The sequence below is a fragment of the Pseudomonas sichuanensis genome (assembly GCF_003231305.1).
GTDB lineage: Bacteria > Pseudomonadota > Gammaproteobacteria > Pseudomonadales > Pseudomonadaceae > Aquipseudomonas > Aquipseudomonas sichuanensis.
In genome coordinates, this window is record NZ_QKVM01000021.1 from 1 (window position 1) to 56,356 (window position 56,356).

Sequence of the window (56,356 nt, forward strand, 5' to 3'; positions counted from 1 at the left end):
CGTCAGGTCTGCGCCGAGTGGCGGCTCCAGTCCAGCAGCAGGCTGTAGCCCACCGCCAACAGCGTCGGCCCGATGAACAAGCCGATAAAGCCAAAGGCGAGCAAACCGCCGAACACCCCGAGCAGCACGATCACCAATGGCAGGTTGCCGCCGCGGCTGATCAGGTAGGGTTTGAGCACGTTGTCCACGCCACTGATGACGAAGGTACCCCACACGCCGAGGAACACCGCCATGCCGTAATCGCCCTTCGACACCAGCCAGGCGGTGGCGGGGATCCACGCCAGCGGCGGGCCCATGGGGATCAGGCTGAGCATGAAGGTCACCAGGCTCAGCACCACCGCCCCCGGCACGCCGGCAATCAGGAAGCCGATCAGTGCCAGCAGGGCTTGCGCCGCAGCGGTGCCGATCACCCCGTTGACCACCCGTTGCACGGTACCGGCCACCAGTTCGACGTAGTACTCGGCGCGCTCGCCCACCAGCCGTTGCAGCAGGCGGTGCACGAACGCCGCCAGGCGCGGCCCGTCGCGGTAGAAGAAGAACACGAACACCAGGCTCAGGGTCAGCTCCAGCACCCCGCTGCCGATCTGCGCGCTGCGCGCCAGCAACCAGTTGCCGACCTGGCCGAGGTAAGGTTTGGCCGAGGCCAGCAGCGCCGCACCTTGCTGGTCGAACGACTCCCACCAGCCGACCAGGCGCGGCCCCACGAGCGGAATCCCCGCCACCCAGGCGGGCGCATCGGGCAGGCCTTCGACCTGCACGTCGCGCACAAAGGCGGTGGCATCGCGGATATGGTCGGCCAGATTGAAGCCCAGCCACACCAGCGGCAAGGCCACGATCAGGATCCAGGCCGAGGTCAGCAGGCTGGCGGCCAGGGTTTCCCGCCCGCCCAGCACACGCGTGAGCAAACGCATCAACGGCCAGCTGGCGAAGGCCAGGATGGCGCCCCACAGCAATGCCGAGATGAACGGTGCCATGACCCACAGCGCGGCACCGAGCAGCGCCAACAGCAGGATCTGCACCAGCAGGCGGTCGGTGTTGGGCATGGGGCGCTCGCTCAACGGATCAACTCCAGGTGCAGGCCATCGGTGGGCGCGTCGCCCACTTCGAGCCGGGCGCTGCGCACGCCGGCCTTGACCAGTTGCTCGCGCCAGGCTTCGGCGCCCTTGCCGCTGAGGCTGGCGCGCAGGGTGCTGTCGAGGTTGAGACTGCGGGCCAGCAGCGTGGCCCAGTTGGCCTGGGGCTCGGCGAGGTCGGGGTAGTCGAGCTTGCCCGTGTCGCGCAGTTCGCGCAGCACCGTGGCGGCGGTGGGCAGGATGTCGCCCAAGGCGCTCTCGGCTACAAACTCCTCCACATGCAGATAAGCGCGGCGGTTGCCACGGGTGACGCTGTACAGCGCCACCAAGGTGTCAGCCTCTTCGGCGGAACGGCGCAGCAAGATGAACGCCTGCTGCTCGTCCCCACCATTGAGCCGGGCGTTGGCGAACACGTCGTTGGCCCACAGGCTGGCTTCGCCGCAGTCACGGCCCTGGCACCAGAACAAGGGGTAGCCACCGTCTTTCTGCAAGGTTTCGCGGGCACTGGTGAACGCCTCACGGGCGCTGCGCTCGACTGGCAGTTCGTAGGTGACCGAGCTGACCTGGCCACGGCTTTCGACCTTGTCATCGACCCGCAGGCGACCGCTGATCTTGCGCAGCGGCCCCATCGGGTAGACCCGCTCCTGCTCCACGGCGGGGCGTTGATCGACCACTTTGGCGTCAACCGGAACGGGCAGCTCACCGGCCCACAGCCAGGGGCTGGCGAAGGCGAGGCAGGCAGCGATGGCACTGCGGGCGTAAACGGGTACGCTCATCGGCAGCCCTCGTGGCCGCGGGTTTGGAATACGTGAGTGTCTGGCATGTACATGGTTGTCTCCCTTTCAACCCGCCAAGCCTCGACACTTGCCCGGTGCAAGTCAAGGAATGCCAAAGAAGCGATTGAAACAGTCTGCAACAAGGGCCGCACCCTGCTCATCGTTCAAGTGCAGGTGATGGCCACCCGGCAGCGTGATCTGCTCGAAGGGTAGCTGCTCCAGCAGCTCCGTGTGGCGCGCCAGCATGCCGTCGGCCGCCACCACCAGGCAGGCCGGGCAGGCCACGCGTTTGACGAAGGCCATGGCCTGGGCCTGGTTCAGCCGCGTGGGTGAAGGCAACGTGAGGCGGCTGTCGCTGCGCCAGCTGTAACCGCCGGGCACCGGCATCAGGCCGCGCTGGGCCAGCAGCTCGGCTGCTTCACGGGTGACGGCGACCATGCCTTTCATGCGCGCCTCGACCCCCTCCTCCAGCGTCGAATAGACCGTCTTGCGCTTGCCGTCCAGGCGCAGCTGGGCCTGCAGGGCCATCCCCAGGCGCTCGGCGGCATCCTGTTCGGTCACGGTGGGCGGGATCACCCCGTCGATCAGCGCGAGGTGGCTGACCCGCTCGGGCAAGGCCCCGGCCAGCTGCACCGCGATGATCGCCCCGAGCGAATGGCCGAGCAGGCCGAAGCGCTGCCAGCCCAGTTGCTCGGCGACCCGCAGCACGTCGTGGGCGTAATCGGCCAGGGCGTAACCCGCCCCGACCGGGCGGTGCTGCGAATAGCCGTGCCCGGCCAGGTCGAGGGCGACGATGCGCAGCCCTTTTAGCTGGGGCGCCAGGCGGGCGAAGCTGTTGGCGTTGTCCAGCCAGCCGTGCAAGGCGATCACCGGCACCCCATCGTCGGGGCCGAACAGGTGGGCGGCCAGTTCGATATGGCCCAGGGCCAGGCGAACTTCTTCGACCTGGGCGCTCATGCCTGGCCCCAACGGTCGAACAGGTCTTTGATCAGGCTGGCGGTGTCGAGGGGGCGCTCCAGCGGGAACATGTGCCCGCCCGGCAGGCTGTGATATTCGCCCCTGGCCATGCCCCGCACGCCCAGCGCATGGTGCCGGCGGATCACCCGGCTCTGGGCGCCCCGCACCACGGCCAGCGGCACCTGCAACTGGCGCGGCGGCACCGGGCTGGCATGCGGGATGCTGCGGTAGATGCTGATCTCGGTGGCCGGGTCGAAACGCAGGCGCAGCCCGTCTTGCGCGCGCTCCAGGCCATGTTCCAGATAGGCCTCCAGGCATTCCGGGTCGAAGTGGCGGAACAGGGTCTTGCCGGCGAAGTAACGGCGCGCGCTGTCGCGGTCGGTGAATGCCTCACGCCGGCCCAGGGTGCGCCCGGCCGGGGTGATGCGGTCGATGAAGCCCAGGCGCTTGGCCGCCTGGATCAGCCATTCATCGACCCGGGTCAGCACCGGCGAGTCGAGCATCACCACGCCACGGTAGAGTTCCGGGCAGCGCAGCGCCGCATGCAGGTGCAGCACACCGCCCAGCGAATGGCCGACACCCCACACCGGGGCGTCCTGCTGTTCGAGGTGATGCAGCAGCTCGTCCACCAGGCTTTGCCAGTTGTCGTTCACCGGGAAGCGCGGGTCGTGGGCATGCTGGGCCAGGTGGCGCACCTGGTAATCCGGCGCCAGGGCGGCGAACAGCTTGCCGTAGGTGGCCGAGGGGAAGCCATTGGCGTGGGCGAAGAAGATCTGCTGCGACATGGCCGCCTGCTCTGCACGGGGAAGGATGGCCCATTGTCGGCAAGCCGGTGGGTGGCGGCAACGTCCGGAAAGGTCATCGCCAAGGGCGATCAGGTCATTCAGAAGGTGTCGAAACTGTCCATGGAGCGGCGCAGGCAGGCCTGCAGGTAGGCCAGCTGGCATTCCAGTGCCTGGCGAGCCAGGCGCCGGTCGGCTTTTTCCAACCCGCTTCTGCGCAGGTACAGGCAGCTGGACTGTATCAGCGCGGCCAGCTGGAGGCTCAGCGCCTCCACTTCCTGGAGTTTCTGCACGCTGTCGGTGCGTTCTTTGTGCAACAGGCCCGGGTTTGTCCGCAGCGAGCTCAGCAAGTGGTTGAACTTGACCTGCGCCGACTCGCGCAAAAGGCTGTATTCGGCAAAGTCCAGGACAGCGTCACCTTGCAGTTTTTTCAGTGTCGGCTCCATGTCGGCCGACCCCATCAACGCCAACCAGTGGCTATTCATGAATCACTCCCTCGACCCGCCAATGTTCACTTCCTGGCGCTGACGCTAACAATTGGCCGAGCGAGAGGACAACTGGCAAAAATGCCAGTTGCCTGAGTTACCCCGAATGATGAAGGCCACGCAGTGTCATCAACCCGGCCAGCGGCCAGTCGCCGTCCAGCATGGCCAGGCTGGCGGTGCTCAAGGGTGCCGGTTGCTGCGCATGGCCATGCTCCAGCATGCCCACCAGCGAACCCACCAGCGGCTGGTGGCTGACCAGCAGCACATGCTCCAGCCCCAGGCGCTCGAGCTCGCCGATCACCTGCTGCACATTGCTCTCGGGGGTCAGCCAGGGCACGCTGCGCACCGGCTCAGCGAAGCCCAGGGCATCGTGCACCAGCGCTGCGGTTTGCTGCGCGCGCACGTAAGGGCTGGCGATGATCGCCTGCAGCGGCTGGCCCAGCAGGTGCGCGGCACTGCGCAGCACCTGCTCGCGGCCGTGGGCGGTCAGGCGCCGTTCGGCGTCGGTGTTGGCGCGCGGCTCCGCCTCGCCGTGGCGCAGCACCCACAGCTTCACAGCTTGGGCTCCTCGTCACGCACCGGGTGCGGCGCCGGGGCCACGGCGTGGGCTGCCTCGCCTTCAGGGGCGCGGGGCGTGGGCCAGTCGGCGAACGGCCAGGGTTTCTGGTCGCTGTGGAAGCTGCCGAAACGGCCGATCTGTGCCAGGTACTGGCTGAGGCTGTCGCCAAAATTCATCAGGCTGGCGCTGGGCGCGCCGTAGATCAGCCGGTAGATCAGTTGCACCAGGACCAGGCCGCCCAGCAACAGCTCGGCGAGCTGCCAGACCACCAGGAACACCAGCATCCACAGCACCCGCAGGATGATCGACTCGCGCGCGGCGCTTTGCGGGGTATCGTTCATGTGTCGCTCCTTCGTTCAGTTGAAACCGCTGGTGGAAATGAAATCGATGTCGGTCTTGGGCTCGGCGCGCATCAGGTGCTCGATCACCTGGTTGAGCGTGCGGCCTTCGAACAGGATCGCATGCAGGCCGGCCACCAGGGGCATGTACACCTGCACCTCCTGGGCCTTGGCCTTGAGCACCTTGATGGTGTTGACCCCTTCGGCCACCTCGCCCAGGCGGCTGACGGCCTGCTCCAGGGTCAGGCCCTGGCCCAGGGCATGGCCGACCTGGTAGTTGCGGCTCTTGGGCGAGGAGCAGGTGACGATCAGGTCGCCTACCCCGGCCAGGCCAAGGAAGGTCATGGGGTTGGCACCCTGGCTCACGGCGAAGCGCGTCATCTCGGCCAGGGCGCGTGTGATCAGCATGCTCTTGGTGTTCTCGCCCATGCCCAGTGCCACCGCCATGCCGGCGATGATTGCGTAGACGTTCTTCAGGGCGCCGCCCAGCTCGACGCCGAAACGATCGCTGCTGGCATAGACGCGGAAGGTGCGGCCGTGCAGCACGGCCTGCACCTGCTGGCACAGGGCTTCATCTTCGCTGGCGACCACGGTGGCGGTCAGCGCATGCTCGGCGATCTCGCGGGCAAGGTTCGGCCCCGACAGCACGCCGATGCGCGCCTGGGGCGCGATCTCTTCGAGGATCTGGCTCATCAGCTTGAAGCTCTGTGCCTCGATGCCCTTGGTCAGGCTGACCAGGCCTTTGCCACGCAGCAGCTCTGCGTGGGGCGCCAACACGCTGCGCAGGGCGCTCGACGGCAGCGCGACGAAGATCAGGTCGCTGGCCTGCAAGGTGGCGAGCAGGTCGTTGACCGGCTCGACGCCGTCATGCAGGCGAATGCCCTTGAGGTAACGCGGATTCTCGCGGTTGAGGCGCATCGCCTCGGCCTGCGCCGGGTCGCGCATCCATTGGCGCACCGGGTGGCCGTTTTCCGCCAGCAGGTTTGCCACGGCGGTGCCGAAGCTGCCGCCGCCAAGAACTGCAACAGGTTGCTGTTCAGTCATATCCAATCCGTTAACCCATAAAATAAGTGGCGACTGGCGCATTATACGGCCCGCATGCGACAGAACCAGTGGCGCATCGCCGAGCAAGCCCGCTCTCGCGGTTCAGTAGCCTGGCATGCGGCAACTTGCCAACAGCAGATCACTGGCAAAAGCCACACGGTCAGTTAACATGCCTGATTCATTTCTGAAACAAGGCCGTACCGTGTTCCCTGGCACGCCCCCTTACCCGCGCCTGCTGATACTGACCGCCCTGCTCGGCGGCCCGGCCATGGCCGATGATCTGTTCACCGACGCCCAGGACCTGCCCCAGGTTCTGACCGCCACACGCCTGAAACAATCCCCGGCCGCGGTGCCGGGCAGCATGACCGTGCTCGACAGCGAGCTGATCCACGCCAGCGGCGCCCGGGACATCCCCGAGCTGCTGCGCCTGGTGCCGGGCATGATGATCGGCTATGGCGCCGGCAACCAGCCAACGGTCAACTACCACGGCAGCAACGTCAACGATGCCCGGCGCATGCAGGTGCTGATCGACGGCCGTTCGGTGTACCGCGCGGGCCTGGCCACGGTGGACTGGAGTGACATCCCGGTGGCCATCGAGGATATCGAGCGAATCGAAGTGTTCCGTGGCCCCAACACCGTCAGCTATGGTGCCAACGCGCTGATGGCGGTGGTCAACATCCTCACCCGCAACCCCGCCGACAGCCACGGCACGCGGGTGAAGCTGACCCGTGGCCAGGACGGCATCAACGACTATTACGCCAGCCAAGGTATCGGCTGGGACGGCGGCGACCTGCGCCTGTCGCTGTCGGGCCAGCAGGACGACGGCTTCGACAAGGACCAGTTCGGCCAGGACTACCGCGACAGCCGCCGGCTCAACCGCATCAATATCAATGCCAGCCACAGCCTGGCGCCGGACCAGACCCTGGAATGGCAACTGGCGGCCAAGGAGGGCAGCAACCAGCGGCCCTATACCTACCAGCCAGTATTCGGCAGATACGCCGCGGGCAACGATGCCGACGTCAACGCCAAGGACTATGCCGGTTCGTTGCGCTGGAACATCGACTTCAACCCCGACCACAGCCTGTACGTGCAGGGTTCGGCGCAGCACTTCGACCGTCAGCAGGTCTGGCGCGCCTGCGACGCCTCCATTGCCTTCAGCCCGGAGCTGACCCGGCTGTGGCAACTGAATCCGAACTTTGCCGAGGGTGTTGCACGCAATCTCTTCACCGGCAACCTGCCGACCACCAGCGACCCTCTGCTCGCCTCGCTCAGGCAGCAAGTGCAGGATCAATGGAATGCCGGCGGGCGCAACACGGTGTGCGGCGATGTCGACCAGAGCACCCGCGAAACGCGCTACGACCTGGAGATCCAGGACACCTTGAGCCTGAACGAGAGCCTGCGCCTGGTCACGGGCATGAACTACCGCTACGACCGCGCAGACTCGCAGACCTACTTCAACGGCAGCCTCGACGACCAGACCTGGCGCCTGTTCGGCCAGCTGGAGTGGCGCGCCGACGAACACTGGGTCGTCCAGGGCGGGGCGATGTACGAGAATACCCAGCTGTCCGGCAACTCGTTGACCCCGCGCGTGGCGGTGAACTACCTGATCACCCCACGCCACGGCTTGCGAGCGGTGTACTCCGAAGCGGTGCGCTCACCCGACATGTTCGAGAACAACGTCAACTGGAGCTACACGGTCAAGGGCCTGTCCCCCAACCTGTACGGCCTGCAGGACGGCGAGTACTTCGTCAAGATCCGCGGCCCGGGCAACCTCGACCAGGAGCGCATGCGCTCGCGCGAGCTGGGCTACAACGGCTACTTCAGCGACATCGACCTGAGCATGGACGTGAAGCTGTTCTACGACGAGATCACCGGGATGATCAGCGAGCCCCTGAAGAACAACCAGTACATCGCCAGCAACGCCAACAAGGCGCGCTTCACCGGCAGCGAGGCGCAGTTCGACTGGCGCGCCACCCAGCGCGACCGCCTGCGCATCACTTACGCCTATGTCGACGCCTGGGCCAGCAACCCCGCCGACCGGCGCCTGAGCGCCCGCAACAGCGGCTCGGCCGGCTGGCTGCGCGAGTGGGGCCTGGGCTGGTCCAGCGCCCTCTTCTATTACGGTGACGATGCGCTCAACCAGTACCGCTACGAGCGCGTCGACCTGCGCGTGGCCAAACGCTTCAAGGTGCAGGGCAGCGACCTGGAGCTGGCGGCCCTGTGGCAGCAGCGCCTGGATGACGAGCCGACCACTGCCATCCAGAACCGCTACGACAGCCGTCACCGCCTGAGCGTGAGCGCGGAGCTGGCGTTCTGATGGTCGTGCTGCTGCGCTTGCTGCTGCTGTGCATCCTGCCACTGGGTTCGCTGTCGGCCAGCGAAATCCTGCTGGTGGGTGCCGACGACCAGCCGGGCATCCGCAGCTTCGTCGCCGCCCTGGCGCAGCGCCGTCCGCACGATCATGTGCATTTCCAGACCGTGAGCGAACTGCCGCGCCCGGAACAGCTGAAAAGCGATACGCGCCTGGTGCTGCTGGACGGCCCGGCGCTGGAGTGGCGCCTGGGCGAAACCGCAGGCCCGCCGGCGCTGGCCCTGAGGGTCAGCCGGGTGCAGGCCGAGCAACGCCTGGGAAAGTCGCGGCCGGCGTTCCTCAGCCTGCTGTGGAGTGACCCGCCGCTGGCCCGGCAATTGCGCCTGGCCCGCTACCTGTTGCCGCAGGCGCGGCGCATCGGCGTGCTGTACGGTGAGCACAGCCGCTTCCTGCTCGATGAGCTGCGCCAGGCCGCCCAGCCCATGGGGCTGGAGATCGTCGCAGAGGGCTGGCCCGATTTGCGCGACAGCCGCCCGCTGCAGAACCTGCTGGCCAACAGCGATGTGCTGCTGGGGCTCGACGACCCCGAGCTGTACAACTCCAAATCGGCCAAGAACGTGCTGCTCAGCAGTTACGGCCGGCAGATGGCGCTGATCGGGCCGAACGTCGGTTTCGTCCGTGCCGGTGCCCTGGCCAGCACCTACAGCGACCAGGACGACTGGCTGGCAGTGCTCGACCACCTGCTCGAGCAACCCCCGTCACGCTGGCCACGCAGCCTTTACCCCACGCATTTCGCCGTCAGTGGCAACCAGCAGGTGGCGCGCGCCCTGGGCCTGGAAGCCATCGATCAGGACGCCGCCGCACTGGCGTTGGCGGCAGGAGAACCCACCCCATGAGCAAACGCCTGAGCTGGGACATCCACACCCGCACGCAGATCATCAGCCTCGGCCCTGCCCTGCTGCTGACCTTGCTGCTGATCAGTTTCTTCACCTTCGTGCGTATCCAGGACTTGCGCCAGGAGCTCAACCACACCGGCCAATTGATCGCCAACCAGCTAGCGCCAGCCTCCGAGTACGGCGTGATCTCCGGCAACAATGAAGTGCTCGACAGCCTGATGCGCGCGACCCTGAGCATCCCTCACGTGCGCTTCCTCGAGGTGCAGGACAGCCGCAACCACATCCTGGTGTACGTCGAACAACCGGACGAAAGCCTCAGCCGGGCGCAACGGGTGGAAGTGTTCCAGGCGCCGATCCGCCTGCAGCAGATCCGCCTGGACAACGACTTCCTGCAGGGCAAGCCGCAGTTGCCGAGCATCGGCGACGACTACCTGGGACGGGTGATCGTGGGCATGTCCGACGACGCCTTCAGCCAGCGCCAGCAGGAGATCGTGATCAAGGCCGGCATCCTCGCCCTGTTCGCGCTGCTGTTCACCTTCCTGCTGGCCCGGCGCCTGGCCATGAGCCTGTCCAAGCCGATCAGCGACATGGGCCATGCGGTCAAGGCCATCCAGCAAGGTGATTTCAATGCCCCGTTGCCGGTGGTCGATGACAGCGAACTGGGCCACCTGGCGCGGCACATCAACAACCTGGCCAGCGCCCTGGACCAGGCCGCCCATGAACAGCAGCAGGCCATGAGCCAGTTGATCCAGGCCCGCGAAGAGGCCGAGCAGGCCAACCGTGCCAAGTCGGACTTCCTGGCCATGATGAGCCATGAACTGCGCACCCCCATGAACGGTGTCCTGGGCATGCTGCAGCTGCTGGAGACCACCCGCTTGACCAACGAGCAGGCCGAATACGCCGCAGTGGCCAGCGAGTCCACCGGGCACCTGCTCAAGGTGATCAACGACATCCTCGATTTCTCGCGGATCGAACGCACCACGCTGCAACTGGAGCACATCGACTTCAACCTTGGCGAGCTGGTCGCCAGCAGTGTCCAGTCGTTCCAGCACAGCGCCCAGCAGCGCGGCCTGGCGCTGCACCTGCAGTTGCCGCCTGGCATGGAGCTGTTGCAGGTGGTCGGCGACCCGACCCGCATCCGGCAGGTCCTGCTCAACCTGATCGGCAATGCGCTGAAGTTCACCGAACGCGGCGAAGTGGCGGTAGAAGCGAGCTGGCGGGTGCTCGATCAGCAGATGATCTGGCTGACCTGCACCGTGCGCGACACGGGCATCGGTATCGACAGCAACCGCCTGGAAATGATGTTCGTCGCCTTCCAGCAGGCCGACAGCTCGATTTCCCGGCGCTACGGCGGTACCGGGCTGGGCCTGTCGATCGCCCGCACCCTGGCCGAACGCATGGGCGGCCAGTTGCGTGGCGAAAGCCGCGAAGGGTTGGGCTCGACCTTCACCCTGGAGATGCCGCTGGCCCTGGCCAACGCCCCCGCGGCCCTGCCTGTGGGCGCGGCGGCTGCCGGTGCGCTGGGTGGCAACGGCGAGCGGGTCCTGCTGGTGGAGGACAATCCGGTCAACCAGAGCGTCATCGAAGCCATGCTGCGCAGCCTCGGCTTCGAGGTCAGCTTGGCGATGGATGGCGCCCAGGCGGTCGACCTGGTGCAGCAGCAACGCTTCGCCGCCGTGCTGATGGACTGCCGCCTGCCGCAGGTGGACGGCTTCGAGGCCACCCGGCGCATCCGCCAGCTGGCACAGGGCGACGGGCTGCCGATCATCGCCCTCACCGCCAGTGTGCTGGAGGGCGACCGCGAGCGCTGCCTGGCCGCCGGCATGAACGATTACCTGAGCAAGCCGTTCAAACGCACCGAGCTGCAGCGCATCCTGCACCGCTGGTTGCCCGCTCGGACAGCCGCGACTGGCGATAAATGCTAAAGTGCGGCAGTCTTAAAGACTGGACAGGACCTTCGCAGGCCCGGAAAATAACATTTCAGTGCACACCTGTACTTCTTTTGCCAGGTGCGCTGTGACTTTCACCACAACGCAATAGTCTACCTGTAGGCTGCCGCCTCGAATGCACAACGCTTCGGGCCGGCCGGGAAGATTCATCCCCTGCCGCAGGGGGTTATTGAGGAGCTCGCATGACCAAACAAAACGCCTTTACCCGGGAAGACCTGCTGCGCTGCAGTCGCGGTGAGCTGTTCGGCCCCGGTAATGCGCAACTGCCCGCCCCGAACATGCTGATGGTCGATCGCATCGCCCATATCAGCGAGGAAGGCGGCAAGTTCGGCAAAGGTGAATTGGTCGCCGAGCTGGATATCAATCCGGACCTGTGGTTCTTCGCCTGCCACTTCGAAGGCGACCCGGTGATGCCAGGCTGCCTGGGCCTCGATGCCATGTGGCAGCTGGTCGGCTTCTTCCTTGGCTGGCAGGGCCTGCCGGGCCGCGGCCGCGCGCTGGGTTCGGGCGAAGTGAAGTTCTTCGGCCAGGTACTACCCACCGCCAAGAAAGTCACCTACAACATTCACATCAAGCGCGTCCTGAAGGGCAAGCTGAACATGGCCATCGCCGATGGCTCGGTCAGCGTCGACGGTCGCGAGATCTACACCGCCGAAGGCCTGCGAGTCGGCGTGTTCACCTCCACTGACAATTTCTAAGGGTTATTCGCATGCGCCGCGTCGTTATCACTGGTCTGGGCATCGTTTCGTGCCTGGGCAATGACAAAGCTACCGTCACCGAAAACCTGCGCAACAGCCGTCCGGGCATTCGTTACAACCCGGAATACAAGGAGATGGGGCTGCGTAGCCAGGTTTCCGGCTCCATCGACCTGAACCTCGAAGAGCTGATCGACCGCAAGGTGTATCGCTTCGTTGGCCACGCCGCTGCCTACGCGTACCTGGCGATGCAGGATGCGATCAAGGACGCCGGCCTGACCGAAGAGCAAGTGTCGAACCCGCGCACCGGCCTGGTTGCCGGTTCCGGCGGCGCTTCCACGCTGAACCAGATGGAAGCCCTGGACACCCTGCGCGAGAAAGGCGTCAAGCGCGTTGGCCCATACCGTGTCACCCGCACCATGGGCAGCACCGTGTCGGCGTGCCTGGCCACCCCGTTCAAGATCAAGGGCATCAACTACTCGATCTCGTCGGCCTGCGCCACCTCGGCACACTGCATCGGCACCGCGCTGGAGCAGATCCAGTGGGGCAAGCAGGACATCGTCTTCGCCGGTGGCGGTGAAGAAGAGCACTGGAGCCAGTCGTTCCTGTTCGATGCCATGGGCGCCCTGTCGACCAAGCGCAACGAAACCCCAGAGCTGGCCTCGCGCGCCTACGACGCCGACCGTGATGGCTTCGTCATCGCTGGCGGTGGCGGCATGGTGGTGGTCGAGGAGCTGGAACACGCCCTGGCCCGTGGCGCCAAGATCTACGCCGAAATCGTCGGCTACGGCGCGACTTCGGACGGCTACGACATGGTCGCCCCGAGCGGCGAAGGCGCGATCCGCTGCATGCAGCAGGCGCTGTCCACCGTCGACACCCCGATCGACTACCTGAACACCCACGGCACCTCCACCCCGGTCGGCGACGTTGCCGAGATGAAGGGCGTGCGTGAAGTGTTCAAGGACAAGGCTCCGAAGATCAGCTCGACCAAGAGCCTGTCCGGCCACTCGCTGGGCGCCGCAGGCGTGCACGAGGCGATCTACTGCCTGCTGATGATGGAGAATGACTTCATCGCCGGCTCGGCCAACATCGACGAGCTGGATCCGGAAGTTGCCGACCTGCCGATCGTGCGCAAGACCGAAGACGCCAAGCTCACCACCGTGATGAGCAACAGCTTCGGCTTCGGCGGCACCAACGCCACCCTGGTGCTCAAGCGCTGGGAAGGCAAGTGATCGCTTGATCTGCTGAACGAGAACGCCCGGGCCTAAGGTCCGGGCGTTTTTGTTTGTGGCCTTCAGACCGAAAACCGCTGTACCAGGGTGTTCAAGTCCACCGCCAGCCGCGACAGCGACTGGCTCGCCGCCGAGGTTTGCTCGGCGCCGGCTGAAGACTGATGCGCCAGGTCGCGAATGGTGGTCAGGTTACGGTCCACCTCCCGCGCCACCTGGGCCTGCTGCTCCGACGCACTGGCGATCACCAGGTTGCGCTCGTTGATCTGGCCGATGGCCCCGGCAATCGCTTCCAGCGCCGCACCGGCGGCATGGGCGCCATCGAGGGTCGAGCGGGCCCGCGCATCACTTTGCTGCATGCCCTGCACGGCACGTTCGGCACCCCCCTGGATAGCCACGATCATCTGTTCGATCTCGCGGGTCGAAGCCTGGGTGCGATGGGCCAACGCCCGCACTTCGTCGGCCACCACGGCAAACCCGCGCCCGGCCTCGCCGGCCCGTGCCGCCTCGATGGCGGCGTTGAGCGCCAGCAGGTTGGTCTGCTCGGCGATCGAACCGATCACCTCCAGCACCTTGCTGATATCGTGCACCTGCTGGGCCAATTGGCCGACCTCTTCGGCATTGCCGGCCACGCCACTGGCCAGCGCCTCAATGGCGGCGACCGTGGCCTGCACCTGTTCGCGGCCCTGGCGGGCGATGCGGTCGGATTCAGCAGAAGCCTCAGAGGTGGCCACGGCATTGCTCGCCACCTCCTCCACCGCCGCGGTCATCTGGTTGACCGCGGTGGCCGCCTGCTCGATCTCCTGGCTCTGCTGCTGCAGGCCGCGGGTGGCGTCCTCGGTCACCGCGCTGAGCTCTTCGGAGGCCGAAGCCAACTGACTGGCCGAGTCGGAAATCCGCCCGATGGTCTCGCGCAGGCTTTGCTGCATGCTTTTGAGCGCCGCCAGCAAGCGGGCCGGCTCGTCATCGCCCTGCACGGCGATCTGCGGCGTCAGGTCGCCAGTGGCGACCGTCTCGGCCACTTTCAGCGACTGCCCGAGCGGGCGCACGATGCTGCGGGTCAGGGCCATGGCCAGCACCACGGTCAAGGTCAGGGCCACCACCAACAGCCCCATCACCCAGACCCGCGCTGCACTGTAGACGGACTCGGCCGTGGTGGTGGCCAGCCCGGCATGGTGAGTGTTCAGCGCGATCAGTTCGTTGAGGCTGGCCGTCATCTGATCGGCGATCTGGTTGATCTCGCCATTGACCAGCGCCGCAGCCGCTTCGATGCGGCCATCGCTGGCCAACTGCACCACCTGGCCCTGCAAGGTCATGTACTGGCGTTCGAGGCCCAGGTAGCGGTCGAACAGGGTACGCTCCTCCGGCAGCACGATCAGCGCGTCATAGCGTTGCTGGGCCTTGCTCAGGCCGGCCTTGATCTCCTCGATGCGGGCACGGTTCTGCTGCTGCGCCGTGCTGTCGGTGTTGACCAGCAGGCGCAGGGTGAGCGCGCGAATGCGCAGCATGTCCTGGGTCATGCTGCCCACCGAGATGATGCTGGGCAGCCAGTTGTCGTCCACCTGCTCGGCCTGTTGGCGCATGTTGGTCATCTGTTGCAGGGCGAAACTGCCCAGCGCCACCACCAGCAAGGCCATGATGCCGAAGCCGATCCCGGCGCGCGGGGCGATATTCAAGCGTCTGAGGCTCATTTCAGGATCCCTCCCAAAGGTATTGTTCCGTCGCTTAAAGAAGGTATCGGGCGGTTAGAAATTTGCGTAAGACAAAAACGCGATATCAAAACGCTACTTGTCCTGCTTTGCCACCTTGGGTAGCACGGCAAGGAAATTGTCCCGCGCCACCTTGTTCGCGACCGCCTCCGGCAAGGCATCGAGAAACGGTTTGAAGCCATGAAGCTGCTCGCCAAGGCTATCGAAGCGCCCCACCAGGTCGGAGCCAAGCATGAACCGCTCAGGGAAGCGCTCTACCAGCTGCAGCCAGGCTTGGCGAGGCACGCCTTCGCTATCCAGCAAGTAAGGTTCGAGCACGCTCCAGGACAGGTCGACGTACAGATTGGGGTAATCCTCGAGCAGCCGGGTCAGTACCGGCAGCAGAAAGTCCATCTGCGTCTGGTGCCGGTGAATTTCCAGGCTGCTGCCCGCATGGGCCCAGATGAACCGGGTGTGCGGGTGGTTACGCAAGGGCTCCTCGATTTCGGCCAGGTACAGCGGGTTGCGCTCGCGCTTGGACGTGATATTGGAATGCAGCAGGACCGGCAGGTCGCGCTCGGCGGCCAGGTGGTAGATGCGGGTCATTGCCTCGTTGTTGGCCCGCGGCGTATCGCCGCTGGTCAGTGCAGTGAGGTCATCGTGGCGGGTGAACACTTCGCCGATGCCCTGCCACAACCCGGGATACAGCTCGAGTATGCGTTCGATGTGGCTGACGGCGTTCTTGTCCACCGGGTTGAAGCCCGTAAGAAACGGATGGAAACGCCGTCGCTGCGCAGGCGCCAGCTTTTCCAGGGCCGCGGCCACGTACAGGTCGGTGGCGCTGTACCAGTAGGCGTCGGCATCATCGCCCGCATAGTAGCGCGGGCGCTTGGGCTCATCCTCGTGCCATTTCTTGGCCACCGGGATACCGGCGATCATCGACTGCTCGACCCCGGCCTTGTCCATGGCCTTGAGCAGCGCCGGCATGCCCTCGGTTTCCTGGAAGAAGTCCACGTAGTGCAGGTGGGCATCGCTGTAACGATAGTCGCGGGCCTGGGCCGACGGATACAGGCACCCGTAGAGCAGCAGGCCGGCGAGGATGCGCACGATCATTGCCGCCTCCTTTGCAGGGTATGGAAAGGGTAGACCCAACGGCCGCTTCGGCGGTTCAGCGCCAGCACGCGAACCGCTATGCTTGGGGCATTCCCCTGCCCACTCCGGAGTACCCCCATGAGCAGCCCCTTGGTCATCCGCCCCCGCGCCGAATCGGTCGAGGGCCAGCCGATCCTGCGCCCGCTGCCCTCGGCCCAGTGCCGCAGCGTCGGGCCTTTCGTGTTCTTCGACCACATGCTCGAGACCGACTACGCCCCGGGCACCGGTATGGATATCCGCCAGCACCCGCATATCGGCCTGTCGACCCTTACCTACCTGTTCGAAGGCGAGATTCAGCACAAGGACAGCCTGGGCTCGGACCAACGCGTGCTGCCAGGGGATGTGAGCTGGATGACGGCGCGAGGCGGCGTGGCCCACGTCGAGCGCACACCTGCCGACCTGAGGGCCAAGGGTTCACGACTGCACGGGCTGCAAGTCTGGCTGGCGTCGCCGCGCAAGCACGAGCAGGGCATGCCGAGCTACAGCCATCATCCGGCAGCGAGCCTGCCAGTCAGTGACAGCCTTGGGGTGCAGATCCGCATGATCGCCGGCAATGGTTTTTGCCTGGAGTCGCCAGTGCCGGTGCTCTCCCCTACCCTGTATGCCCACGTGCACATGCAATCGGCCACGACGCTGACAGTCCCTGCCGAGCATGAGCAACGCGCCTTGTATGTGCTGGACGGTGAACTGTCGCTGAACGACGAGCGCGTGGAGGCCTGCAGCCTGGTCGTGCTGCCGGAGGGCGAAGCAATGGTTCTATACGCCGAAGAAGCCTGCCAGCTGGTGCTGATCGGGGGTGCGGCGCTGGATGGGCCGCGGCGGATGAACTGGAATTTCGTTGCCAGTGACCCGGAGCTGATCGAGCAAGCGCGAGCGCGTTGGGCGGCGGGCGATTGGCCGGTGGTGCCAGGGGAAAGCGGGCGGATCGAATTGCCGCGTTGATGTGGGGCCGCTTTGCGGCCCATCGCGGGTAAACCCGCTCCCACAGGGGTCGCGTGACCTTCTGTGGGAGCGGGTTTACCCGCGAAGGGCTGCGCAGCAGCCCCCTTTCACATTCAGCCGCGGAACACTTCACCAAGCAGGTTATGCATCGCGCGGAATGCCCGCTCCGACGTGCGTCGGTCGTACTGCATCTTGCCCGGCACATTGGCATGCGGGTCGGTGAACGAGTGCACCGCACCGCCGTAGCTGAGCAACTGCCAGTCGACCTTGGCGGCATTCATCTCGTCTTCGAAGGCCGGCAACTGTTCTTTCGGCACCAGTGGGTCGGATGCACCGTGCAGCACCAGCACCGCACCTTTGATGCGCTTGGCATCCGCCGGGTTCGGCGTATCCAGCGTGCCGTGGAACGACACGGCCGCCTTCAGGTCGGCACCGGTACGCGCCAGCTCCAAGGCGCAACAACCGCCGAAGCAGAAGCCGAAGGTAGCCACCTTGCCCGGCTCCAGCAGGGCCTTGGACTGGCCCACCAACTGCGCCAGGGCTTCCTGCATGCGTTTGCGCAGCTCGGCGCGATCGTTCTTCAGCGGCATCATCGCCGCCCCGGCCTCATCGGCATTGGACGGTCGCACCGATTGCCCGTAAAGGTCGGCGATCAACACCACATAGCCCTGCTCCGCCACTTCCTTGGCGATGCGCTCGGCACCTTCGCCAATCCCCATCCAGTTCGGCGCCATCACCAGGCCCGGCTGCGGCAGTGCGCCGGGGGCATAGACCAGGCGGCTCTCATAGGTCTTGCCCGACAGGTGATAAACCAGCGACTCGACGATGACCTTGCTCATTCAGCTCTCCTTGGGCTTTCACGGAAAAACTTGAGGTTAGACGCTACACAGACCTGTGGGAGCGGGTTTACCGGAGTGCCGGACCACCGCGAACACCGGCAAAGCCGGTGCCATGCACCGCGGCGCACGCTTCGCGGTGGTCCGGCACTCCGGTAAACCCGCTCCCACAGGGAACTGGCAAACACCCTCAATAAAAAAGCCCGCCGAAGCGGGCTTTTGTCCATCAACTCAGGCCGACAGCTCGACCAGCAGCTTGTTGAGGCGGCGGACATAAGCCGCCGGGTCCTTCAGGCTGTCACCGGCCGCCAGTGCCGCCTGGTCGAACAGGATGTGCGACAGCTCGGCGAAGCGGTCTTCGCTCTGCTCGCCATCGAGCTTCTCGATCAGCGGGTGGCTTGGGTTGAATTCGAAGATCGGCTTGGAATCCGGCACCTTCTGCCCGCTGGCCTCGAGGATCTGGCGCATCTGCAGGCCCAGGTCCTGCTCGCCGATGGCAAGGATTGCCGGCGAGTCGGTCAGGCGGTGCGAAACGCGCACTTCGGCAACGCTGTCACCCAGCGCGCCCTTGAGGCGCTCGACCAGGCCTTCCTTGTCCTTGGCCACTTCTTCCTGGGCTTTCTTGTCCTCTTCGGAGTCCAGCTTGCCCAGGTCCAGGTCGCCACGGGCGACATCAACGAAGGCCTTGCCATCGAACTCGCTGAGGTAGCTCATCAGCCACTCGTCGATACGGTCGGTGAGCAGCAGCACTTCGATGCCTTTCTTGCGGAAGACCTCCAGGTGCGGGCTGTTCTTGACCTGGGCATGGGACTCGCCGGTGAGGAAGTAGATCTTGTCCTGGCCTTCCTTGGCGCGAGCCAGGTAGTCAGCCAGGGCGACGCTCTGCTCGCCACTGTCATCGTGGGTCGAGGCAAAGCGCAGCAGGCCGGCGATCTTCTCTTTGTTGGCGAAGTCTTCGGCCGGGCCTTCCTTCAGCACCTGGCCGAAGTTCTTCCAGAAGCCCTTGTACTGCTCGGGTTCGTTCTTGGCCAGCTTCTCCAGCATGTCCAGCACGCGCTTGGTCAGCGCGGTCTTCATCGAATCGATGATCGGATCCTTCTGCAGGATCTCGCGGGAGACGTTCAGCGACAGGTCGTTGGAATCGACCACGCCTTTGATGAACCGCAGGTACAGCGGTAGGAACGATTCGGCCTGGTCCATGATGAACACGCGCTGCACGTACAGTTTCAGGCCGCGTGGCGCTTCGCGCTGGTACAGGTCGAACGGTGCGCGGGCCGGTACGTACAGCAGCGAGCTGTACTCGAGCTTGCCTTCGACCTTGTTGTGGCTCCAGGCCAGCGGGTTCTCGAAGTCATGGCCGATGTGCTTGTAGAACTCCTGGTATTCCTCGTCCTTCACCTCGGTGCGCGAACGGGTCCACAGGGCGCTGGCGCGGTTGACGGTTTCCCATTCCTGCGCCGGTTGCTCTTCACCCTCGGCGGCTTCGGCCTGCTCCTTGGGCAGCTCGATCGGCAAGGCGATATGGTCGGAGTACTTCTTGACGATGTTGCGCAGGCGCCAGCCATCGGCGAACTCTTCTTCACCGCTTTTCAGGTGCAGGACGATGCGGGTGCCGCGCTGCGGCTTGTCGACAGTGGCAACTTCGAACTCACCCTCGCCCTTGGACGACCAGTGCACGCCTTCGGCGGCCGGCAGGCCGGCGCGGCGGCTGAACACGTCGACCTTGTCGGCGACGATGAATGCCGAGTAGAAGCCCACGCCGAACTGGCCGATCAGGTGCGAATCTTTCTTCTGGTCACCGGTGAGGTTCTTCATGAAGTCGGCGGTGCCGGACTTGGCAATGGTACCCAGGTGCGCGATGACGTCTTCGCGGCTCATGCCGATACCGTTGTCCTCGAGGGTCACGGTGTTGGCGGCCTTGTCGAAGCTCACGCGGATCTTCAGGTCGGCGTCGCCCTCGAGCAGATCAGGCTTGGCCAGGGCCTCGAAGCGCAGCTTGTCGGCAGCGTCGGAGGCGTTGGAAATCAGCTCGCGGAGGAAGATTTCCTTGTTCGAATACAGGGAATGAATCATGAGGTGCAGCAGTTGCTTGACCTCGGTCTGGAAGCCCAGGGTTTCTTTTTGAGTCTCCACACTCATCGTCTTCAAACTCCAATCTGTTGGTAGGTGACGCCTGGCGACCCCGTGGGCCTGCATTTTTTGGCGGATGTTCAGCAGATGGGGGCTTGCCCGTCCATTTCAAGGGGCTATTCGAGCGGTTTCTCGGGTTCGATCTTGAAGTGCGCACGGGCGGTGGCGATGGGCGTGTCGCGGTCGGCCTGCCAGGCGGTGATGGCGACGTTGGTCACACGCCGGCCCTGGCGCCACAGCTGGCACTGGGCGAAGGTGTCGCGGTAGTGGCCGGCACGCAGGTAGTCGATGGAAAAATCGATGATTTTCGGAATGCTCGCGCTTTCGCTGTAGATCAGCAAGTACAGCGCCGCAGACAGCTCCATGAAACCGGCGATGACGCCGCCATGGATGGCCGGCAGCAACGGGTTGCCGATGTTGTTCTCGCAGGCCGGCAGGCGGAACAACAGGTCGTCGCCCTGGCGCTCGCATTCGATGCCGATGAGCCCGGCGTAGGGAATCAGCGCCAGCAACGGGCGGTAATCGCCGCGGGCGTGGGCTTCGTTCAACTGCTGGCGAGTGCCTGCGGGGATCATTGGCGTGGCTCCTTGAGGCTGTTGCCGAAGCGGATGCCGCCCTTGATGTCCTGGCCCAGACGCATGAAGGTGCCGACCACCTGGCAGATCGGCTGCGACGGGTCGTCCTGGTAGGCACTGCCACGGGTAAAGATCACGTCGCGGGTGACTCGGTAGCACTGGGCATGGCCATAGATGTCCTTGCCGGCTTCGGCCGGGTGCATGTAGTCGATGCGCAGGTCCAACGTCGGGCACACCTCGAAACGCGGCAGCGCGCACAAAGTCGCCATGCCGCAGGTGGTGTCCATCAGTGTGGTCAGCGCACCGCCATGCACCGCGCCGTTCTGCGGGTTGCCGACAATTGCCGGCGACCAGGGCAGCACCAGGGTCATGCCTTGGGCATCAGCATGCTGCACGCGCATCTGCAATAACTGGCAGTGTTTCAAGGCCGAGAGAAATCGCTCGGCCATGGCCATCAATGGCGTTTCGTTCATACACCCTCGCTGCATAAAATCAGTGAAAAGTCTATATAGGCCAGGCAGTTATATATCTTTAACATTCGTGGAACTTATCCGCCCGCGGTGAACTCTTAGGAACAAGTAAAGTTATTCCACCCAGGAGAGACACCCCATGCGTAAACCTTTTGCTTTTGCTCTGATGCTGGCCGCTGCCATGGGCCTGGCTGCTTGCGATAAAGCGAGCGAAGACAAAGCCCAGGACGCACAGCAACACGCCGAGCAAGCCCAAGAAAAGATGGGCGAAGCTCAGGATAAGATGAACGAAGCCGCCAAGGAAAACGCCGAAGCCGCCAAAGATCAGGCCGAAGCGCAAGAGAAAGCCGCCGAAGAAGCTGCCCCGGCTACTCCGGCCGCCCCAGCGCCGAGCGAGCCTGCCAAGCAGTAATTGGCCAATACAAAAAAACCCGACAATGTCGGGTTTTTTTGTGCCTGTTGTTTTAGATGAAACGCTTCAGTCGATGCTTACCGAAGTTTCCTTGCCCGCCTCTGCCGCTGAACTTTGAGTGGGTGTGAACACCATCACTTCAAGCACATGGGAGTGAAACTCGCGGCGGTACAGAATGAACACCACCCCCACACTCATGACCATGAACAGCCACGGGCTGATGAACCAGCTCAACATGGCCATGCCGAAGTAGTACGAACGCAGGCCGAGGTTGAACTGGTTGGCCGCCAGGGATAACACCCGCGCCGCTCGCGACGCGAAGGCATTGCGCTCCAGTTCACTTACCTGGCGCTCGCCGATCATCGGTGCCGAACCCACCAGCACCGCAGCGAAGTTGTACTGGCGCATGCACCAGCTGAAGGTGAAGAAGGCGTAGACGAACACCATCGCCAGGCACAACAGCTTGATCTCCGACATCCCCTGGGAAGCCTGCTGCACCAGCGGCAGGTCGGCCAACAACGACAGCGCCCGGTCCGAGGCGCCGAGCACGGTGAGGATGCCGGCGAGAATGATCAGGGTGCTGGAAGCAAAGAACGACGCATTGCGCTCCAGGTTGCCAATCACGCTGGCGTCGGCGATGCGGTTGTCGCGCAACAGCATGCGGCGCATCCAGTCTTCGCGGTACAGGTGCAGCACACTGGCCAGGCATGCCGTGTCGCGGCCTTTCCATAACGCATAGCGGGTGTAACCGCCCCAGCAGATGGCGAACCAGCATACGGCCAGCAGGTTGCCGAGGTTGTTTTGGATGAAGCTCATGCAGATACCCGCACAGAAAAGAGGTAGACCGGCTTTCGACGCTGGGATTCGCTAAAAGGCACGCGGCAGGCAAAAAATCGCGGGGCAAGCCCGCTCCCACGCTGCGGGACTGTGACGCAAGCGTGGGAGCGGGCTTGCCCCGCGATGGCTTAGGAACAGGCAATAAAAAACCCCGCGCCTTCACAGGCAGCGGGGTTTTCGGTTTTCACCTGCGACTGGCACCCTGTTGGCTTGTGGCCGGTGCCAGCCCCTCAGGCTTCAACGCATCAGGCCAGCACTTCGCGCGGCTTGCCGAGCATGCGGTCACAGGCCACGGCAACGCCGAGGGTGATCACCGAAGGCACCAGCCAGGCCAGGCCCTGCTCGCTCAACGGCAGGTGGGCCATGGCGTCCGGCAGCATGTGCGCGAGGCTGCTGCCCTTGATCGCATCGACCATGCCGAACAGCAGCGACACCAGCATCACCGGTGCCAGGATACGTACCGGCGAGTTCCACAGCTCTTTGACGAAGCTCAGGCCCACCACCACGATGCACGGCGGGTAGATCGCGGTGAGTACCGGGATCGAGAACATGATCAGCTTGGTCAGGCCGAGGTTGGAGATCAGCAGCGAGAAGCCCGCCAGGATCACCACCAGGGCACGGTACGACAGCGGCAGGATCTGGCTGAAGTACTCGGCGCAGGCGCAGGTCAGGCCAACCGCGGTCACCAGGCAGGCCAGGGCGATCAGCACGGCGAGGAAGCCGCTGCCCAGGGAGCCGAAGGTGTGCTGCACATAGGCATGCAGAACGGCCGCACCGTTGGTGGCGTCGGCGGCGATGTCATGGCTGCCCGCGCCCAGGCGGAACAGGCTGATGTACACCAGCGCCAGGCCCACACCGGCGATCAGGCCGGCGATGATGGCGTAGCGGGTGATCAGCTTCGGCGAGTCCACGCCGCGCGAACGGATGGCGTTGACGATGACGATGCCGAAGACCAGCGCACCGAGGGTGTCCATGGTCAGGTAGCCGTTGATGAAGCCCTGGGAAAACGGCGCGGCAACGTATTGCGGCTGCGCTTCACCGATGGTGCCCGCCGGCAGCATGAACGCGGCAATGCCGAGGGCGGCCAGGGCGATGATCTTCAGCGGGGCGAGGAAGCGGCCGACGGTATCGAGCAGCTTGCCCGGATACATCGACACAGCCAGCACCACGAGGAAGTACACCAGGCTGTAGATGAACAACGCCAGCGGGCTTTCACCGGTCAGCGGGGCCACGCCCACCTCGAACGAGACGGTCGCGGTACGCGGGGTGGCGAACAGCGGGCCGACCGAGAGGTAGCACACGGCCGCCAGCAGGCCACCGAAGAACTTGCCGATCGGGCTGCTCAGGGCGTCCATGCCGCCACCGACCTTGGCCAGGGCGACCACGGTGATGACCGGCAGGCCAACCGCGGTGACGAGGAAGCCCAGTGCCGCCATCCACACGTGTGGACCGGACTGCAAGCCAACGATGGGCGGGAAGATGATATTGCCGGCGCCAACAAAAAGCGCAAACGTCATAAAGCCAAGCGCCAGGATATCCTGGCCTTTTAACACTTTCATTTAAGGTAGTACCACACTGCTGAAATCGGGGTTCGTGAGGGAATTTCCCCATGAATGAGGGAAATGTTGCCCGGCTTGATGAGCCAGACCCGTTTAGCGTGTCGTTCCCTTTTGGGGCACGGGCACAGAGTGAACGCGTAGGGTAACCGTTTTACCCACTAAACGCACTGCAACGGTGCTGCTTGTCCGATGTGCGTATGTGTTTGTCGTCTGGATGACTCTGTGCCGGCAGAAATTGTGTCAGGCATCCAGTGCGCTGTCTGTGCGGAAAAACTTATCAAATCGATCGAGCGTCGCGATCAGCGCAATCAGCACCGCCTTGGTCATGACTACAAAACGACCAGAGGGTCTTCAGGATGCCGTGGAAACACCCCACCCAGAAACGACAAAGGCCACCCGAAGGTGGCCTTTGTGCGCGTGGGGGGTACTACGTGTTACTTACTTCTTGGCTTCCCAGCCAGTCAGCTCGGCCAGGGCCTTGCCGATGTCAGCCAGGGAACGCACGGTTTTCACACCAGCGTCCTGCAGCGCGGCGAACTTCTCGTCCGCAGTGCCCTTGCCGCCGGAAATGATGGCGCCAGCGTGGCCCATGCGCTTGCCCGCAGGAGCGGTCACACCAGCGATGTAGGAAACCACTGGCTTGGTCACGTGGGCCTTGATGTAGGCCGCGGCTTCTTCTTCAGCCGAACCGCCGATCTCACCGATCATGACGATCGCTTCGGTCTTCGGGTCTTCCTGGAACAGCTTCAGGATGTCGATGAAGTTGGAGCCTGGGATCGGGTCACCGCCGATGCCGACGCAGGTCGACTGGCCGAAACCGGCGTCGGTGGTCTGCTTGACAGCTTCGTAGGTCAGGGTGCCGGAACGCGACACGATACCGACCTTGCCTGGCAGGTGGATGTGGCCTGGCATGATGCCGATCTTGCACTCGCCCGGGGTGATGACACCTGGGCAGTTAGGGCCGATCAGGGTAACGCCCAGCTCGTCGCACTTGACCTTGGCGTCCAGCATGTCGAGGGTAGGGATACCCTCGGTGATGCAGACGATCAGCTTGATGCCACCGAAGGCGGCTTCCAGGATCGAGTCTTTGCAGAACGGAGCCGGAACGTAGATCACCGAAGCGTCAGCGCCGGTCGCTTGCACGGCTTCCTTGACGGTGTTGAACACCGGCAGGCCCAGGTGGGTGGTGCCACCCTTGCCTGGGGTGACGCCGCCGACCATCTTGGTGCCGTAGGCGATGGCTTGTTCGGAGTGGAAAGTACCCTGCGAGCCGGTGAAGCCCTGGCAGATGACTTTGGTGTCTTTATTGATCAGGACGCTCATTACTTGCCCTCCGCAGCTTTTACAACTTGTTGAGCAGCGTCGGTCAGGCTGGTTGCCGCAATGATGTTCAAACCGCTTTCTGCCAGTACTTTAGCGCCCAGTTCAGCGTTGTTGCCTTCGAGGCGAACGACGACCGGAACTTTAACGCCGACTTCTTTCACTGCACCGATGATGCCTTCGGCAATCATGTCGCAGCGAACGATGCCGCCGAAGATGTTGACCAGAACGGCCGCGACATTGCTGTCGGACAGAATGATCTTGAACGCTTCGGTAACGCGCTCTTTGGTGGCACCGCCGCCAACGTCGAGGAAGTTGGCTGGTTTGCCGCCGTGCAGGTTGACGATGTCCATGGTACCCATGGCCAGGCCGGCACCGTTGACCATGCAGCCGATGTTGCCTTCCAGCGCGACGTAGTTCAGCTCGAAGCTGGCTGCGTGGGCTTCACGAGGATCGTCCTGGGACGGGTCGTGGAAGGTTTTCAGCTTAGGCTGACGGTACATGGCGTTTGCGTCGATATTGATCTTCGCATCCAGGCAGTGCAGGTCGCCGTCGGCCTTGATGACCAGCGGGTTGACTTCCAGCAGGGCCAGGTCGTGTTCTTTGAACAGCTTGGCCAGGCCTACGAAAATCTTGGCGAACTGTGCAACTTGCTTGCCTTCCAGACCCAGCTGGAATGCCAGTTCACGACCCTGGAACGGCTGAGCGCCGACCAGCGGATCGATAGTCGCCTTGATGATCTTCTCAGGAGTTTCGTGAGCGACCTTCTCGATGTCCACGCCACCTTCGGTGGAAGCCATGAACACGATGCGGCGGCTCGAGCGATCGACTACAGCGCCCAGGTACAGCTCTTTGGCGATGTCAGTGCAGGATTCGACCAGGATCTTGGTCACTGGCTGACCGTTGGCGTCGGTCTGGTAGGTCACCAGACGCTTGCCCAGCCACTGGGCAGCGAACGCCTTGGCGTCTTCCTTGCTGCGAACCAGCTTGACGCCGCCCGCTTTACCGCGACCACCCGCGTGAACCTGAGCTTTGACAACCCACTCGGAACCGCCGATCTTGTCGCAGGCTTCTGCTGCAGCTTCAGGGGTGTCGACTGCGAAACCCTTGGAAACTGGCAGGCCGTATTCAGCGAACAGCTGCTTACCCTGATACTCGTGAAGATTCATGCTTTTTACCGTCTTCGTTAGGTACTGCGCTTCGGCGCTGCGCCATTACTGGCGCCGCACCACCTGTGACCGTTGACCCCGGGTTTTCCCGTGTGATCCGGTCCGGCGGACGTTCCGCGGTGAGTCTTGCACGCAAGACCCACGACGGGCAGCCCGCCGTGGTTTCTTATAATTAACGCTTCTTACGGTTGGCGACGTGAATGGCACCGCCATTCACTGCCAGCGCTGCTTCATGCAGCGCTTCGGACAGGGTTGGATGGCTGAAGACCATCATGCCCAGATCCTCGGCACTGGTGCCGAATTCCATTGCGATCGCGCCCTGCTGAACCAGCTCGGCAGCGGACGGGCCAATCACGTGTACACCCAGTACGCGGTCGGTCTTGGCATCGGCGATGACCTTGACGAAACCACCGGTGTCGTTGGCTGCCATCGCACGGCCGCTGGCCGCGAACGGGAAGGTGCCCACGTTAACCTCAACGCCTTCGGCTTTCAACGCCTGTTCGGTCTTGCCGACCCACGCGATTTCCGGGTGGGTGTAGATGACCGACGGGATCAGGTCGTAATTCATCTGGGCTTTGTGGCCCTTGATGCGCTCGACGACCATGATGCCCTCTTCCGAGGCCTTGTGGGCCAGCATCATGCCGCGAACCACGTCACCGATGGCGAAGACGCCCGGTACGCTGGTGGCGCAGTGATCGTCGACGAAGATGTAGCCACGCTCGTCGATGGTCACGCCGCTGTCGGCGGCCAGCAGGTCGGTGGTCACAGGGCGACGGCCGACCGCGACGATCAGCTTGTCGAAGGTGATCTTCTGCTCGCCTTCGGCGTTGGTGTAGGTCACTTCGACTTCGTTGCCGTTGACTTTCGAGCCGGTCACGCGAGCGCCCAGCTTGATGTCCAGGCCTTGCTTGGTCAGGGTCTTCTGGGCTTCTTTCGACACGGCGGTGTCGGCAGCCATCAGGAAGGTGTCCAGGGCTTCCAGCACGGTGACTTCAGCACCCAGGCGAGCCCAGACCGATCCCAGCTCCAGGCCGATCACGCCAGCACCGATGACGCCCAGGCGCTTCGGAACGGTCTGGAATTCCAGGGCGCCGGTGGAGTCGACGATGACGTTCTGGTCAACCGGAGCCGGCGGAATGTCGATCGGACGCGAGCCGGAAGCCAGGATCACGTTCTCGGCTTCGATGACTTCGGTGGTGCCGTCAGCCTTGGTGACTTCGACTTTCTTGCCAGCCAGCAGCTTGCCGTGGCCCTGGATCGAAGTAACGCCGTTGGCCTTGAACAGGGTGGCAACACCGCCGGTCAGGTTCTTGACGATACCGGCCTTGCGGCCAACCATCGCAGCGACGTCCATCTTCACTTCGCCAGTGGAGATACCGTGGACGTTGAAGCTCTCTTTGGCTTCCTTGTACTTCCAGGAGCTGTCCAGCAGCGCCTTGGAAGGAATGCAACCTACGTTCAGGCAGGTGCCGCCCAGGGCCAGCTTGCCCTCGGCGTCGGTGTACTTCTCGATACAGGCAGTCTTCAGACCGAGTTGGGCAGCCTTGATGGCAGCTACATAGCCGCCAGGACCTGCACCAATCACCACTACGTCGAATTTCTGGGTCATAAAAGATTCCTTTTTAGCTTCAAGCGGCAAGCTGCAAGCTGCAAGACCCGCACACTTCTAACTGAAGCTTGCGGCTTGCGGCTTGCAGCTGCGCGATTAGATGTCCAGCAGCAGGCGAGACGGATCTTCCAGCAGGTTCTTGATGGTTACCAGGAAGGTTACCGCTTCCTTGCCGTCGATCAGGCGGTGATCGTAGGACAGCGCCAGGTACATCATCGGGCGGATTACCACCTGGCCGTTGATGGCCATCGGACGCTGGATGATGTTGTGCATGCCGAGAATGGCAGCCTGCGGCGGGTTGACGATCGGGGTCGACATCATCGAGCCGAAGGTACCACCGTTGGTGATGGTGAAGGTACCGCCGGTCATCTCTTCGATCGACAGTTTGCCGTCACGGGCTTTCTTGCCGAAGGTGGCGATGCCGTTCTCGATTTCTGCCAGGCTCATCGACTCGGCGTTACGCAGAACCGGAACCACCAGGCCGCGGTCGCTGGAGACGGCGACGCCGACGTCAGCAAAGCCGTGGTAGACGATGTCGTTGCCGTCGATCGAGGCGTTGACTGCCGGGAAACGCTTCAGCGCTTCGGTAGCCGCCTTGACGAAGAACGACATGAAGCCCAGGCGCACGCCGTTGTGGGTCTTCTCGAACAGGTCCTTGTACTTCGAACGCAGGGCCATGACTTCGGTCATGTCGACTTCGTTGAAGGTGGTCAGCATGGCCATGTTCGACTGGGCTTCGACCAGACGCTCGGCGATCTTGGCGCGCAGGCGGGTCATCGGCACGCGCTTCTCGGTGCGGTCGCCAGCGGCAACCACAACAGCGGCGGCAGCGGCAGCAGGCTTGACAGCCGGAGCGGCGGCAGGAGCCGACTTCTTGTTGGCAACGGCTGCAACCACGTCTTCCTTGGTGATGCGACCGCCTTTGCCGGTGCCGGCAACGCCAGCCAGGTCAATGCCGTTCTCTTCAGCCAGCTTGCGCGCGGCTGGAGCAGCGACCGGGTCGTCTTCGCCAGCGTCGGCGGCAGCGGCAGCCGGGGCAGCAGCCGGGGCGGCGGCAGGCGCAGCGGCAGCAGCGCCGCCTTCAACGATCGAACCCAGCACTTCGTCGGACAGGACGGTGTCGCCCTCGCCCTTGACGATGGCGCCCAGCACGCCGTCGGCGGTGGCCAGCACTTCCAGGACGACCTTGTCGGTCTCGATGTCGACGATCAGCTCGTCACGCTTGACGGCGTCGCCCGGCTGCTTGTGCCAGGTGGCAACGGTGCCATCGGCAACCGATTCCGGGAAGGTTGGGGCTTTGATCTCGATAGCCATTATCTGTGTTTCCTTAAATTCGGTTTCAGGTGCGCGAAGGCGTTAGACAGTGAAGGCGTCTTGCAGCAGTTTTTCCTGCTGTTCGGCGTGCTTCGAAGCGTAACCACAGGCTGGCGCGGCAGAAGCGTCGCGGCCGGCGTATTCCAGGACCAGTGCCTTGTTGTGGCGGCCCAGGATACGGCGCATGTGGTGCTGGCTGCTGTACCAGGCGCCCTGGTTCATCGGCTCTTCCTGACACCACACTGCATGCTTGAGGTTGGTGTAAGGCGCGAGGATTTCGATCAGGTCGTCCTCAGGGAACGGATACAGCTGCTCGATACGCACGATGGCGATGTCTTCGCGGCCTTCGGCACGGCGTTTTTCCAGCAGGTCGTAGTAGACCTTGCCGCTGCACAGGATCAGGCGTTCGACCTTGGCCGGATCGAGGGTGTCGATTTCCGGGATCACGGTCTGGAACGAGCCTTCTGCCAGGTCTTCCAGGGTCGAGATGGCCAGCTTGTGGCGCAGCAGCGACTTCGGCGTCAGGACGATCAGCGGCTTGCGCAGCGGACGGATGACCTGGCGACGCAGCAGGTGGTAGATCTGTGCCGGGGTGGTCGGTACGCAGACCTGGATGTTGTGCTCGGCGCACAGCTGCAGGTAACGCTCCAGACGCGCGGAGGAGTGCTCCGGGCCCTGCCCTTCATAACCGTGTGGCAGCAGCATGGTCAGACCGCACAGGCGGCCCCACTTGTGCTCACCGCTGGTGATGAACTGGTCGATCACCACTTGCGCACCGTTGGCGAAGTCGCCGAACTGGGCTTCCCAGATCACCAGCGCGTTCGGCGTGGTGGTCGAGTAGCCGTATTCGAAGGCCAGTACCGCTTCTTCCGACAGGAAGGAGTCGTACAGCTCGAACTTCGGCTGGCCCGGGAACAGGTTCTGCAGCGGTACGTAGGTGCTGGCGTCCTTCTGGTTGTGCAGCACCGCGTGACGGTGCGAGAAGGTGCCACGGCCGATGTCCTGGCCGGTCATGCGGATCGGGTGACCTTCGAACTGCAGGGTGGCGTAGGCCATGGTCTCTGCATAACCCCAGTTGATCGGCAAGCCACCGGCCTGCATCTTCTGACGGTCTTCGTAGATCTTCGACACCTGACGCTGAACCACGAAACCTTCCGGCAGCTCAAGCAGCTTGGCCGACAGGTCCTGCAGGGTCTTGAGGTCGAAACGGGTGTCGTGACGCGCGGTCCAGGCATGGCCCAGGTACGGACGCCAGTCGACGAACAGCTCGCGGTTCGGTTCCTTGACCAGGCTTTTCACCACGTGCAGGCCGTTGTCCAGCGCGTTGCGGTATTCGTCGATCTTGGCCTGAGCACGCTCGGCGTCGATACGGCCGGCGCTGATCAGTTGATCGGCATACAGCTCGCGGGTGGTGCGCTGCTTGGTGATCTGCTGGTACATCAGCGGCTGGGTGCCGTTCGGCTCGTCAGCCTCGTTGTGGCCGCGACGACGGTAGCAGACCAGGTCGATGACCACGTCACGCTTGAACTGCATGCGGTAATCGATGGCCAGCTGGGTCACGAACAACACGGCTTCCGGGTCATCACCGTTCACGTGCAGGATCGGCGCCTGGATCATCTTGGCGACGTCGGTGCAGTACTCGGTGGAACGCGAGTCCAGCGGGTTGCTGATGGTGAAACCAACCTGGTTGTTGATCACGATGTGCACGGTACCGCCGGTCTTGAAACCGCGGGTCTGCGACATCTGGAAGGTTTCCAGCACCACGCCTTGGCCGGCAAATGCGGCGTCACCGTGGATCGAGATCGGCAGCACCTTGTCACCGACCGTGTCGTTGCGACGGTCCTGACGGGCACGCACCGAACCTTCCACCACTGGCGAGACGATTTCCAGGTGGGAAGGGTTGAACGCCATGGCCAGGTGAACTTCGCCACCCGGGGTCATCACGTTGGAGGAGAAGCCCTGGTGATACTTCACGTCACCGGAGCCCAGCTCGTTCATCTTCTTGCCTTCGAACTCGTCGAACAGCTCGCGCGGGTTCTTGCCGAAGGTGTTGACGAGCACGTTCAGACGGCCACGGTGGGCCATGCCGATCACGACTTCCTTGGTACCGTACGAGCCGGAACGCTGGATCATCTCGTCGAGCATCGGGATCAGGCTTTCGCCGCCTTCCAGGCCGAAGCGCTTGGTGCCTGGGTACTTGGTGCCCAGGTACTTCTCCAGGCCCTCACCGGCCGTGACGCGCTCGAGCAGGTGTGCCTGCACGTCGGCGGAGAATTCAGGACGGCCACGCACGCTTTCCAGACGCTGCTGGAACCAGCTGCGCTGCTCGGAATCGACGATGTGGGTGAACTCGGCGCCAATGGTGCGACAATATGTCTTCTGCAGCGCTTCGAAGATTTCGCGTAGGCTCGCTTCCTCTTTGCCGAAGAACAGGTCGCCGGCACGGAAGGTCGTATCAAGATCGGCATTGGTCAAGCCGTAGTGATTGATCGACAGGTCTACGGGCGCAGGGCGCTGCCACAACCCCAACGGGTCGAGCTTGGCAGCCTGATGGCCGCGCATACGATAGGCCTGGATCAGTCGCAGCACTTCAACCTGCTTCTTCTCGTGTTCTGAGCTCACGCTCCCGGCGGAAACCGGTTGGGCGCGGCGCTGGTTCTTTGCCAGCAATACGAAATGGTCGCGGATTGTCGAGTGCGATACATCGGTAGCGGTGCTGCCGTCGGCGGGCAACTTCTGGAAGTAAGTGCGCCACTCTTCTGGCACAGCGTTAGGGTCGTGCAGGTAGAGCTCATAAAGCTCTTCCACATATGCAGCGTTACCACCTGAAAGGTGGGCGCTATCCCACATGCGCTGCATCACGCTTTCTTGCATGCTTGGTCACCCTCGGTTAGGGGACTGATCGGCGAGAGCCACAGCAAACCTGGAAAAGTCCGAACACAGCGACTGAACCACGCCACTTGGATCTTGCTGATTTTCCGGGTACCAGCCCGGAAAGCCCCTGCTGGTCTCATATCTTCATAGGTAATGGGCGCGGGCTTTGTGGGCCCTTGCCCGAGTTTTACCTCAGTGCGGGCTCACCACCCGCACCTCGGCTTACTGCAGGTACAACGCTTTGAATCAGGTGCCGCTTTGCAGCAGCATGTTACGTACGTGGCCGATTGCCTTGGTCGGGTTCAGACCCTTGGGGCAAACGTTCACGCAGTTCATGATCCCGCGGCAGCGGAATACGCTGAACGGGTCATCCAGGGACGCCAGGCGCTCCTGAGTCTTGGTATCGCGGCTGTCGGCCAGGAAACGGTAGGCCTGCAGCAGTGCGGCGGGGCCCAGGAACTTGTCCGGGTTCCACCAGAACGATGGGCAGGAGGTCGAGCAGCAGGCGCACAGGATGCACTCGTACAGACCGTCCAGCTTGTCACGCTCTTCCGGCGACTGCAGACGCTCGATGGCCGGAGCCGGGGTGTCGTTCTGCAGGAATGGCTTCACCTTCTCGTACTGCTTGTAGAAGATGCTCATATCGACCACCAGGTCACGAATGACCGGCAGGCCTGGCAGCGGACGCAGCACCAGCTTGTTGCCCTTGACCACGCCCGACAGCGGGGTGATGCAGGCCAGGCCGTTCTTGCCGTTCATGTTCATGCCATCGGAACCGCACACGCCTTCACGGCAGGAGCGACGGTACGAGAAGCCCTCGTCCTTTTCCTTGATCAGTGCCAGCACGTCCAGAACCATCAGGTCCTTGCCACCGGTATCGACGTCGAACGACTCCATCTTGGGCGCCGAGTCGGTGTCGGGGTTGTAGCGGTAAACTTCGACTTTCAACATAGCAGCCACCCTTAGTAAGTCCGGATTTTTGGCTCGAAGGCCGGAACGGTCTTCGGCGCAAAGTTGACGCCACGCTTGGCAACACGCTTCTCACCCGGGTAGTACAGGGTGTGGCACAGCCAGTTCTCGTCGTCACGGTCTTCGAAGTCTTCACGGGCGTGCGCGCCGCGGGACTCTTTACGGGCTTCGGCCGCAATGGCGGTAGCTTCGGCAACTTCCAGCAGGTTCTGCAGCTCCAGCGCTTCGATACGCGCGGTGTTGAAGGCCTGGGACTTGTCGTTGATCTTGACGTTGGCGATGCGGTCACGCAGACCGGCCAACTGCTCGATACCCTTCTGCATGTATTCGCCGGTACGGAATACACCGAAGTAGTTCTGCATGCAGCTCTGCAGCTCGCGCTTCAGGCTGGCAACGTCTTCACCGGTGGTGCGCTCGTTGAGCTTGCTCAGGCGGTTCAGGGCAACGTCGACGTCGGTGTCGCTGGCATCGCGGTACTCGACGCCATCGCTCAGGGCTTTTTCCAGGTGCAGGCCGGCGGCACGGCCGAACACCACCAGGTCGAGCAGCGAGTTGCCGCCCAGGCGGTTGGCACCGTGAACCGATACGCACGCCACTTCGCCTACGGCGAACAGGCCCGGAATGATGTGGTCCTTGCCTTCGGCGTCCATGGTGATGGCCTGGCCATGAATGTTGGTGGCAACGCCACCCATCATGTAGTGGCAGGTCGGGATGACCGGCACCGGCGCGACCACAGGGTCGACGTGGGCGAAGGTCTTGGACAGTTCGCAGATACCTGGCAGGCGGCTGTGCAGCACTTCCTCGCCCAGGTGGTCCAGCTTCAGCAGTACGTGGTCCTTGTTCGGGCCCACGCCGTTGCCGGCGATGATTTCTTTGACCATGGAACGGGCAACCACGTCGCGGCCGGCCAGGTCCTTCGCGTTCGGCGCGTAACGCTCCATGAAGCGCTCGCCGTGGGCGTTGATCAGGTAGCCACCTTCACCGCGGCAGCCTTCGGTAACCAGTACACCGGCGCCGGCGATACCGGTCGGGTGGAACTGCCACATCTCGATGTCCTGCACCGGCACACCGGCACGCAGGGCCATGCCGATACCGTCACCGGTATTGATCAGGGCGTTGGTGGTGGAGGCGTAGATACGGCCCGCACCGCCCGTGGCCAGTACGGTGGCCTTGGACTTGATGTACATGGTTTCGCCGGTTTCGATGCAGATCGCGATCACACCGACGAAGGCGCCGTCCTGGTTCTTCACCAGGTCTACGGCGTAGTACTCGTTAAGGAAGGTGGTGCCTGCCTTCAGGTTGCCCTGGTACAGGGTGTGCAGCAGCGCGTGACCGGTACGGTCGGAAGCTGCGCAGGTACGGGCGGCCTGGCCACCTTTACCGAAGTCCTTGGACTGGCCACCGAACGGACGCTGGTAGATACGGCCGGTTTCGGTACGCGAGAACGGCAGGCCCATGTGGTCCAGTTCGAAGACCGCAGCCGGGCCTTCCTGACACATGTATTCGATCGCGTCCTGGTCACCGATGTAGTCGGAGCCCTTGACGGTGTCGTACATGTGCCAGCGCCAGTCGTCGTTCGGGTCGGCCGAAGCGATGGCGCAGGTGATGCCGCCCTGGGCGGAAACGGTGTGCGAACGGGTCGGGAACACCTTGGTGACTACGGCAGTCTTGTGGCCGCCTTGAGCCAGTTGCAGCGCTGCGCGCATGCCTGCGCCGCCGCCACCGATGATGATGGCGTCGAACGAAATGGTTGGAATGTTAGCCATGAATCAGATACCCCAGAGAATCTGCACACCCCAGACGAAGTACGCGAACATCGCAACGCCGCATACAGCCTGGAACAGGAAACGGATCGCAGTCGCCGACTTGCCGAACGCCATCGGCGTCAGGTAGTCGGTGGCAATGGTCCACATGCCGACCCAGGCGTGAGCGCCCAGAGCGACGAGTGCCAGCAGACTGAAGATGCGCATCGCGTTGTTGGTGAACAGACCGTGCCATTGGGCATAGTCGATCCCTGGGTGAACGGCGAGGTAGCCGATCAGGAAGATGAAATAAGCCGCGAGAACGACCGCCGAGACGCGCTGCGCCATCCAGTCGTAGAGGCCCGAACGCGAGAGGTTCGTGACGTTAGTTACCATACCCAAACTCCTGCCAGAACGATCAGCACCACGGAGATGACGATCACGATTTTCGAGCCCAGCTTGCCGCCTTCCAGCGTCTCACCGACACCCATGTCCATGATCAGGTGGCGCACACCTGCGACGAGGTGGTACAGCAGGCCGGACAGCAGGCCCCAGGTCACCAGTTTGGCCAGCGGACTGGTCAGACACGCCTTCACCTCGGCAAAGCCTTCCTCGGAACCCAGCGAATTGCCCAATGCGTACAGCATGATGGCAATGCCGAGGAACAGGATGACGCCGGAAATACGGTGAAGAATGGACGTGTATGCGGTGATCGGGAGTTTGATGGTCCTTAGGTCTAGGTTTACAGGTCGTTGGCTTTTCACGGCTTTTTTCACACTGAAGAGCCCCTAGCGAACAGGGCAAAGTTGTTGGTAAGTGTACTGGTCAGGTACCCACCACCCAGGAGAGCACGACACCCAGCAGGGCAGGCTTGAAAGCCTCTGGGAGTCGGCTGCCGAGTATAGACAGTTAGGCTGCTTATGACAACGCAAGGGACTCGCCCGAATAGCGCATTGCCTTTAGTGAACAAAAGGCGTAAACGGGCGAGAATTTCGTGAAAAATCAGGCCTCAGAGGGCGTTTCAACCAGCCTTTAGGCAAATTGACATTCGAATTTATCCCTCTATAGTGGTGCGGGCCCTGCGTGGGGGGTCTGTCTGATGATTTCAAGCATTAATAGGAGGCCACATGGCTGACAAAAAAGCGCAGTTGGTCATCGAGGGCAATGCCCCCGTCGAGCTGCCCATTTTAACCGGCACCGTTGGTCCTGATGTTATCGACGTCCGCGGGTTGGGGGCATCCGGCCACTTCACCTTCGACCCCGGCTTCATGGCGACCGCTTCGTGCGAGTCGAAGATCACCTACATTGATGGTGACAAGGGCGTGCTGCTGCACCGCGGCTACCCGATCGAGCAACTGGCCGAACAATCGGACTACCTCGAAACCTGCTACCTGCTGCTCAACGGCGAACTGCCGAATGCCGAGCAGAAGGCCCAGTTCGTCAGCACCGTCAAGAACCACACCATGGTTCACGAACAGCTGAAGTCGTTCTTCAACGGTTTCCGTCGCGACGCCCACCCGATGGCGGTGATGTGCGGCGTGGTCGGCGCCCTGTCGGCGTTCTATCACGACTCGCTGGACATCAATAACCCGCAACACCGCGAAATCTCCGCGGTGCGCCTGGTCGCCAAGATGCCGACCCTGGCCGCGATGGTTTACAAGTACTCCATGGGCCAACCCATGATGTACCCGCGCAACGACCTGTCGTACGCGGAAAACTTCCTGCACATGATGTTCAACACGCCGTGCGAGATCAAACCGATCAGCCCGACGCTGGCCAAGGCCATGGACCGGATCTTCATCCTCCACGCCGACCACGAGCAGAACGCCTCCACCTCCACCGTGCGCCTGGCAGGCTCCTCGGGTGCCAACCCGTTCGCCTGTATCGCTGCCGGTATCGCCGCACTGTGGGGCCCGGCCCACGGCGGTGCGAACGAAGCCGTACTGACCATGCTCGATGAAATTGGCGATGTCTCGAACATCGACAAGTACATCGCCAAGGCCAAGGACAAGAACGATCCGTTCAAGCTCATGGGCTTCGGTCACCGCGTGTACAAGAACCGCGACCCGCGCGCCACCGTGATGAAGAAGACCTGCGACGAAGTCCTCAGCGAACTCGGCATCAAGAACGATCCGCAACTCGAACTGGCCATGCGCCTGGAAGAGATCGCACTGACCGATCCGTACTTCGTCGAGCGCTCGCTTTACCCGAACGTGGACTTCTACTCGGGCATCATCCTCAAGGCCATCGGCATCCCGACCAGCATGTTCACCGTGATCTTCGCCCTGGCACGTACCGTGGGCTGGATCTCGCACTGGAAGGAAATGCTCTCCAGCCCGTACAAGATCGGCCGCCCGCGCCAGCTGTACACCGGCTACGAGAAGCGCGACATCGTCGAGCTGAAGGACCGCAAGTAAGCCTTCTGCGCCGAACGCAAAAAAGGCCGCCCTTCGGGGCGGCCTTTTTCGTTGCGATCCAGCGCTACACAGATGACCGCCGCCAGCTCAGGGCCTTTCGGCCTTTTCGCGCAGCCCTTTGAGGGTATTGAACGGCGCATCCACCACGAACTTGTTGGCCAGCCACGACGGCACGCTGCCGCCTGGCTCGGTGTGTACCTGATAGGTCACTTCGGTACTGTCACCCTTGGGTACCAGCTTCCAGAAACCCTGCACCTGGGCAACACGCACATAGCCGCTTTCTTCCGGCAGGTACTTGGGCTGCTCTTCGAGCGTGCGGGTCAAGCTGCCATCGCTCCCCTGGACCGTAGTGATATGCAACACCGAGTCACGCGGCGTCACTGGCCACGGCGTATTGAACTGGGTGTAGGTCCAGCTCTGGTCACCTTCATGCTTGAGCAGTTTCTGCGACTTGCATTCATGCACCCAGGCACAGGCACCGGCTACGTCCTCCTGCAACGCCCTGACCTTGGCCAGCGGCGCCTTGATCAGCGTCACGCCACGGTAAGCCTTGTACTTCGAGCCCGGCACTTCGCTGAGCGACACCTTGATGCCGTCCTCGTCCTTGGCCACCTGCCAGCTTTCAGCCCAGGCTGCCGGCGCCAACAGCACACTCAAGCCACACAACACAGCAACACGCTTGAACGATCTCATTATCTTGTTCCTTGTTGTAGAAGATCCGCACAGTCACGCCGCCGTCATTTGCTCCAGCCAACCAATGATGCGAATCGCTTCGTCACGATCACTGCCGCAAACATCCACCTCTGCCTTGAAGCCACCGCACACCTTCGGCCGTTCGGGCTTGCCGAACAGGGCACAGAGGTTGTCGATGGACAGGTGCAGGCAGCGCTCGCCGGCCGGCTTGCCTTGCGGCATGCCCGGGATGGCTGAGCTGATGGACGGGGCGATGCAGCAGGCACCACAGCCCTCACGGCATTTCATGACAACAGGACTCCCAGGAGCAAAGCGGGACGAACGTCCCTGGATACTAACCGCTCAAACATACGTTTGAAATTGCCGGGCAGATGAAATCGCCAGTGACCCGGCAGTCAGTTGCGAAATTCGAATTCGATGGCCGCGCCCTCTACATCGCGACGGCTGTCGTTGCGCAGCTGCAGCTGCATTTCATTGTTGATCAGCCGGCCATTGAGCTGGAACGGGCTTTCATCAGTGACCGGCTTTTCGCTGAACATGGAAGGCAGCAATGGCTTGCGGGGCGACGGCGCATCGCCAACGTCCGGCTTGAGATGCTTGACCATGTCGGTCGGCAGACTGAGGTCGAGCTTCGCAGCAGGCACAGGCTGACTGGCCACCTTGCTCACGCTCTTGCCGCGAGTGACGGGTTTCTGCTTGGGCTTTGGCTTGACCGCCGGCTTGGCTGGCGCCTTGGCCACAGGTTTCGCCGCCACCTTGCTCACAGGCTTGGCAGCTTTGCCCTGCTGCGCCTTTTCCTTGGCCGGCGGTTGCGCGGCGTGCAGCAAGCCCCCCGAATACCAAGGTAACGATAAGGACAGAATCAGTGCCAGAGGGCGAAGCGCTTTCATGAATACCGGGAGCAAGCTGGGAAAACGCGTATGCTCCCTGTTCCCCGCCCTTCTGACAAGCCTACATAAGCGAGCCAGCCGACTCCCGGCACAATTGCTGGGCCAGCAAGCCCAGGGTCATTACTGCCCGTTCGGCTTCCTTGTTCCACGGAATACCGCAGTTGAGGCGGATGCAGTGGTTGAATTGCTCGGTATTGCTGAAGATCAGCCCCGGCGCAATGCTGATGCCCTGCTCCAGCGCACGCACGTGCAACTCTTGCGTGTTGACCCGCCCAGGCAGGCTGACCCACAGAATAAAACCGCCAGTTGGCCGGGTCATCTGCGTACCCTCCGGGAAATGCTGCTGCACCGCCAACTGGTAGGCACTGAGGTTCTTGCGATACTCCTGACGGATATAGCGCAGGTGGCGGTCGTAGCCGCCGTTTTCCAGGTAGGCCGCCACCCCCATCTGCGTCACGCTGCAGGCCGAGTGCGTGGTGAAGGTCTGCAGGCGCTGGATCTCGTCCTGATAACGGCCAGCGACCATCCAGCCGACCCGAACCCCGGGCGACAGCGTCTTGGAGAAGCTCGAACAGTAGATCACCCGATCGAGACGGTCGAAGGCCTTGAGCGCCTTGGTCCGGCCCTGCTCGAACATCAGCTCGCCATAGATGTCATCCTCGACGATCTGAATATCGAAGTCCGAGGCCAGGCGCAGCAGTTGCTTCTGCCGCTCTTCAGGGATGGTGCCACCCAAAGGGTTGCTCAAGCGCGCGGTCAGCACCAATGCCTTGATCGCCCATTGATTGGCAGCCAACTGCAACGCTTCGAGGCTGATGCCGGTAGAGGGATCGCTGGGAATCTCGATCACCTTCAACCCCAGCAGATCGGCCAGCTGCAGCAAACCGTAGTAGGTTGGCGACTCGGCGGCGATCAGGTCACCCGGGCGCGTCAGCACCCGCAACGACATCTGCAGCGCATCGACACAACCATGGGTCACCACCACTTCACGCGGGTCGACCAGCACGCCGGCATCGCGCATGCGAATGGCAATCTGCCTGCGCAGCGGCTCGAAGCCAGGGCTGAACATGTAGCTGAAGGCACGCGGGCTGTGGAAGCGGGTCACCTTGGCGATTTGCTGGTGCAGGGCACGCACCGGCAGGTAATCGACATGAGGCACCGCCGCACCGAAGGGGAATACGCCGTCGCGCCGCGCTTCGGTCAAGACCTGCTGGATGATACTGGCGCGGGTAACCAGCCCGGGGCGTTCGACCCGGGCGATATCCGGCGTCTGCGCAGTAAGGGCCGGCGTCTGGTGCACGTAGTAGCCCGACTGCGGCCGTGCACGAATGAGGCCCTGGTCCTCGAGATTGGCATACGCCTGCAGCACGGTGGCATGACTGACATTGAGCTGGGCGCTCATCTTGCGCACCGAGGGCACCCGCTCACCCGGCTGATAGACACCACGGCGGATGTCATCGGCCAGTTGCTGGGCGATGCGCTGGTACAACAGCAGGTTGGTCATGGCGTGTTCTCGAAGCGCGGACGGGATCGTTGTTCTTGTGCGACTCACAGCTGAGCCAGAATACCGTAACAGTTGCAAAGTGTACTGGGACAGATCGCAGGATAGTCAACAATACAGTTGCGTGACAGCCACAAGATGAACAACAACAGCCGTACGCCGACGAACGCAGGGAATGCAGGGCCGCATCGCGACCCTGCAGGGGGATGGTTCAGCGCGCTGGAGCGAGCTTGCCCTTGTCATCGGAGAAAACGATCTCGACCCGGCGATTCTGCGCCCTGCCCCGCTCCGAGGCGTTAGCCTCGACCGGATACTGGTCGCCATAACCCTCGACTTCGATTCGTTTCTCGTCGATACCCAGGTCAACCAGCATGTCGGCCACCGACTGTGCACGATCGCGCGACAGCTTGAGGTTGTCCTCGGGTGTGCCAGTACTGTCGGTGTAGCCCTCGATCCGCACCACACGGCGCGGATTGAGCTGAAGGAACTGCACCAGCTTGAGCACGGTGCGGCTGGCCGAGCTCTTGAGCTCCGCCTGGCCGGTGTCGAACAGCACATCGCCCAGGGTCATCACCAGGCCTCGGTCGGTCTGCTCAGAGGCCAAGGCGGCAATCTGCGCCTCGACAAACTTGCCCTGCTGCTGAACGCTGGCCAGCTTGGCCTCACGCAAGGCCAGCTGCAGGCGCTGACGTTCGAGGTCGAGCTTGGTCAAACGCTCCTGATTCACGGCCAGCTTGGCGTGCTCGGCCGCGATTTCACTGTAGCGCTGGCTCAGGTAAGCGTAATGACGCACGTCGCTGCCAGTACCGATATAGCCGGCCAGGCGCTCTGCCCGGCCCAGCGACTCACCGGCGCGGATCACGTCACGCGGCGCACTGCGCAGTACAGCGGAGTCATCCTTGACCTTCTGGAACGCAACGGTAGCGTCATCCAGTGCCGATTCGCTGCGCTGGCTTGCACAGCCCTGCAACCCGACCAGCGCCAGCAAGGCCAGCGCGGCCATTGGCTTGAGGCGGCTCATGGCTGCACCTCCAGTTGCTTGCGCAGACGCTTGACCCGCGTCTGCAACAACTGCAGCTGCTCTTCGCTCTTTTGCGTCAGCACCAGGGCCTCGGCCAGGCGTGCATCAAGCTCGGCCTGCTCGGCACGCATGCGCGCATCACGGTAGCTTTCGTTGGCCATGTTGGCCTTGGCACGGGCCAGCTTGTCTTCGGCCAGCTTGAACTCGGGCACCTGCTCGGTGGCGCCGACCGCCTTGGCCTGCTGCAGCGCCTGTTCGGTGAGGCGCAGTTGTTCATGGGGCACCGGATCACTGGCACACCCGGCCAGGCCAAACACGGCCAAGGCAAGAATCAGGGGTTGGCTTCTCACACACTCTTCCTACTGTTTAGGGGCGTCCAGCGGCGCCTGCATCTGCGCTTTCCAGCGCTCGACATTGCGCTGCAACACCGCCTCACTCGCCCCGGAGATCGGCAATTCTGTCAGTTTTTTCGCCAGTTGTCCGCGCAACCAGCTGTCGTTGCACGCCGAGTTGTGCGACACCGCCAGGTACAGGCCCGGCCGGTCGACCGGCAGGCCGCGGGCGATCAGATCGTTGCCCACCCCCAGGCTCTGGGCCATTGCCATGCCGGCGTAGCGCCCTGCAAGCACATAGTCGACCTGGCCGAGCACCAGCCTCTGGAACGCCTGGGTCAGGTTCTGCGCCGGCACCAGCTTGAGTTGGGTCTTGGTAAAGGCCTCGAAAGCCGGGGTCAGGCGCGCCTTTTCCGACACGCCGCCCTGGTAACGGGCAAGGTCTGCCGGGCCGTTGAACTCCAACACCGCGTCGTGCCGGGTCCACACCAGGTATTCGTTAAGCTGCAAAGGGGGATGAATGTAATCCAGCGCTGTGAGCTGGGTAACCTGCATGGGCGTGTCGAGCAGCAGGTCCATGCGCCCGCTGCGCACTTCTTCAAGCGCCTGTTCGCGCTTGCCGGCATACAGCACTTCGATCTTTACCCCCAACTCCCCCGCCACTTGGCGCAACAGGTCGACATTGGCGCCGATCAGGTGCTTGGGGTCGCTTGGGTCCTGCCAGGAGTAAGGCGGCGCATCCGGGCTACCGGTGACCACCAGGCGCTCACACTTGCCGGCCGCCAGCAGCGGTGCCGACAGCAGCGCCAGCACACCGGCCAAGATCCCTCTGCTTGCGCGAAACGCCATACCAACTCTCCTACAGCCTTGAAAATCAAAAAAAAAGCCCGGACCTCCAAGTGAGGGCCGGGCTTCTTTATAGGTGAAGCAGGCGGATCAGACCAGTTTTTCCAGCTCTGGAACCGCTTCGAACAGGTCGGCGACCAGGCCGTAGTCGGCGACCTGGAAGATCGGCGCCTCTTCGTCCTTGTTGATCGCAACGATCACTTTCGAGTCCTTCATGCCGGCCAGGTGCTGGATCGCGCCGGAGATACCGACGGCGATGTACAGCTGTGGCGCGACGATCTTGCCGGTCTGGCCGACCTGCATGTCGTTGGGCACGAAGCCTGCGTCAACCGCAGCGCGCGAGGCGCCGACAGCGGCGCCGAGCTTGTCGGCCAGGCTGTACAGGTGCTTGAAGTTGTCACCGTTGCCCATGCCACGGCCGCCGGAAACGACGATCTTGGCAGCGGTCAGCTCTGGGCGGTCGGACTTGGCCAGCTCTTCGCCGACGAAGGTCGATTTGCCGGCATCGTGAGCGGCAGCGACCGCTTCGACAGCAGCCGAACCGCCTTCAGCGGCCACGGCATCGAAGCCGGTGGTACGCACGGTGATGACCTTGACCGCAGCGCTCGATTGCACGGTGGCAATGGCGTTACCGGCGTAGATCGGGCGCTTGAAGGTGTCGGCGGATTCAACCGAGATGATCTCGGAGATCTGGTCGACGTCCAGCAGTGCGGCAACGCGCGGCAGGATGTTCTTGCCATTGGTGGTGGCAGGAGCCAGCACGTGGCTGTAACCCTTGGCCAGCTCGACGATCAGCGGCGCGACGTTTTCCGGCAGGGCGTGGGCGTAGGCGGCATTGTCGGCAACCAGCACCTTGGCAACACCGGCGATCTTGGCGGCGGATTCAGCCACGCCACCGACGTTTGCGCCTGCGACCAGCACGTGGATATCACCACCGATCTTGGCAGCGGCGGCAACGGTGTTCAGGGTGGCCGGAGCTACGGCACCATTTTCGTGTTCAGCGACAACCAGGATAGTCATTTAGATTACCTTCGCTTCGTTCTTCAGCTTCTCGACCAGTTCGGCCACCGACTTGACCTTGATGCCAGCGCTGCGGGCAGCAGGCGCTTCGACTTTCAAGGTTTTGGTGGTGGAGGCGATGGACACGCCCAGCGCGTCTGGAGTAACGGTCTCCAGCGGCTTCTTCTTGGCCTTCATGATGTTCGGCAGCGACGCATAGCGCGGCTCGTTCAGACGCAGGTCGGTAGTGACGATCGCTGGCAGGTTCAGCGCAACGGTCTGCAGGCCGCCATCGATTTCACGGGTAACGTTGACCTTGTCGCCGGCCAGCTCCACCTTGGAGGCGAAAGTGCCTTGGGCGTAGCCGGTCAGCGCAGCCAGCATCTGGCCGGTCTGGTTGTTGTCGCTGTCGATCGCCTGCTTGCCGAGGATGACCAGCTGTGGCTGCTCTTTATCGACAACGGCCTTGAGCGCCTTGGCCACGGCCAGGGAGTTCAGCTCATCGGCGACTTCGACCAGGATGGCGCGGTCGGCGCCCAGGGCCAGGGCGGTACGCAGTTGCTCCTGGGCCGTGGCCGGGCCGACGGAAACGACGACGATCTCGCTCGCCACGCCCTTTTCCTTCAGGCGGACGGCTTCTTCCACGGCGATTTCGCAGAAGGGGTTCATGGACATCTTGACGTTTGCAAGGTCGACGCCGGAGTTGTCCGCCTTGACGCGAACCTTGACGTTGTAGTCGACCACTCGTTTGACAGCTACAAGAACCTTCATGGATTCCTCGTTACTCTCCGGTGAAAAGAATGTCGCCTGGGGGCTGCCCGGCGAATGCGCGTGGGTACAAGGGCACCTCTAAAAACGTTCCGGAGCCGGCAGAATTCAGATGACCGATCAGTCCTGCTTCGACCCTTCAGGCAAAACCTGCGGGTCATTTTCTGTCGTGGCGTGTAGACTCCACTACAAAACCTGATTCGGCCCGTAAACCCTGCTCCACGCCTGGTCTTTAGGGGTGCACCTGCGCCCGACGGTCAGCCTACGGCGAGCGTAAAAGCGCTCGTATCTTGACCGTAACACCCCATCCGGTCAATACGCCAAATTGGCCAGCCTTCAGCCGCGTACCAGTGATTTTACTGGGCTCCGGCAAATTCAAACAAACGTTTGTATTGGACCCGCCAAGTGGTGTAGATATAATGCGCGGCCAAGACAAAACGGTGTAGTCCGTCATTCCAGCAGCTACAGCGTCAGCCGCTACGCATGACCGCCCCAGCACCCAATAAGACCAAGCAACAGCACGAGCCTTGATGAGTAGGAGAGAACCAGTGGAACGCGAATACATGGAATTCGACGTGGTCATCGTCGGCGCCGGCCCGGCGGGCCTGTCCGCCGCCTGCCGCCTGAAGCAGAAGGCCGCCGAAGCCGGTAGCGAGATCAGCGTCTGCGTGGTCGAGAAAGGCTCCGAAGTCGGCGCCCACATCCTCTCCGGCGCGGTATTCGAGCCGCGCGCCCTGAACGAACTGTTCCCCGACTGGAAAGAACTCGGCGCGCCGCTGAATACCGAAGTGAAGCGCGACGACATCTATGTGCTGAAAAGTGCCGACAGCTCGACCAAGGTCCCCGACCTGTTCGTGCCCAAGACCATGCACAACCAGGGCAACTACATCATCTCGCTGGGCAACCTGTGCCGCTGGCTGGCCCAGCAGGCCGAGAACCTTGGCGTCGAGATCTATCCAGGCTTCGCCGCCCAGGAAGCCCTGTTCGACGACAACGGCGCGGTCCGCGGCATCATCACCGGTGACCTCGGTGTCGACCGCGAAGGCAACCCGAAGGAAGGCCTCTACACCCCAGGCATGGAACTGCGTGCCAAGTACACCCTGTTCGCCGAAGGCTGCCGTGGTCATATCGGCAAGCAACTGATCAAGCGCTTCGACCTGGACAACGAGTCCGACGTGCAGCACTACGGCATCGGCCTGAAGGAAATCTGGGAAGTCGACCCGGCCAAGCACGAGCAAGGCCTGGTGGTCCACACCGCCGGCTGGCCGCTGGATGTGATGAGCGCCGAGAACACCGGCGGCTCGTTCCTCTATCACCTGGAAAACAACCAGGTCGTGGTTGGCCTGATCGTCGACCTGTCCTATGCCAACCCCTACCTGTCGCCGTTCGACGAGTTCCAGCGCCTCAAGCACCACCCGGTGATCAGCCAGTACCTCGAAGGCGGCAAGCGCATCAGCTACGGCGCCCGTGCCATCTGCAAAGGCGGCCTGAACTCGCTGCCGAAGATGGTGTTCAACGGTGGCGCACTGATCGGCTGCGACCTGGGCACCCTGAACTTCTCCAAGATCAAGGGCAGCCATACCGCGATGAAGTCCGGCATGCTCGCCGCCGAAGCCGTAGCCGACGCTTTGATCGCCGGCAGCGAAGGCGGCGACCAGCTCAACGGCTACGTCAGCGCGTTCAAGGCCAGCTGGCTGCATGAAGAGCTGTTCGCCAGCCGCAACTTCGGCCCGGCGCTGCACAAGTTCGGCCCGCTGCTCGGTGGCGCGTTCAACTACGTGGACCAGAACTGGTTTGGCGGCAAGCTGCCGTTCACCCTGCACGACACCAAGCCGGACTACGCCTGCCTCAAGCTCGCCGCCGACTCGCAGAAGATCGACTACCCGAAACCGGACGGCAAGCTCAGCTTCGACAAGCTCAGCTCGGTATTCCTCTCCAGCACCAACCATGAAGAGGAACAACCCTGCCACCTGAAGCTGGCCGACCCGAACATCCCGATCGCCAGCAACCTGCCGCTGTACGACGAACCGGCGCAGCGCTACTGCCCGGCCGGCGTGTATGAGGTGGTTACCCAGGAAGACGGCAGCAAGCGCTTCCAGATCAACGCGCAGAACTGCGTGCACTGCAAGACCTGCGACATCAAGGACCCGGCCCAGAACATCACCTGGGTCACCCCTGAAGGCGCCGGCGGGCCGACCTACCCGAACATGTAAAGCCTGCCCTCGCAGCAATGAAAAGCCCCCTGGCCGCAAGGCCCGGGGGCTTTTTCGTATCAGGCGGTCCTGACTTCCTCGAACAGCTCGGGGTGACGGTCGAGCAGCTTGAACAGCTTGATCAACGCCACTGGCGGCGTGGTTTTACCATTTTCGTAGCGGGAAAAAGCGTTGACCCCACCACCGAAAATCTCACCAGCCTCGCGCTGGTCCAGGTCGAATTTCTTGCGCACGGCGCTGATGAAAGCTGGATCGACCGCAGCCGCATTGACCCGGCGTTCAAAGGCCGTCATCTGCTCACTGACACGCATGGCTTCGTCGTGGCGCAGGACCGCCTCACCACAGGCAGAGCAGTAATCGCCGCTGACGCCCTGGATCAGAGTCGCCTCTCCTTTGTAGCGGTAGGGCATGTCCTGAATATCTGGCGCAAGCTCCGCACCACCGCAGATCGGGCATCTCATGATTACAGCTCCTTGAAGGACACGATGAGCACGTCATCGACCACTGACAGTTTCAGGTAAACGTAGCCGACTGCCGTGAGCGGACGGTATACGTCCTGCCAGACGCGGTGTTCCGTATAGCAGGTCATGCTTTTGTAAAAATCAGTGCGTTCCAGACTGCTGATCACATCGAGCATTCCTGGGTAATCCAGGCCCAGAGACCTGGCACCTCTTAATGCAGCGCTAGTCGGGCTGACACGCTTCAAAGCAAGCAGCGCTTTTACCCGATCAAGTGGGCAATGAGGCATTCTCTTTTCCATGAGAAATTAACCTTTCAGGTTAAATCTGGCTAATAGGTTATTCCAATAACCCCCGCCCGGAAGTCTGCCTCAACACCCCACACCCACTACCGCTTCATTTGTCACCACACATGATCGGCATAGGCTCGGCACCAAATGCCAACGGCTCACGACGCCCGAAATACAGCGACGTCAGCACCCCGACCGTGCCCATGATCAGACAAAAGCCGACACACACCCACGGGCTCCACGGCATCAGCGCAATCAACGCCAACGGTGTGGTACTGGCCCACAGGGCATAGGCGATGTTGTAGGTGAACGAAATCCCCGACACCCGGATCTGCGCCGGGAACAGCCCAACCATCACCGACGGCACCACCCCCACGACCCCACAGCACAGCCCGGCCAGCGCGTAGGCCAGCCAGGTCATGCCCCACTGCCCCACCAGGCTGGCGTACAACGCGCCGATCCCCAGCGGCAGCGCCAGGCTGTAGATCATCAACGCACGCCAGGCGCCGATGCGGTCGACCAGCAACCCAGCCAGCACGCAACCAATGTTGAGAAAGACGATGCCCACGCTGCTCAAGGCAAAGGTGTGCCCGGCCGTCATGCCGAAACGCTGCTGCATCACCGTCGGCGTGATGACCACCAGCACCACCACTGCCGAGGTCAGCACGCAGGTCAGCAACGCCGCTGGAATCAGCGCCCGGCGATGCTCGCCAAGCACACTGCGCAGCGGGAAGGCCACCGGCTGCTCCCGCTGTTCGCGCAGGGCGAGAAACACCGGCGTCTCGCTCAGCCAGCGGCGCAGCCACACACCGATCACGCCGAACACACCGCCCAACAGGAACGGGTAGCGCCAGGCGTAATCGAGTATTTCCTGCGCTGTATAAAGCTGCGCCAGCAGCGTCGCAGTCAGCGCGCCAAGCAGATAGCCAAAGGTCAGCCCCGCCTGCAGAAAGCCCAGCGCATAGCCCCGCCGCCCGGTCGGCGCATGCTCGGCGACGAAGGTCCAGGCACTGGGCACCTCGCCCCCCACCGCAGCCCCTTGCAGGATGCGCAGGGCCAACAGGATCAGCGGCGCGGCGTAGCCGATGTCGGCGTAGGTCGGCATCACGCCGATCAACAGGCACGGCAATGCCATCATCAGGATGCTCAGGCTGAACACCCGCTTGCGCCCCAGGTGGTCGGCGAAATGGGCCATGAGAATGCCGCCCAGAGGCCGCGCCAGGTACCCGGTGACGAAAATTCCGAAGCTTTGCAGCAACCGCAGCCACTCTGGCATCTCGGGCGGGAAAAACAGCTGGCTGAGGGTCAGCGCAAAAAACACGAAGATGATGAAATCGTAGATTTCCAGGGCGCCGCCCAGCGCCGCCAGGCCCAGGGTCCGGTGGTCGCCGCGGCTGAAGCCGGGCGCGCGGGCGTTATCGATGGCAGTCATGGCAGGTCCGCAGATCGGCAAAAGGCCAAGAGGATAGCAAATGCCGATAACGCGGGCCGAGTCAGGAGCTGCGGCTGAAAGCGGTCTGGCCGAAATTCATGCGCTGCTTGCCATAGCCGGCTGCGCCGCAAAGGCTGGCCGGCAAGGGTACCTGCCCGACCACCACCGGCAGGTCGATGATCGCCATGAACGACCCCAATGCCTCGCAATCAGGCACCCTTGGCAGGCTGACGCTCACAGCCTGGCGTTCGCTCGGCGGCACGGCCGGCACCTTCAGCTGCTGCGAGTGATACAACAAGGCGTGCTGGATCTGCGCACTGACCCGGCAGAAGCGCGCCAGGTCGACGCCCGCATGGCTGGCCAGTTCGATGTTGCCGACCAACAGGTTGAACGGCAGCAGGGCACTGTGCACCAGACGCTGCAGATCGTCGAAGCTCTCCACCGGGGCGATGCGGTAATACCCCAGGCCATTGAGCAGCCGCTCCAGCTGCAGACGCTGGTCGGGGTGTTCGTCAGCGATGAGGATGCGCAGGGATTTGTTGGGCATCGTCCGGACCTGGGCGCAAGGTGATGAATGGGCTCCATGACCGTACTGCGCCAGAACAGGCAAACATCAGGCAGGCCGCCTGATCGGGTCTTTATTGATATTTGTCGTGAAACAACTGGAAATCAAGTTGCCAGCACAGGAAATTTTCACCTGCCCTTGACGGCCTATTCACGACTCCCACTGCCGCATGCGCAAGCGGCAATGCTTCATGGCATTGACGATGTGCTTCTCCACCAGGCTGCGGGAAATGCCCAGGCGCTCGGCTATCTGCGGGTGCGACAGGCCTTCGAGCTTGCGCAACAGGAAGCAGTCGCGGCACACCGCGCTCAACTCATCCAGGGCTTGCTGCATCAAGGCCAGGCGCTGGTCCTGCTGCATGCTTTGGGTCAGTGCCGGGCTGTGCCAACGCTCGTCGCTGTCGAGCACTTCCAGCGGCTCAGCCTGGCGCACCAACTGACGCCGGTGGCGATCGACCACCAGGTTCAGCGCGGTGCGATACAGGAACGCCCGCGGGTGCTCGATCTGCTCGCCCTCGGTACGCTCCAGCACCCGCAGGTAAGCGTCATGGGCCACATCCTCCGCCGCCTGGCGGTTGCCCAGGCGTGCAGAGAGAAAGCTCACCAATTCGCGATAGTAGTGTTCCACGACGGTACCTGGCCTTTCCCTGCGCAAACGCTGACATGGCATGGGCAGCGGGTAGGAGTGAAGTAAGCGAACGATCTTACAAATTATAATTATTCTCAGCAACACGGATGCTGGCCTTTCGCCCGGTTAAATCGGCACGCTGCAGGTTCGTTTAACTGGGACCCCCGAGCGCGCCGTGCATGGCCGCGCCCGGCCACTCCCTTCGGCTGGAAGCCCGCATGACACGCACAACCGCCCCCCGTCGCCGTCTGCTCGTTGCAGCCCTGGGCCTGCTTGGCCTGGGCAGCCTGCTGGCCTGGACCACCTTGCCTCTGGGCGGTGCGCCGGTCAGCACCGTGCCGGTGACCCGCGCCGATATAGAAAGCAGCGTCACCGCCCTCGGCACCCTTCAGCCGCGCCGCTATGTCGACGTCGGTGCCCAGGCGTCCGGGCAGATCCGCAAGCTGCATGTGGAGGCCGGCGATGAAGTCCGCGAAGGCCAGTTGCTGGTGGAAATCGACCCCTCCACGCAAAAGGCCAAGCTCGACGCTGGCCGCTACTCCATCGAAAACCTCAAGGCGCAACTCGCCGAGCAACGCGCCCAGTACCTGCTGGCCCAGCAGCAACACCAGCGTCAGCGCGACCTGGCCGCCGCAGGCGCCAGCCGCCAGGAAGACCTGCAAACCGCCCAGGCCCAGCTGAAAGTGACCCAGGCCCGCATCGACATGTACCAGGCGCAGATCCTCCAGGCCCAGGCCAGCCTGCGCAGCGACGAGGCGGAGCTTGGCTACACGCGCATCTATGCCCCCATGAGCGGCACCGTGGTGGCCGTGGACGCCCGCGAAGGCCAGACCCTCAATGCCCAGCAACAGACCCCGCTGATCCTGCGCATCGCCAAACTGTCACCGATGACCGTCTGGGCCCAGGTCTCCGAAGCCGACATCGGCAAGGTCAAACCCGGCATGACCGCCTACTTCACCACCCTTGCCGGTGGCAAACGCCGCTGGGCCAGCACCGTGCGCCAGATCCTGCCGATCCCACCCAAGCCGCTGGATCAAAGCGCCCAGGGCGGCGGCAGCCCTGCCAGCGCCACGGCCGGCACCACCGGCAGCAAGGTGGTGCAGTACACCGTACTGCTCGATGTAGACAACCCCGACGGCGCCCTGATGGCCGAGATGACCACCCAGGTGTTCTTCGTCGCCGGCCAGGCCAGCCAGGTACTGAGCGCCCCGCTAGCCGCGCTGGAAGACACGCCGGACGACGGCCTGCGCCTGGCCCAGGTACTCAAGGCCAATGGCAAGGTCGAGGCGCGCCAGGTGCGCACCGGCCTGAGCGACCGCTTGCGCGTGCAGATCCTCGACGGCCTGCACGAAGGCGAACGCCTGGTGATCGGCTCGCCGACCAGCGGGGGTTGAAATGAGCACGCCCCTGATCGAATTGAGCGACATCTACAAGGCCTACGGCGGCATCGACTCACCGAAAGTCGAGGTGCTGCGCGGCATCAGCCTGAGCATCCACCCCGGCGAGTTCGTCGCCATCGTCGGCGCTTCGGGCTCCGGCAAGTCGACCCTGATGAACATCCTCGGCTGCCTCGACCGCCCGACCTCCGGCAGCTACCGCTTCGCCGGCCGCGACGTGGCCGAACTGGACAGCGACGAACTGGCCTGGCTGCGCCGCGAGGCGTTCGGCTTCGTGTTCCAGGGCTATCACCTGATCCCTTCGGGCTCGGCCCAGGAAAACGTCGAGATGCCGGCCATCTATTCCGGCACGCCGCCGGCCGAACGCCATGCGCGGGCCCATGCCCTGCTCGAACGCCTGGGCCTGGCCAGTCGCACCGGCAATCGCCCGCACCAGCTCTCTGGTGGGCAGCAACAACGCGTATCGATCGCCCGGGCGTTGATGAACGGCGGCCATATCATCCTCGCCGATGAACCTACCGGCGCCCTCGACAGCCACAGCGGCGCCGAGGTCATGGCCCTGCTCGACGAGCTGGCCAGCCAGGGCCACGTGATCATCCTGATCACCCACGACCGCGAAGTCGCCGCCCGCGCCCAACGGGTCATCGAGGTGCGCGACGGCCAGGTGGTCAGCGACTCGGCCGCCGAGCAAGCGGCCAGCGTACCCGCCCGCCACTTGCAGGCCGACGATCTGCGACAACGCCTGGACAGCGGTGCCAGCCATAAAGGTGCCTGGAAAGGCGAAATGCTCGAGTCGCTGCAAGCCGCCTGGCGGGTGATGTGGGTCAACCGTTTTCGCACCGCGCTCACCCTGCTCGGTATCGTCATCGGCGTGGCCTCGGTGGTGGTCATGCTGGCGGTCGGCGAAGGCAGCAAACGCCAGGTGATGGCGCAGATGGCCGCCTTCGGCTCGAACATCCTCTACCTCAACGGCAAACGCGCGACCGAGCGCGAACCCGCAGGCATCGTTACCCTCGACGATGTGGCCGCCATCGCCGAGCTGCCCCAGGTGAAACACGTCATGCCGGTGATCGGCGACAAGCTGATGGTGCGCCAGGGCAACAACAGCCAGCAGTTCTATGTGGGCGGCAACAACACCTGGTTCCCCGAGATCTTCAATTGGCCGGTGGTCGAAGGCAGCTTCTACAGCGAGGCCGACGAAGCCAGTGGCGCAGCCGTGGCGGTGATCGGCCAGAAGGTCCGCAACAAGATGTTCGGCGAGCAGAGCAACCCACTCGGCCAGTACCTGCTGATCGGCAACGTGCCGTTCCAGGTGATCGGCGTGCTGCAGGCCAAGGGCGCCAGCTCCGGCAGCGAGGACAGCGACGAGCGCATCGTGGTGCCCTACTCCGCCGCCGCCATCCGCCTATTCGGCAGCGGCGACCCCGAATACATCGCCATCGCCGCCCAGGACTCCAGCCGGGTGCACCAGACCGAACAGGCGATCGAGCACCTGCTGCGTCAGCGCCACCAGGGCAAGCATGATTTCGAGCTGACCAACGACGCCGCGCTGATCCAGGCCGAGGCGCGCACCCAGAACAGCCTGTCGCTGATGCTCGGGGCAATCGCCGCGATATCCCTGCTGGTCGGCGGCATCGGCGTGATGAACATCATGCTCATGACCGTGCGCGAACGCACCCGCGAGATTGGCATCCGCATGGCCACCGGTGCTCGCCAGCGCGACATCCTGCGCCAGTTCCTCACCGAGGCGGTGATGCTGTCGATGGTCGGCGGCGTCACCGGCATCCTCCTCGCCCTGGCCATCGGCGGCAGCCTGCTGCTGGCCGATATCGCCGTGGCCTTCGCCCTGCCCGCGATCATCGGCGCCTTCGCCTGCGCCGTGGTCACCGGCGTGGTGTTCGGCTTCATGCCGGCCCGCAAGGCCGCCCGCCTAGACCCGGTCAAAGCCCTTACCAGCGAATAATCCATGACGATCCCCAGCCGCATCAGCCTGTTGACCCTGAGCCTGTTCCTGGCCGCCTGCAGCACCCCGCCGCCACCGGCGTCGGGCATCGACGCCCCACCCACCTGGCAAAGCGCCGCCGAAACGGCGCAACCCTGGCCGGACAGCCATTGGTGGCGCGCCTTCGCCAGCCCAGCGCTCGACCAGTTGATCGAACGCGCACGGCAAAACAGCTACGACCTCGCCGCCGCCACCGCCCGGGTGCGCCAGGCCCAGGCCAGCGCAGTGATCGCCGGCGCCCCCTTGCTGCCGGAACTGCAGCTGGGCCTGGATGCCAGTCGCCAGCGCCTGCTGCGCGGTGACGGCAACGACCAGCTCGACGCCAGCAGCAGCGAACGCACCAGCACCTCGTTCAGTACACGCCTGAGCGCCAGCTACGAGATCGACTTCTGGGGTGGCCTGCGCGCCGCCCGCGACAGCGCCCTGCGCAGCCTGGACGCCAGCCGCTTCGAGCGCCAGACCGTCGAACTGACCTTGGTCAGTGCCGTGGCCGACAGTTACCTGCAGGGCCTGGCCCTGGAGGAGCAATTGCGCATCGCCCGCCTCAACCTCGACAACGCCCGCGACGTGCTCGGCCTGGTCGAGACCCGCGAACGCGCCGGCTCCGCCACCCGCCTGGAACTGGCCCAGCAGCGCAGCCTGGTGGCCGCCCAGGAGCGCCAGCTGCCGCTGCTCGAGCAGCGCCGCCAGGACAACCGCATCACCCTGGCCACCCTGCTGGGTGATCCGGTGCAGTCACTGCCTGCCGGCAACGAGGTGATCGGCGCGCTGCGCTGGCCGGTGATCGGCAGCGGTGTCCCCAGCGAACTGCTGAGCCGACGCCCCGACATCGCCGCTGCCGAAGCCCGCCTGGCCGCCGCCAGCGCCGACGTGCAGGTCGCCAGGGCCGCCATGCTGCCGCGTCTGGTGCTGGGCGCCGACCTTGGCAGTGGCTCCAGGACCTTTGCCAACATTTTCGACAGCCCCTACTACACCCTCACCGCCGGCCTTGCCGCGCCCATCTTCAACAATGGCCGCCTGCGCGCCCAGCGCGAGCTGGCCAGCGCCGAGCAGCAGGAGCTGCTGGAGGCATACCGCAGCAGCATCCTGGCCGGTTTTTCCGATGTCGAGAAAGCCCTCAACGCCATCAGTGGCGTGGAGCGCCAGCGCCAGTGGCAAGACCAGGAAGTGCAGCAGGCGCGCATCGCCTTCGACCTCGCCCAGCAGCGTTATGCCGCCGGTGCCGAGACCTTGCTGAGCGTGCTGGAAACCCAACGCACCCTGTACCTGGCCCAGGATGAACAGGCGCAACTGTACCTGGCACGGCTACAGGGCAGCGTGGCGTTGTACAAGGCGTTGGGTGGGGGGTGGCAGGCGCCGCAGGCGTTGGCCGAGGCTCGGCCATGACCCGCCGCCCCTTGTAGGAGCGGCCTTGTGCCGCGAAAGGGCTGCGCAGCAGCCCCGGCGATTTGTGCGGTGACGCTGAAATCCGGGGGCCGCTGCGCGGCCCTTTCGCGGCACAAGGCCGCTCCTACGGGGGGCGTGCGAGCCCTCAGGTCGAGATGTTCTTCATCGACAGGTGCCGCGCATACCAGGGCCGTTGCGGCACCTTGCGCAGCAGCCCGTCGATCTTGTCGTCCTCACCGAAGGTAATGCGCAAGGCCAGTTTCATCACCTCCACGTCCATCTCGACCGATTTGCCCGGGCGCGTGCCCGGCTCGGTGCTGCAGCCATGGGTATCAGGCCCCAGCCACGGGTCATCGACCTCCACCCAGCGGCCAGGGGCGAACCAGGCCACGCCGTTGACCTGCTGGCGCCGAACCTGGCCAGGGTGATAACGCTCATGGGCGCGGAACCAGTCGTCGATGCGGTCGTCGATCCAGCCATGGAAGGCCCAGAACACCGGGTTGACGTGGGACGAGAACGGGTCGCCGAGAAAATCGTTTTCACGCTCGAACCAGCGCGCGGCGAAGTCCGCAGGGTCACGGGCGAAGGGCACCGGCGCGCCGTTGATCGGGTCTCGCGGCACCGACGCCCAGCACATGTGCAACCAGTCGTGCAGGTTCATCTCGAGCTCGGAGCCGAAGGCCCCCAGTGACAGCTTCGACAGGTACTGCGGGTCCTGGTACTGCGACTCCCACACCTGGAAGTTGCTGCAGAACGTCTCACCCGCCTTGATCGCCGCCACCCACTGGCCATAGGCCTCGTCCTCGGGCGCCTGCCAACTGGGCGGCACACGGTGGCCGTCGTGGTTGTCGTGGTAGCGGGCAAAGCCTGCGCGGTCGAACTCCACGCTCGGTTGCGGCAGCGGGAAGCGCTGCCAGGACGGCAGGTCCTGCAGGGTGCGGGCATGCATCAGCATGTGCCGATGCATGAACAAGAAGTCGATGCCTGACCCATTGCGGTGCTTGCGCGGGCCACGGGCATCGCGCTCGCGGTCGCGCGGGCCGGGCTGCCAGCCCAGGCCACGCAGCGCGTTGTGCTTCTCCACGGGCAGCTTGTGCCACTGATCGCGGGTCGCGTGCCAGAGCTGGTGGAACAGCCGATGCTCGGCGCCGATCACCCAGTCCTGCATCTGCGCGGTGTAGGGCAGGCGCTCGCGCGCTTCGGGGAATGGGCGCTTGACCGCGACGAAGCGGCTGTCCTGCAACGGCAGCGTCAGCGGCCGGTCCAGGCGTTGAATGCGGCCGCTGAGGGTGCCCGGGCCGGCATTGGCAAAGGTACCCCACACCTCATCGAGGCTGGCCACGCACTCATAGCCCGGGCCGCCGTGCAGGCCGACCAACCGCCAGCGCACCTGGCCGCTGCTGGCCCCCACCAGGTCGCCAAGCACACGGTAGGCCGCCTCGCCGTCGCCACGCAGGCGTTCGCCGGTATCGACGAAGCCCCGCAGCCCGCGGCCCTTGGTAGCGACATCGAGGAACATCTCCACGCCTTCCCTGGGCAGGCCGTCAAGGCCGCCATCGGCGCCGCCAAAGCGGATATCCCAGACCCCACGCAGCAAGTCCGCCAGCACCTGCCCGGCGGCGTCGGCCAGCTCCACGCTGGCCTCGCCCGGCGTGACCACATCGTCCTGCGGGTCGTGGGTCAGCTCCTTGTGCGCGTAATAGGCCGCCGTGCCGGCAGCGCCCGCTACCGCCAGGCCTGCGATGAATCCTCGTCGAGAAATTGTCATTGCGCCTCAATCCGTCTCCGCGTGACGCGGCTTCTATCCAAGCTAGGACGGATGTCGGC

Annotated in this window: 52 protein-coding genes and 1 pseudogene; 12 read left to right on the plus strand and 41 right to left on the minus strand. The window is 63.6% G+C overall.

Going from position 1 to position 56,356, the window contains the following annotated elements:
* Nucleotides 1-2 precede the first annotated feature (2 nt).
* The 8 genes from DM373_RS12975 to DM373_RS13010 all read right to left on the minus strand — a co-directional run bounded on the left by DM373_RS12975 (nt 3) and on the right by DM373_RS13010 (nt 6,014).
* Complete coding sequence (locus tag DM373_RS12975) at nt 3-1,043, minus strand: AI-2E family transporter (RefSeq protein WP_110994040.1); 1,041 nt, start codon at nt 1,041-1,043, stop codon at nt 3-5.
* A gap of 11 nt (nt 1,044-1,054) precedes the next feature.
* On the minus strand, nt 1,055-1,849 hold the full coding sequence (locus DM373_RS12980; protein ID WP_110993967.1) for a DUF4892 domain-containing protein: 795 nt from the start codon (nt 1,847-1,849) through the stop codon (nt 1,055-1,057).
* Nucleotides 1,850-1,951: 102 nt separating this feature from the next.
* Entirely contained in the window at nt 1,952-2,806 is an 855-nt protein-coding gene (locus DM373_RS12985; RefSeq protein ID WP_110993968.1) for an alpha/beta hydrolase, read from the minus strand.
* Nucleotides 2,803-3,591, minus strand: a complete 789-nt coding sequence (locus tag DM373_RS12990) for an alpha/beta fold hydrolase (protein ID WP_110993969.1) — start codon at nt 3,589-3,591, stop codon at nt 2,803-2,805. Before DM373_RS12990 ends, DM373_RS12985 begins: the two co-directional genes overlap by 4 nt.
* Before the next feature lie 98 nt (nt 3,592-3,689).
* Nucleotides 3,690-4,073: a hypothetical protein gene (locus DM373_RS12995; RefSeq protein WP_110993970.1), complete on the minus strand. Its 384-nt coding sequence runs from the start codon at nt 4,071-4,073 to the stop codon at nt 3,690-3,692.
* A 97-nt stretch (nt 4,074-4,170) separates the two neighbouring features.
* On the minus strand, nt 4,171-4,629 hold the full coding sequence (gene sixA, locus DM373_RS13000; RefSeq protein WP_110993971.1) for a phosphohistidine phosphatase SixA: 459 nt from the start codon (nt 4,627-4,629) through the stop codon (nt 4,171-4,173).
* On the minus strand, nt 4,626-4,973 hold the full coding sequence (locus DM373_RS13005) for a DUF4389 domain-containing protein (RefSeq protein ID WP_110993972.1): 348 nt from the start codon (nt 4,971-4,973) through the stop codon (nt 4,626-4,628). The genes sixA and DM373_RS13005 overlap by 4 nt, the downstream gene beginning before the upstream one ends.
* Before the next feature lie 15 nt (nt 4,974-4,988).
* A complete protein-coding gene (locus tag DM373_RS13010; protein ID WP_110993973.1) occupies nt 4,989-6,014 on the minus strand; it encodes an NAD(P)H-dependent glycerol-3-phosphate dehydrogenase in 1,026 nt (341 codons plus the stop codon).
* Between the two features lie 169 nt (nt 6,015-6,183).
* On the opposite strand from DM373_RS13010, the gene DM373_RS13015 reads away from it, so the two are divergent.
* From DM373_RS13015 to fabB, 5 genes are all read left to right on the plus strand, one after another.
* Nucleotides 6,184-8,331, plus strand: coding sequence for a TonB-dependent receptor plug domain-containing protein (locus DM373_RS13015; protein WP_208642798.1), 2,148 nt, complete (start codon nt 6,184-6,186; stop codon nt 8,329-8,331).
* Nucleotides 8,331-9,221: an ABC transporter substrate-binding protein gene (locus DM373_RS13020; protein WP_110993975.1), complete on the plus strand. Its 891-nt coding sequence runs from the start codon at nt 8,331-8,333 to the stop codon at nt 9,219-9,221. Before DM373_RS13015 ends, DM373_RS13020 begins: the two co-directional genes overlap by 1 nt.
* Entirely contained in the window at nt 9,218-11,146 is a 1,929-nt protein-coding gene (locus DM373_RS13025) for a response regulator (protein WP_110993976.1), read from the plus strand. Before DM373_RS13020 ends, DM373_RS13025 begins: the two co-directional genes overlap by 4 nt.
* 206 nt (nt 11,147-11,352) lie before the next feature.
* On the plus strand, nt 11,353-11,868 hold the full coding sequence (gene fabA / locus DM373_RS13030; RefSeq protein WP_110993977.1) for a 3-hydroxyacyl-[acyl-carrier-protein] dehydratase FabA: 516 nt from the start codon (nt 11,353-11,355) through the stop codon (nt 11,866-11,868).
* 11 nt (nt 11,869-11,879) lie between these two features.
* Nucleotides 11,880-13,097: a beta-ketoacyl-ACP synthase I gene (gene fabB, locus DM373_RS13035; RefSeq protein WP_110993978.1), complete on the plus strand. Its 1,218-nt coding sequence runs from the start codon at nt 11,880-11,882 to the stop codon at nt 13,095-13,097.
* A 62-nt stretch (nt 13,098-13,159) separates the two neighbouring features.
* Here the strand turns inward: fabB and DM373_RS29645 are convergent, their stop codons facing one another.
* From DM373_RS29645 to DM373_RS13045, 3 genes and pseudogenes are all read right to left on the minus strand, one after another.
* Nucleotides 13,160-14,023: a methyl-accepting chemotaxis protein gene (locus tag DM373_RS29645; protein WP_425272580.1), complete on the minus strand. Its 864-nt coding sequence runs from the start codon at nt 14,021-14,023 to the stop codon at nt 13,160-13,162.
* Nucleotides 14,015-14,785, minus strand: a pseudogene (locus tag DM373_RS29650) (MCP four helix bundle domain-containing protein); the annotation flags it as partial. The pseudogene DM373_RS29650 and the gene DM373_RS29645, both read right to left, overlap by 9 nt.
* A gap of 93 nt (nt 14,786-14,878) precedes the next feature.
* A complete protein-coding gene (locus tag DM373_RS13045; RefSeq protein WP_110993980.1) occupies nt 14,879-15,895 on the minus strand; it encodes an amidohydrolase family protein in 1,017 nt (338 codons plus the stop codon).
* Between the two features lie 117 nt (nt 15,896-16,012).
* Between DM373_RS13045 and DM373_RS13050 the strand changes: the two genes are divergently transcribed.
* Entirely contained in the window at nt 16,013-16,876 is an 864-nt protein-coding gene (locus DM373_RS13050) for a pirin family protein (RefSeq protein WP_110993981.1), read from the plus strand.
* Between the two features lie 113 nt (nt 16,877-16,989).
* Here the strand turns inward: DM373_RS13050 and DM373_RS13055 are convergent, their stop codons facing one another.
* From DM373_RS13055 to DM373_RS13070, 4 genes are all read right to left on the minus strand, one after another.
* Nucleotides 16,990-17,715, minus strand: coding sequence for a dienelactone hydrolase family protein (locus DM373_RS13055; protein WP_110993982.1), 726 nt, complete (start codon nt 17,713-17,715; stop codon nt 16,990-16,992).
* Between the two features lie 228 nt (nt 17,716-17,943).
* Nucleotides 17,944-19,851, minus strand: a complete 1,908-nt coding sequence (htpG, locus tag DM373_RS13060; RefSeq protein WP_110993983.1) for a molecular chaperone HtpG — start codon at nt 19,849-19,851, stop codon at nt 17,944-17,946.
* A gap of 107 nt (nt 19,852-19,958) precedes the next feature.
* Complete coding sequence (locus tag DM373_RS13065; protein ID WP_110993984.1) at nt 19,959-20,417, minus strand: PaaI family thioesterase; 459 nt, start codon at nt 20,415-20,417, stop codon at nt 19,959-19,961.
* A complete protein-coding gene (locus DM373_RS13070; RefSeq protein ID WP_110993985.1) occupies nt 20,414-20,890 on the minus strand; it encodes a PaaI family thioesterase in 477 nt (158 codons plus the stop codon). The genes DM373_RS13065 and DM373_RS13070 overlap by 4 nt, the downstream gene beginning before the upstream one ends.
* A 136-nt stretch (nt 20,891-21,026) precedes the next feature.
* Between DM373_RS13070 and DM373_RS13075 the strand changes: the two genes are divergently transcribed.
* Complete coding sequence (locus DM373_RS13075; RefSeq protein ID WP_110993986.1) at nt 21,027-21,299, plus strand: hypothetical protein; 273 nt, start codon at nt 21,027-21,029, stop codon at nt 21,297-21,299.
* A 66-nt stretch (nt 21,300-21,365) separates the two neighbouring features.
* Here DM373_RS13075 and DM373_RS13080 read toward each other — a convergent pair whose 3' ends face one another.
* From DM373_RS13080 to sdhC, 11 genes are all read right to left on the minus strand, one after another.
* The gene (locus DM373_RS13080; protein WP_110993987.1) at nt 21,366-22,115 is read right to left on the minus strand and encodes a DUF599 domain-containing protein; all 750 of its coding nucleotides are present in this window, start codon (nt 22,113-22,115) and stop codon (nt 21,366-21,368) included.
* Nucleotides 22,116-22,381: 266 nt separating this feature from the next.
* Nucleotides 22,382-23,695: a branched-chain amino acid transport system II carrier protein gene (brnQ, locus tag DM373_RS13085; protein ID WP_110993988.1), complete on the minus strand. Its 1,314-nt coding sequence runs from the start codon at nt 23,693-23,695 to the stop codon at nt 22,382-22,384.
* A gap of 438 nt (nt 23,696-24,133) precedes the next feature.
* Entirely contained in the window at nt 24,134-25,018 is an 885-nt protein-coding gene (gene sucD, locus DM373_RS13090) for a succinate--CoA ligase subunit alpha (protein WP_110993989.1), read from the minus strand.
* A complete protein-coding gene (gene sucC / locus DM373_RS13095; RefSeq protein WP_008091914.1) occupies nt 25,018-26,184 on the minus strand; it encodes an ADP-forming succinate--CoA ligase subunit beta in 1,167 nt (388 codons plus the stop codon). Before sucC ends, sucD begins: the two co-directional genes overlap by 1 nt.
* A gap of 172 nt (nt 26,185-26,356) precedes the next feature.
* Nucleotides 26,357-27,793: a dihydrolipoyl dehydrogenase gene (lpdA, locus tag DM373_RS13100; RefSeq protein ID WP_012273351.1), complete on the minus strand. Its 1,437-nt coding sequence runs from the start codon at nt 27,791-27,793 to the stop codon at nt 26,357-26,359.
* A 96-nt stretch (nt 27,794-27,889) separates the two neighbouring features.
* Nucleotides 27,890-29,107, minus strand: a complete 1,218-nt coding sequence (odhB, locus tag DM373_RS13105; protein WP_110993990.1) for a 2-oxoglutarate dehydrogenase complex dihydrolipoyllysine-residue succinyltransferase — start codon at nt 29,105-29,107, stop codon at nt 27,890-27,892.
* Nucleotides 29,108-29,149: 42 nt separating this feature from the next.
* A complete protein-coding gene (locus DM373_RS13110) occupies nt 29,150-31,981 on the minus strand; it encodes a 2-oxoglutarate dehydrogenase E1 component (protein WP_110993991.1) in 2,832 nt (943 codons plus the stop codon).
* Nucleotides 31,982-32,227: 246 nt separating this feature from the next.
* Complete coding sequence (locus tag DM373_RS13115; RefSeq protein WP_008091906.1) at nt 32,228-32,932, minus strand: succinate dehydrogenase iron-sulfur subunit; 705 nt, start codon at nt 32,930-32,932, stop codon at nt 32,228-32,230.
* Between the two features lie 11 nt (nt 32,933-32,943).
* Nucleotides 32,944-34,716: a succinate dehydrogenase flavoprotein subunit gene (gene sdhA, locus DM373_RS13120; RefSeq protein WP_110993992.1), complete on the minus strand. Its 1,773-nt coding sequence runs from the start codon at nt 34,714-34,716 to the stop codon at nt 32,944-32,946.
* Nucleotides 34,717-34,719: 3 nt separating this feature from the next.
* Nucleotides 34,720-35,088, minus strand: coding sequence for a succinate dehydrogenase, hydrophobic membrane anchor protein (gene sdhD / locus DM373_RS13125; protein ID WP_110993993.1), 369 nt, complete (start codon nt 35,086-35,088; stop codon nt 34,720-34,722).
* Nucleotides 35,082-35,468: a succinate dehydrogenase, cytochrome b556 subunit gene (sdhC, locus tag DM373_RS13130; RefSeq protein WP_110993994.1), complete on the minus strand. Its 387-nt coding sequence runs from the start codon at nt 35,466-35,468 to the stop codon at nt 35,082-35,084. The genes sdhD and sdhC overlap by 7 nt, the downstream gene beginning before the upstream one ends.
* 351 nt (nt 35,469-35,819) lie before the next feature.
* On the opposite strand from sdhC, the gene gltA reads away from it, so the two are divergent.
* Nucleotides 35,820-37,109: a citrate synthase gene (gene gltA, locus DM373_RS13135; RefSeq protein WP_110993995.1), complete on the plus strand. Its 1,290-nt coding sequence runs from the start codon at nt 35,820-35,822 to the stop codon at nt 37,107-37,109.
* Between the two features lie 87 nt (nt 37,110-37,196).
* On the opposite strand, the gene DM373_RS13140 is transcribed toward gltA, so the two are convergent.
* The 9 genes from DM373_RS13140 to DM373_RS13180 all read right to left on the minus strand — a co-directional run bounded on the left by DM373_RS13140 (nt 37,197) and on the right by DM373_RS13180 (nt 44,162).
* On the minus strand, nt 37,197-37,802 hold the full coding sequence (locus DM373_RS13140; protein ID WP_110993996.1) for an START domain-containing protein: 606 nt from the start codon (nt 37,800-37,802) through the stop codon (nt 37,197-37,199).
* Between the two features lie 33 nt (nt 37,803-37,835).
* Complete coding sequence (locus DM373_RS13145) at nt 37,836-38,090, minus strand: YkgJ family cysteine cluster protein (protein WP_110993997.1); 255 nt, start codon at nt 38,088-38,090, stop codon at nt 37,836-37,838.
* Nucleotides 38,091-38,197: 107 nt separating this feature from the next.
* Nucleotides 38,198-38,692 (minus strand): hypothetical protein, encoded by a 495-nt coding sequence (locus DM373_RS13150; protein ID WP_110993998.1) that lies wholly within the window; start codon nt 38,690-38,692, stop codon nt 38,198-38,200.
* Nucleotides 38,693-38,753: 61 nt separating this feature from the next.
* A complete protein-coding gene (locus tag DM373_RS13155) occupies nt 38,754-40,196 on the minus strand; it encodes an aminotransferase-like domain-containing protein (protein WP_110993999.1) in 1,443 nt (480 codons plus the stop codon).
* A 208-nt stretch (nt 40,197-40,404) separates the two neighbouring features.
* Nucleotides 40,405-41,214, minus strand: a complete 810-nt coding sequence (locus tag DM373_RS13160) for an OmpA family protein (protein WP_110994000.1) — start codon at nt 41,212-41,214, stop codon at nt 40,405-40,407.
* Complete coding sequence (locus DM373_RS13165; protein WP_110994001.1) at nt 41,211-41,564, minus strand: DUF4398 domain-containing protein; 354 nt, start codon at nt 41,562-41,564, stop codon at nt 41,211-41,213. Before DM373_RS13165 ends, DM373_RS13160 begins: the two co-directional genes overlap by 4 nt.
* A 9-nt stretch (nt 41,565-41,573) precedes the next feature.
* Nucleotides 41,574-42,395, minus strand: a complete 822-nt coding sequence (locus DM373_RS13170) for a substrate-binding periplasmic protein (protein WP_110994002.1) — start codon at nt 42,393-42,395, stop codon at nt 41,574-41,576.
* A gap of 87 nt (nt 42,396-42,482) precedes the next feature.
* Entirely contained in the window at nt 42,483-43,412 is a 930-nt protein-coding gene (locus DM373_RS13175; protein WP_110994003.1) for an electron transfer flavoprotein subunit alpha/FixB family protein, read from the minus strand.
* On the minus strand, nt 43,413-44,162 hold the full coding sequence (locus DM373_RS13180) for an electron transfer flavoprotein subunit beta/FixA family protein (RefSeq protein WP_110994004.1): 750 nt from the start codon (nt 44,160-44,162) through the stop codon (nt 43,413-43,415).
* 527 nt (nt 44,163-44,689) lie between these two features.
* On the opposite strand from DM373_RS13180, the gene DM373_RS13185 reads away from it, so the two are divergent.
* Nucleotides 44,690-46,372 (plus strand): electron transfer flavoprotein-ubiquinone oxidoreductase, encoded by a 1,683-nt coding sequence (locus DM373_RS13185; protein ID WP_110994005.1) that lies wholly within the window; start codon nt 44,690-44,692, stop codon nt 46,370-46,372.
* A 59-nt stretch (nt 46,373-46,431) separates the two neighbouring features.
* On the opposite strand, the gene DM373_RS13190 is transcribed toward DM373_RS13185, so the two are convergent.
* From DM373_RS13190 to DM373_RS13210, 5 genes are all read right to left on the minus strand, one after another.
* A complete protein-coding gene (locus DM373_RS13190; RefSeq protein ID WP_110994006.1) occupies nt 46,432-46,833 on the minus strand; it encodes a type II toxin-antitoxin system MqsA family antitoxin in 402 nt (133 codons plus the stop codon).
* Nucleotides 46,834-46,835: 2 nt separating this feature from the next.
* Nucleotides 46,836-47,132 (minus strand): type II toxin-antitoxin system MqsR family toxin, encoded by a 297-nt coding sequence (locus tag DM373_RS13195; protein ID WP_110994007.1) that lies wholly within the window; start codon nt 47,130-47,132, stop codon nt 46,836-46,838.
* A gap of 94 nt (nt 47,133-47,226) precedes the next feature.
* Nucleotides 47,227-48,552, minus strand: a complete 1,326-nt coding sequence (locus DM373_RS13200; protein WP_110994008.1) for an MFS transporter — start codon at nt 48,550-48,552, stop codon at nt 47,227-47,229.
* 61 nt (nt 48,553-48,613) lie between these two features.
* The gene (locus tag DM373_RS13205; protein ID WP_110994009.1) at nt 48,614-49,099 is read right to left on the minus strand and encodes a histidine kinase; all 486 of its coding nucleotides are present in this window, start codon (nt 49,097-49,099) and stop codon (nt 48,614-48,616) included.
* 168 nt (nt 49,100-49,267) lie between these two features.
* Nucleotides 49,268-49,744 (minus strand): sigma-70 family RNA polymerase sigma factor, encoded by a 477-nt coding sequence (locus DM373_RS13210; RefSeq protein ID WP_110994010.1) that lies wholly within the window; start codon nt 49,742-49,744, stop codon nt 49,268-49,270.
* A gap of 218 nt (nt 49,745-49,962) precedes the next feature.
* Between DM373_RS13210 and DM373_RS13215 the strand changes: the two genes are divergently transcribed.
* From DM373_RS13215 to DM373_RS13225, 3 genes are read left to right on the plus strand one after another with little or no spacing between them, the layout of a single operon-like run.
* Complete coding sequence (locus DM373_RS13215; RefSeq protein WP_110994011.1) at nt 49,963-51,138, plus strand: efflux RND transporter periplasmic adaptor subunit; 1,176 nt, start codon at nt 49,963-49,965, stop codon at nt 51,136-51,138.
* A 1-nt stretch (nt 51,139) separates the two neighbouring features.
* The gene (locus DM373_RS13220; RefSeq protein ID WP_110994012.1) at nt 51,140-53,104 is read left to right on the plus strand and encodes a MacB family efflux pump subunit; all 1,965 of its coding nucleotides are present in this window, start codon (nt 51,140-51,142) and stop codon (nt 53,102-53,104) included.
* Nucleotides 53,105-53,107: 3 nt separating this feature from the next.
* Complete coding sequence (locus DM373_RS13225) at nt 53,108-54,529, plus strand: efflux transporter outer membrane subunit (RefSeq protein WP_110994013.1); 1,422 nt, start codon at nt 53,108-53,110, stop codon at nt 54,527-54,529.
* Nucleotides 54,530-54,674: 145 nt separating this feature from the next.
* Here DM373_RS13225 and pvdP read toward each other — a convergent pair whose 3' ends face one another.
* Nucleotides 54,675-56,297, minus strand: coding sequence for a pyoverdine maturation tyrosinase PvdP (gene pvdP / locus DM373_RS13230; protein WP_110994014.1), 1,623 nt, complete (start codon nt 56,295-56,297; stop codon nt 54,675-54,677).
* Nucleotides 56,298-56,356 lie beyond the last annotated feature (59 nt).

Excerpts from the sequence above, each read along its gene's own strand:
- DM373_RS12975 (WP_110994040.1), bottom strand. The coding sequence starts at position 1,043 with ATGCCCAACACCGACCGCCTGCTGGTGCAGATCCTGCTGTTGGCGCTG.
- DM373_RS12980 (WP_110993967.1), bottom strand. The coding sequence starts at position 1,849 with ATGAGCGTACCCGTTTACGCCCGCAGTGCCATCGCTGCCTGCCTCGCC.
- DM373_RS12985 (WP_110993968.1), bottom strand. The coding sequence starts at position 2,806 with ATGAGCGCCCAGGTCGAAGAAGTTCGCCTGGCCCTGGGCCATATCGAA.
- DM373_RS12990 (WP_110993969.1), bottom strand. The coding sequence starts at position 3,591 with ATGTCGCAGCAGATCTTCTTCGCCCACGCCAATGGCTTCCCCTCGGCC.
- DM373_RS12995 (WP_110993970.1), bottom strand. The coding sequence starts at position 4,073 with ATGAATAGCCACTGGTTGGCGTTGATGGGGTCGGCCGACATGGAGCCG.
- DM373_RS13005 (WP_110993972.1), bottom strand. The coding sequence starts at position 4,973 with ATGAACGATACCCCGCAAAGCGCCGCGCGCGAGTCGATCATCCTGCGG.
- DM373_RS13010 (WP_110993973.1), bottom strand. The coding sequence starts at position 6,014 with ATGACTGAACAGCAACCTGTTGCAGTTCTTGGCGGCGGCAGCTTCGGC.
- DM373_RS13015 (WP_208642798.1), top strand. The coding sequence starts at position 6,184 with ATGCCTGATTCATTTCTGAAACAAGGCCGTACCGTGTTCCCTGGCACG.
- DM373_RS13020 (WP_110993975.1), top strand. The coding sequence starts at position 8,331 with ATGGTCGTGCTGCTGCGCTTGCTGCTGCTGTGCATCCTGCCACTGGGT.
- DM373_RS13025 (WP_110993976.1), top strand. The coding sequence starts at position 9,218 with ATGAGCAAACGCCTGAGCTGGGACATCCACACCCGCACGCAGATCATC.
- fabA (WP_110993977.1), top strand. The coding sequence starts at position 11,353 with ATGACCAAACAAAACGCCTTTACCCGGGAAGACCTGCTGCGCTGCAGT.
- fabB (WP_110993978.1), top strand. The coding sequence starts at position 11,880 with ATGCGCCGCGTCGTTATCACTGGTCTGGGCATCGTTTCGTGCCTGGGC.
- DM373_RS29645 (WP_425272580.1), bottom strand. The coding sequence starts at position 14,023 with ATGCAGCAAAGCCTGCGCGAGACCATCGGGCGGATTTCCGACTCGGCC.
- DM373_RS13045 (WP_110993980.1), bottom strand. The coding sequence starts at position 15,895 with ATGATCGTGCGCATCCTCGCCGGCCTGCTGCTCTACGGGTGCCTGTAT.
- DM373_RS13050 (WP_110993981.1), top strand. The coding sequence starts at position 16,013 with ATGAGCAGCCCCTTGGTCATCCGCCCCCGCGCCGAATCGGTCGAGGGC.
- DM373_RS13055 (WP_110993982.1), bottom strand. The coding sequence starts at position 17,715 with ATGAGCAAGGTCATCGTCGAGTCGCTGGTTTATCACCTGTCGGGCAAG.
- htpG (WP_110993983.1), bottom strand. The coding sequence starts at position 19,851 with ATGAGTGTGGAGACTCAAAAAGAAACCCTGGGCTTCCAGACCGAGGTC.
- DM373_RS13065 (WP_110993984.1), bottom strand. The coding sequence starts at position 20,417 with ATGATCCCCGCAGGCACTCGCCAGCAGTTGAACGAAGCCCACGCCCGC.
- DM373_RS13070 (WP_110993985.1), bottom strand. The coding sequence starts at position 20,890 with ATGAACGAAACGCCATTGATGGCCATGGCCGAGCGATTTCTCTCGGCC.
- DM373_RS13075 (WP_110993986.1), top strand. The coding sequence starts at position 21,027 with ATGCGTAAACCTTTTGCTTTTGCTCTGATGCTGGCCGCTGCCATGGGC.
- DM373_RS13080 (WP_110993987.1), bottom strand. The coding sequence starts at position 22,115 with ATGAGCTTCATCCAAAACAACCTCGGCAACCTGCTGGCCGTATGCTGG.
- brnQ (WP_110993988.1), bottom strand. The coding sequence starts at position 23,695 with ATGAAAGTGTTAAAAGGCCAGGATATCCTGGCGCTTGGCTTTATGACG.
- sucD (WP_110993989.1), bottom strand. The coding sequence starts at position 25,018 with ATGAGCGTCCTGATCAATAAAGACACCAAAGTCATCTGCCAGGGCTTC.
- sucC (WP_008091914.1), bottom strand. The coding sequence starts at position 26,184 with ATGAATCTTCACGAGTATCAGGGTAAGCAGCTGTTCGCTGAATACGGC.
- lpdA (WP_012273351.1), bottom strand. The coding sequence starts at position 27,793 with ATGACCCAGAAATTCGACGTAGTGGTGATTGGTGCAGGTCCTGGCGGC.
- odhB (WP_110993990.1), bottom strand. The coding sequence starts at position 29,107 with ATGGCTATCGAGATCAAAGCCCCAACCTTCCCGGAATCGGTTGCCGAT.
- DM373_RS13110 (WP_110993991.1), bottom strand. The coding sequence starts at position 31,981 with ATGCAAGAAAGCGTGATGCAGCGCATGTGGGATAGCGCCCACCTTTCA.
- DM373_RS13115 (WP_008091906.1), bottom strand. The coding sequence starts at position 32,932 with ATGTTGAAAGTCGAAGTTTACCGCTACAACCCCGACACCGACTCGGCG.
- sdhA (WP_110993992.1), bottom strand. The coding sequence starts at position 34,716 with ATGGCTAACATTCCAACCATTTCGTTCGACGCCATCATCATCGGTGGC.
- sdhD (WP_110993993.1), bottom strand. The coding sequence starts at position 35,088 with ATGGTAACTAACGTCACGAACCTCTCGCGTTCGGGCCTCTACGACTGG.
- gltA (WP_110993995.1), top strand. The coding sequence starts at position 35,820 with ATGGCTGACAAAAAAGCGCAGTTGGTCATCGAGGGCAATGCCCCCGTC.
- DM373_RS13140 (WP_110993996.1), bottom strand. The coding sequence starts at position 37,802 with ATGAGATCGTTCAAGCGTGTTGCTGTGTTGTGTGGCTTGAGTGTGCTG.
- DM373_RS13145 (WP_110993997.1), bottom strand. The coding sequence starts at position 38,090 with ATGAAATGCCGTGAGGGCTGTGGTGCCTGCTGCATCGCCCCGTCCATC.
- DM373_RS13150 (WP_110993998.1), bottom strand. The coding sequence starts at position 38,692 with ATGAAAGCGCTTCGCCCTCTGGCACTGATTCTGTCCTTATCGTTACCT.
- DM373_RS13155 (WP_110993999.1), bottom strand. The coding sequence starts at position 40,196 with ATGACCAACCTGCTGTTGTACCAGCGCATCGCCCAGCAACTGGCCGAT.
- DM373_RS13160 (WP_110994000.1), bottom strand. The coding sequence starts at position 41,214 with ATGAGCCGCCTCAAGCCAATGGCCGCGCTGGCCTTGCTGGCGCTGGTC.
- DM373_RS13170 (WP_110994002.1), bottom strand. The coding sequence starts at position 42,395 with ATGGCGTTTCGCGCAAGCAGAGGGATCTTGGCCGGTGTGCTGGCGCTG.
- DM373_RS13175 (WP_110994003.1), bottom strand. The coding sequence starts at position 43,412 with ATGACTATCCTGGTTGTCGCTGAACACGAAAATGGTGCCGTAGCTCCG.
- DM373_RS13180 (WP_110994004.1), bottom strand. The coding sequence starts at position 44,162 with ATGAAGGTTCTTGTAGCTGTCAAACGAGTGGTCGACTACAACGTCAAG.
- DM373_RS13185 (WP_110994005.1), top strand. The coding sequence starts at position 44,690 with ATGAGTAGGAGAGAACCAGTGGAACGCGAATACATGGAATTCGACGTG.
- DM373_RS13190 (WP_110994006.1), bottom strand. The coding sequence starts at position 46,833 with ATGAGATGCCCGATCTGCGGTGGTGCGGAGCTTGCGCCAGATATTCAG.
- DM373_RS13195 (WP_110994007.1), bottom strand. The coding sequence starts at position 47,132 with ATGGAAAAGAGAATGCCTCATTGCCCACTTGATCGGGTAAAAGCGCTG.
- DM373_RS13200 (WP_110994008.1), bottom strand. The coding sequence starts at position 48,552 with ATGACTGCCATCGATAACGCCCGCGCGCCCGGCTTCAGCCGCGGCGAC.
- DM373_RS13205 (WP_110994009.1), bottom strand. The coding sequence starts at position 49,099 with ATGCCCAACAAATCCCTGCGCATCCTCATCGCTGACGAACACCCCGAC.
- DM373_RS13215 (WP_110994011.1), top strand. The coding sequence starts at position 49,963 with ATGACACGCACAACCGCCCCCCGTCGCCGTCTGCTCGTTGCAGCCCTG.
- DM373_RS13220 (WP_110994012.1), top strand. The coding sequence starts at position 51,140 with ATGAGCACGCCCCTGATCGAATTGAGCGACATCTACAAGGCCTACGGC.
- DM373_RS13225 (WP_110994013.1), top strand. The coding sequence starts at position 53,108 with ATGACGATCCCCAGCCGCATCAGCCTGTTGACCCTGAGCCTGTTCCTG.
- pvdP (WP_110994014.1), bottom strand. The coding sequence starts at position 56,297 with ATGACAATTTCTCGACGAGGATTCATCGCAGGCCTGGCGGTAGCGGGC.